The organism is Paenibacillus arenilitoris, from assembly GCF_014705655.1.
Lineage (GTDB): Bacteria > Bacillota > Bacilli > Paenibacillales > Paenibacillaceae > Pristimantibacillus > Pristimantibacillus arenilitoris.
Window position 1 is genome coordinate 1 of sequence record NZ_JACXIY010000037.1, and the last position, 57,671, is coordinate 57,671.

42 protein-coding genes and 1 rRNA gene (1 of these 43 running past the window's edge) are annotated in these 57,671 nt (G+C 57.7%); 14 read left to right on the forward strand and 29 right to left on the reverse strand.

Annotated elements, in window-relative coordinates; translation table 11 throughout:
• Window positions 1-77, reverse strand: a 16S ribosomal RNA gene (locus IDH41_RS24885); the annotation flags it as partial.
• Window positions 78-556: 479 nt separating this feature from the next.
• Here IDH41_RS24885 and IDH41_RS24890 point away from each other — a divergent pair.
• Window positions 557-2,107 carry a GGDEF domain-containing protein gene (locus tag IDH41_RS24890; RefSeq protein ID WP_190865969.1) on the forward strand — a complete coding sequence of 517 codons (1,551 nt, stop codon included), beginning with the start codon at window positions 557-559 and terminating at the stop codon, window positions 2,105-2,107.
• A 146-nt stretch (window positions 2,108-2,253) separates the two neighbouring features.
• Window positions 2,254-3,018, forward strand: a complete 765-nt coding sequence (locus tag IDH41_RS24895) for a MerR family transcriptional regulator (RefSeq protein WP_190865971.1) — start codon at window positions 2,254-2,256, stop codon at window positions 3,016-3,018.
• Window positions 3,019-3,090: 72 nt separating this feature from the next.
• On the opposite strand, the gene IDH41_RS24900 is transcribed toward IDH41_RS24895, so the two are convergent.
• The 7 genes from IDH41_RS24900 to IDH41_RS24935 all read right to left on the reverse strand — a co-directional run bounded on the left by IDH41_RS24900 (window position 3,091) and on the right by IDH41_RS24935 (window position 10,461).
• Window positions 3,091-3,942, reverse strand: a complete 852-nt coding sequence (locus IDH41_RS24900) for a class I SAM-dependent methyltransferase (protein WP_190865973.1) — start codon at window positions 3,940-3,942, stop codon at window positions 3,091-3,093.
• Between the two features lies 1 nt (window position 3,943).
• Window positions 3,944-4,762, reverse strand: a complete 819-nt coding sequence (locus IDH41_RS24905; protein ID WP_223830052.1) for a polysaccharide deacetylase family protein — start codon at window positions 4,760-4,762, stop codon at window positions 3,944-3,946.
• Window positions 4,763-4,948: 186 nt separating this feature from the next.
• Complete coding sequence (locus IDH41_RS32295) at window positions 4,949-5,689, reverse strand: helix-turn-helix domain-containing protein (RefSeq protein WP_263364605.1); 741 nt, start codon at window positions 5,687-5,689, stop codon at window positions 4,949-4,951.
• A gap of 227 nt (window positions 5,690-5,916) precedes the next feature.
• Window positions 5,917-6,351 (reverse strand): hypothetical protein, encoded by a 435-nt coding sequence (locus IDH41_RS24920; RefSeq protein WP_190865980.1) that lies wholly within the window; start codon window positions 6,349-6,351, stop codon window positions 5,917-5,919.
• A 217-nt stretch (window positions 6,352-6,568) separates the two neighbouring features.
• Entirely contained in the window at window positions 6,569-8,515 is a 1,947-nt protein-coding gene (locus tag IDH41_RS24925) for a DEAD/DEAH box helicase (RefSeq protein WP_190865982.1), read from the reverse strand.
• Between the two features lie 136 nt (window positions 8,516-8,651).
• A complete protein-coding gene (locus tag IDH41_RS24930; RefSeq protein ID WP_190865984.1) occupies window positions 8,652-9,476 on the reverse strand; it encodes an ABC transporter permease in 825 nt (274 codons plus the stop codon).
• Complete coding sequence (locus IDH41_RS24935; RefSeq protein ID WP_190865985.1) at window positions 9,457-10,461, reverse strand: ATP-binding cassette domain-containing protein; 1,005 nt, start codon at window positions 10,459-10,461, stop codon at window positions 9,457-9,459. Before IDH41_RS24935 ends, IDH41_RS24930 begins: the two co-directional genes overlap by 20 nt.
• A 289-nt stretch (window positions 10,462-10,750) precedes the next feature.
• Here IDH41_RS24935 and IDH41_RS24940 point away from each other — a divergent pair, with 289 nt between their 5' ends.
• The 3 genes from IDH41_RS24940 (at window position 10,751) to IDH41_RS24950 (ending at window position 13,330) form a co-directional block, all read left to right on the forward strand.
• On the forward strand, window positions 10,751-11,491 hold the full coding sequence (locus tag IDH41_RS24940) for a glycerophosphodiester phosphodiesterase (protein WP_190865987.1): 741 nt from the start codon (window positions 10,751-10,753) through the stop codon (window positions 11,489-11,491).
• 125 nt (window positions 11,492-11,616) lie between these two features.
• A complete protein-coding gene (locus IDH41_RS24945; RefSeq protein WP_190865988.1) occupies window positions 11,617-12,381 on the forward strand; it encodes a phytanoyl-CoA dioxygenase family protein in 765 nt (254 codons plus the stop codon).
• A gap of 106 nt (window positions 12,382-12,487) precedes the next feature.
• A complete protein-coding gene (locus IDH41_RS24950; RefSeq protein ID WP_190865990.1) occupies window positions 12,488-13,330 on the forward strand; it encodes a helix-turn-helix transcriptional regulator in 843 nt (280 codons plus the stop codon).
• 25 nt (window positions 13,331-13,355) lie between these two features.
• On the opposite strand, the gene IDH41_RS24955 is transcribed toward IDH41_RS24950, so the two are convergent.
• The 10 genes from IDH41_RS24955 to IDH41_RS25000 form a co-directional block, all read right to left on the reverse strand.
• Entirely contained in the window at window positions 13,356-14,297 is a 942-nt protein-coding gene (locus IDH41_RS24955) for an ROK family protein (RefSeq protein ID WP_190865992.1), read from the reverse strand.
• Window positions 14,298-14,332: 35 nt separating this feature from the next.
• A complete protein-coding gene (locus tag IDH41_RS24960) occupies window positions 14,333-16,078 on the reverse strand; it encodes a class I mannose-6-phosphate isomerase (RefSeq protein ID WP_190865994.1) in 1,746 nt (581 codons plus the stop codon).
• Between the two features lie 71 nt (window positions 16,079-16,149).
• Window positions 16,150-18,609, reverse strand: a complete 2,460-nt coding sequence (locus IDH41_RS24965; protein ID WP_223830045.1) for a glycoside hydrolase family 38 N-terminal domain-containing protein — start codon at window positions 18,607-18,609, stop codon at window positions 16,150-16,152.
• Window positions 18,606-20,348 (reverse strand): sensor histidine kinase, encoded by a 1,743-nt coding sequence (locus IDH41_RS24970; RefSeq protein ID WP_190865996.1) that lies wholly within the window; start codon window positions 20,346-20,348, stop codon window positions 18,606-18,608. The genes IDH41_RS24965 and IDH41_RS24970 overlap by 4 nt, the downstream gene beginning before the upstream one ends.
• A gap of 26 nt (window positions 20,349-20,374) precedes the next feature.
• Window positions 20,375-21,256 carry a carbohydrate ABC transporter permease gene (locus IDH41_RS24975; protein ID WP_190865997.1) on the reverse strand — a complete coding sequence of 294 codons (882 nt, stop codon included), beginning with the start codon at window positions 21,254-21,256 and terminating at the stop codon, window positions 20,375-20,377.
• Window positions 21,257-21,271: 15 nt separating this feature from the next.
• Window positions 21,272-22,162, reverse strand: coding sequence for an ABC transporter permease (locus IDH41_RS24980; protein WP_223830046.1), 891 nt, complete (start codon window positions 22,160-22,162; stop codon window positions 21,272-21,274).
• Between the two features lie 89 nt (window positions 22,163-22,251).
• Window positions 22,252-23,934: an extracellular solute-binding protein gene (locus IDH41_RS24985; RefSeq protein ID WP_190865999.1), complete on the reverse strand. Its 1,683-nt coding sequence runs from the start codon at window positions 23,932-23,934 to the stop codon at window positions 22,252-22,254.
• A gap of 108 nt (window positions 23,935-24,042) precedes the next feature.
• Entirely contained in the window at window positions 24,043-28,698 is a 4,656-nt protein-coding gene (locus IDH41_RS24990; RefSeq protein WP_190866001.1) for a DUF7402 domain-containing protein, read from the reverse strand.
• A gap of 249 nt (window positions 28,699-28,947) precedes the next feature.
• Complete coding sequence (locus tag IDH41_RS24995; protein WP_190866003.1) at window positions 28,948-30,498, reverse strand: response regulator transcription factor; 1,551 nt, start codon at window positions 30,496-30,498, stop codon at window positions 28,948-28,950.
• A 136-nt stretch (window positions 30,499-30,634) separates the two neighbouring features.
• Window positions 30,635-31,426 (reverse strand): helix-turn-helix domain-containing protein, encoded by a 792-nt coding sequence (locus IDH41_RS25000; protein ID WP_223830048.1) that lies wholly within the window; start codon window positions 31,424-31,426, stop codon window positions 30,635-30,637.
• A gap of 282 nt (window positions 31,427-31,708) precedes the next feature.
• Here IDH41_RS25000 and IDH41_RS25005 point away from each other — a divergent pair, with 282 nt between their 5' ends.
• The 4 genes from IDH41_RS25005 (at window position 31,709) to IDH41_RS25020 (ending at window position 36,578) form a co-directional block, all read left to right on the forward strand.
• Window positions 31,709-33,202, forward strand: coding sequence for an ABC transporter substrate-binding protein (locus IDH41_RS25005; RefSeq protein WP_190866007.1), 1,494 nt, complete (start codon window positions 31,709-31,711; stop codon window positions 33,200-33,202).
• Between the two features lie 174 nt (window positions 33,203-33,376).
• The gene (locus IDH41_RS25010) at window positions 33,377-34,246 is read left to right on the forward strand and encodes a carbohydrate ABC transporter permease (protein WP_317890813.1); all 870 of its coding nucleotides are present in this window, start codon (window positions 33,377-33,379) and stop codon (window positions 34,244-34,246) included.
• Window positions 34,243-35,067, forward strand: coding sequence for a carbohydrate ABC transporter permease (locus IDH41_RS25015; protein WP_190866012.1), 825 nt, complete (start codon window positions 34,243-34,245; stop codon window positions 35,065-35,067). The genes IDH41_RS25010 and IDH41_RS25015 overlap by 4 nt, the downstream gene beginning before the upstream one ends.
• A gap of 50 nt (window positions 35,068-35,117) precedes the next feature.
• On the forward strand, window positions 35,118-36,578 hold the full coding sequence (locus tag IDH41_RS25020; RefSeq protein ID WP_190866013.1) for a sulfatase family protein: 1,461 nt from the start codon (window positions 35,118-35,120) through the stop codon (window positions 36,576-36,578).
• Window positions 36,579-36,948: 370 nt separating this feature from the next.
• Here IDH41_RS25020 and IDH41_RS25025 read toward each other — a convergent pair whose 3' ends face one another.
• The 3 genes from IDH41_RS25025 to IDH41_RS25035 form a co-directional block, all read right to left on the reverse strand.
• Entirely contained in the window at window positions 36,949-40,431 is a 3,483-nt protein-coding gene (locus IDH41_RS25025) for an endo-beta-N-acetylglucosaminidase (RefSeq protein WP_223830049.1), read from the reverse strand.
• 250 nt (window positions 40,432-40,681) lie between these two features.
• Window positions 40,682-41,551 (reverse strand): sugar phosphate isomerase/epimerase family protein, encoded by an 870-nt coding sequence (locus tag IDH41_RS25030; RefSeq protein WP_190866015.1) that lies wholly within the window; start codon window positions 41,549-41,551, stop codon window positions 40,682-40,684.
• A gap of 89 nt (window positions 41,552-41,640) precedes the next feature.
• Complete coding sequence (locus tag IDH41_RS25035; RefSeq protein ID WP_190866017.1) at window positions 41,641-42,603, reverse strand: Gfo/Idh/MocA family protein; 963 nt, start codon at window positions 42,601-42,603, stop codon at window positions 41,641-41,643.
• 270 nt (window positions 42,604-42,873) lie between these two features.
• Here IDH41_RS25035 and IDH41_RS25040 point away from each other — a divergent pair, with 270 nt between their 5' ends.
• From IDH41_RS25040 to IDH41_RS31850, 4 genes are read left to right on the forward strand one after another with little or no spacing between them, the layout of a single operon-like run.
• Complete coding sequence (locus IDH41_RS25040) at window positions 42,874-43,257, forward strand: GntR family transcriptional regulator (RefSeq protein ID WP_190866019.1); 384 nt, start codon at window positions 42,874-42,876, stop codon at window positions 43,255-43,257.
• The gene (locus IDH41_RS25045) at window positions 43,254-44,111 is read left to right on the forward strand and encodes an ABC transporter ATP-binding protein (protein WP_190866021.1); all 858 of its coding nucleotides are present in this window, start codon (window positions 43,254-43,256) and stop codon (window positions 44,109-44,111) included. Before IDH41_RS25040 ends, IDH41_RS25045 begins: the two co-directional genes overlap by 4 nt.
• Window positions 44,112-44,765 carry an ABC-2 transporter permease gene (locus tag IDH41_RS25050; RefSeq protein WP_190866023.1) on the forward strand — a complete coding sequence of 218 codons (654 nt, stop codon included), beginning with the start codon at window positions 44,112-44,114 and terminating at the stop codon, window positions 44,763-44,765.
• A 21-nt stretch (window positions 44,766-44,786) separates the two neighbouring features.
• Window positions 44,787-44,909, forward strand: a complete 123-nt coding sequence (locus IDH41_RS31850; RefSeq protein WP_263364606.1) for a hypothetical protein — start codon at window positions 44,787-44,789, stop codon at window positions 44,907-44,909.
• 75 nt (window positions 44,910-44,984) lie between these two features.
• Here the strand turns inward: IDH41_RS31850 and IDH41_RS25055 are convergent, their stop codons facing one another.
• Complete coding sequence (locus tag IDH41_RS25055; protein ID WP_190866025.1) at window positions 44,985-46,235, reverse strand: DEAD/DEAH box helicase; 1,251 nt, start codon at window positions 46,233-46,235, stop codon at window positions 44,985-44,987.
• 157 nt (window positions 46,236-46,392) lie between these two features.
• On the opposite strand from IDH41_RS25055, the gene IDH41_RS25060 reads away from it, so the two are divergent.
• Complete coding sequence (locus tag IDH41_RS25060) at window positions 46,393-47,748, forward strand: dipeptidase (protein ID WP_190866027.1); 1,356 nt, start codon at window positions 46,393-46,395, stop codon at window positions 47,746-47,748.
• Window positions 47,749-48,300: 552 nt separating this feature from the next.
• Here the strand turns inward: IDH41_RS25060 and IDH41_RS25065 are convergent.
• From IDH41_RS25065 to IDH41_RS25095, 7 genes are all read right to left on the reverse strand, one after another.
• Window positions 48,301-49,323 (reverse strand): sialidase family protein, encoded by a 1,023-nt coding sequence (locus IDH41_RS25065; RefSeq protein WP_190866029.1) that lies wholly within the window; start codon window positions 49,321-49,323, stop codon window positions 48,301-48,303.
• 21 nt (window positions 49,324-49,344) lie between these two features.
• Entirely contained in the window at window positions 49,345-50,229 is an 885-nt protein-coding gene (locus tag IDH41_RS25070) for a carbohydrate ABC transporter permease (RefSeq protein ID WP_190866031.1), read from the reverse strand.
• A gap of 14 nt (window positions 50,230-50,243) precedes the next feature.
• Entirely contained in the window at window positions 50,244-51,212 is a 969-nt protein-coding gene (locus IDH41_RS25075) for an ABC transporter permease (protein WP_223830051.1), read from the reverse strand.
• 86 nt (window positions 51,213-51,298) lie between these two features.
• Window positions 51,299-52,822: a type 2 periplasmic-binding domain-containing protein gene (locus tag IDH41_RS25080; protein WP_190866033.1), complete on the reverse strand. Its 1,524-nt coding sequence runs from the start codon at window positions 52,820-52,822 to the stop codon at window positions 51,299-51,301.
• 175 nt (window positions 52,823-52,997) lie between these two features.
• The gene (locus tag IDH41_RS25085; protein ID WP_190866035.1) at window positions 52,998-55,358 is read right to left on the reverse strand and encodes a helix-turn-helix domain-containing protein; all 2,361 of its coding nucleotides are present in this window, start codon (window positions 55,356-55,358) and stop codon (window positions 52,998-53,000) included.
• A 67-nt stretch (window positions 55,359-55,425) separates the two neighbouring features.
• Complete coding sequence (locus IDH41_RS25090; protein ID WP_190866037.1) at window positions 55,426-57,096, reverse strand: sialidase family protein; 1,671 nt, start codon at window positions 57,094-57,096, stop codon at window positions 55,426-55,428.
• On the reverse strand, window positions 57,093-57,671 hold the 3' portion of the coding sequence (locus IDH41_RS25095; protein ID WP_190866039.1) for an N-acetylneuraminate lyase. 375 nt of this gene lie beyond the right edge of the window; the window shows 579 of its 954 coding nt (coding positions 376-954); the start codon falls outside the window, past its right edge; the stop codon is at window positions 57,093-57,095. Before IDH41_RS25095 ends, IDH41_RS25090 begins: the two co-directional genes overlap by 4 nt.

Below are 57,671 nucleotides of genomic sequence, written 5' to 3' on the forward strand. Positions count from 1 at the left end.
GATTAACTCCGCTCGACTTGCATGTATTAGGCACGCCGCCAGCGTTCGTCCTGAGCCAGGATCAAACTCTCCATAATGGTGTTTGACTTGCTCATTCTTTTATCGCTTTTCCATTAATCCGTACGGATTAATGGGGCAGTTTCACTCGTTGTTCAGTTTTCAAAGAACAATCTTTTGCTGCGCCGTCCGCTTGTTTCTCTCGGCCGGAATTAGAATATACCATGCCTCCGCCCATGAGGTCAAGCGTTTTTGTGAAACTTTTTTATCCTCCCTAATAACCGGCATTCAAACTACATATAATATGCACAATGGCTTCTGTCCGAAAAAACGTTTAAATGTACTCGAGTCCGTCCCCGCATTGGTACAAAAGGTATGCAGCCGTCGTTCGGTTGATAGCGATATTTCCGCACGGCCTCTTCCCGCTTGCCTGCCGTTTTTTCGCGATTGCCGCGCTTCTATTGCCGTAGACTTTTCCACCTAAATCGGCTATATTTTACTGGTATATCGGAACTACTTTATTAGGCATTACTTCCCAATTAATAGAGGAGGAGATGCATTGCAAAGCGGCTTTAAAACGAAACTGATGATCATCATGGGCGTTTTCAGCATTTTATTGACGCTCGTCATCTCGCTGGTGAACCAGCATCGTTTAAAGGAGCAATTAATCGCCGGGTTTAAACGGGAATCTTCCCTGGTTGAGGACGTGATCGTAACGGCCGTATCGGATGCAGACAAAGCGTTCCAGATGTCGGACGATAAGCTGGAGGAGCAAATGCGCGACTATTCGGAGCGGCTGCTCGAGCATTACCGCGACAATCCGGATGTCGCCTCCTGGGATTACGATGCGCTTAAGAAAGCGTCCGGCGGGATGGACATCTACATCATCGACGATGCCCAGAAGATCGTACATAGCAGCTTCGCCCCGGATGTCGGACTTGATTTCAGAGCCGATAACGAAACGATGAGGCGGTTCGCAGAATTGTTAGCCGAAAGACTGAAGGGAGACTCGTTCGTGGCCGACGGCCTGGACCAAGAGTCGAACACGGGCAAGCTTCGAAAATACAGCTACGTCCCGACGCCCGACCACAAATACTTGATCGAGCTCGGACTATACCAGGAGAACAATCCGGTCTTCCAAAGCTTCAACTTCCTGGAAATCGGGCGCAAGCTGGCCGAGAAGTACAGCTACATTCACGAAATTACCGTCTTTACGACATCGGGCAAAGCGATCGGCAAAAGCGGCGAGGACGGCAAAGCGGCGCTCGTCTCTTCCGAAAACCGCCCTTACTTCGATACAGCTTACCGAGAAAATGACGTGCAGCAGGTAAAACGGATCGAAAACGGCAGATCGGTCGCCTACCGTTACGTTCCTTATATCGTACAGTACAGTCAAGACCAAGAGGTTCGCTACACGGATCACCGCATCGTCGAAATCAAATACAACGATCAAGAGCTGCTGGACAAGCTGAAGCAGAACAATAACGTATTCCTGATTCAGCTGCTCGCCACGCTGGCGATCGCGCTTATCATTTCCTTCGTGATTAGCCGGCTTGTCGCGAGACCGCTCTATCTGGCTTCCCACGACTGGCTGACGGGGCTATTCAACCGCGCCGCGTTCGTGCAGTCGCTCTCGGCGAGCATCGCCAAAAACAATAGACGGGGACAGACGACGGGGCTGCTGCATATCGATCTCGACAACTTCAAGCAGATCAACGACGAGCTCGGCCATGACGCGGGGGACGCCTTTCTTGTCGAGGTAAGCAAGCGTATCCGGTCGGCCGTCTCCCATCCCGGCGCTTTCATCGCCCGGCTCGGCGGCGACGAATTCGTCGTTATCTTGAACGATCTCGACAACGAGCGGACCGCCACGGAGGTCGCGCGCGCGATTATCGAGCGACTGCGGTCTCCTATGGAAATTAAAGGCGTCGACGTCGTGAAGGAGTATCAAACGACCGCGTCAATCGGCATCGCGCTGGCGCCCGAGCACGCACGGAACTCCAACGATCTGTACAACTGCGCCGATCAAGCGCTATATTACGCCAAGCGGACGAGCAAGAACGCGTATTGCACGTACGGAGACGCCGCGAATTTCGATCCGACCGGTTAGCGCCATCATCTCATCTCATATGCGATAAAGAAAGCATTGGCCGCCCTTCAACGAGGGCGGTCGACTTTTTTGGGGAGACTCCGAAAAAGGGGATTGACCTTCACGTTGCGTAAAGGTGTACGATCATTGTGCAAGGAGGCGAGCAGATGGAATATACGATTCAAAAGCTCGGACGGCTGGCGGGAATCAGCACGAGGACGCTTCGCTACTACGATGAAATCGACATGCTGAAGCCGGCGAGAATCAACTCCTCCGGCTACCGGATCTATGGCCAGGCCGAGGTGGACCGGCTGCAGCAAATTCTTTTTTACAAGGAGCTTGGCGTCAGCCTGGACGAAATCAAGGCGATTGTCGCCTCGCCGGACTTCGACGGCGACGCCGCGCTCAGGGAGCACCGGGCGAAGCTGCTCGAGCGACGGGTGCAGTTGGACTTGTTAATCGCGAATGTCGATAAGACGTTAGCTCAAAGAGAGGGGAAAATGACGATGACCGATAAAGAGCGATTCGAAGGGTTCAAGCAACAGCTGATTGACGAGAACGAGAGGAAATACGGCAAGGAAATTAGGGAAAAATACGGTGAAGAGCAGGTCGAGCGGTCCAATCAAGCTCTGAAGAACATGACCGAGGAGCAGTACCGGGAGGTCGAGAAATTGGGGGAAGAAGTGCTGTCCACGCTGGCCGCAGCCTTCGCGACGGGCGATCCGGCAGGCGAACTCGCGCAAAAAACGGCCGATCTGCACAAGCAGTGGCTTACCTTCTACTGGGGAAATTACAGTAAGGAGGCTCACGCGGGCGTCGCGCAAATGTACGTGGACGACGAGAGGTTCGCGGCCTACTACGATAAGCGGCAGCCCGGCGGAGCGGAGTTTCTCCGGGATGCGGTGCTTATCTATACGGGGATGAAGCAGTAGGAAACCCCGGGCAAAGGCGCCCGCCCTGCTGTCCGGGAAGCGACAGGCTTCCCGGGAACGGCCGGGCGACCGCTATTTCTCCGCGACCGCCGCGAAATAGACGGGAAAACGTCCGGCGACCATCCATCTCGGCGACGTGTGGAACGAAATCTTGTCGAAGCCTGCGGCCAGCAGGCTTTTCTCCAATTCGCGCCACGTCAAGTACCGGGCCTGCACGGCGGACAAGCCGGTGCCGGGTTGTCCGCCGCGCGGGCGACCAAGCAGCTTCCGAAGCAGATAGGCTGCCGTTTTCCGCCTGAAGATTCCATTCCGGATCACGAGATAATGCCATCTGTAACCCGTACCGTGAACGAGCAGAAACAGCTTGCCGCCGGGCGAGAGAACGCGGTACGCCTCGGCAAGCGCGCGCTGCGGATCCAAATAGTGAAGCGCCGTCCTGCAGACGACGTAATCGACGGCATGCCTTCCGATCGGCAGCCGGTGGGCGTCCGCCGTATGCACCGACACCTTGCCGCGCGCCGCTTCCGACGCTTGGACGATCGCGGCCAGCAGCCCGATCTGCCGCTCGTCCGAATCCACTGCGTAGATAAGATCGGGTCCGCGGCCGAGCAGCGCCTTCACCGTCGCACCCGCTCCGCAGCACAGATCGAGGATGCGTCGGCGCCCTTCCGCCTCTCTCAGCAGCAGCTTATCAAAATAATCGGGCGCGTGCGTCTGCCGATAATATTCGTAGCACGCATAACCGAAAGCGGGATCGATCAGCCTGCCCTTCTCATCCGCGGCGCCTTCCGCCGCGAGCCTCAGCCTCACATCCGCAGCCGGCTTGTCAAGCCCCGGTATCCGCACGCCGTTCTCCCTGCAAAATAAATAAGCGGCGCCCGCAAGCAGCCGGCCGTCGCGCACGATTTCGACTTTGCCGCGCATGTCAGCGGGATTCTCCGATCTGGGGATTTTGGCTCCGAATGGAAGTGACCGCGTAATCGGCCATCAGCCTCCGGATTTTGTCGTGCGTGCCGTCAAGCCCGTAATATCGCCTGAAGCCGTTAAGCAAGGACGAATTGAAAATGCGCGGCTGGTCCGGGTCCAGATCGTAAGGATGAATGTAGAAAACGAAGGCTCCCCGATCCCGCAGGATCGACTTGGCACCCGCCTTAAACAAAGAATACGGATAAAGCCGAAAGTACCCGCCGCCGCCCCATGGCACGCGAAGCCCGCCCAGGCGATAGGCAGGCAGCGGTATTTCCCACAGCTTATCCTTTATGCGAAAAGACGCCGGTACGTCAGAAGGACGCTTCAGCTCGTTATACAGTTGATTGAAGCGATGGGGCATCAGGCTGGAATCGTAGGCATACCCTTCTTCCCTCAGCATTTCGAGCCCCCACTCCGTCATCGAAAAGCAGGGCGCGCGATACCCGCGTACCTCGTCGCCCGTCACATCCTCCAATATATCCTTCGACGCGCGAATGTCTTGCCGGAACTCCCCCGGGGACTGGCTGCGGACGAGACGGTGCGCGTAGCCGTGCGAAGCGATTTCATGGCCCCTCCGGTGGATTTCCTTAATGAGGCCGGGTCGTTTCCGCGCAATCCAGCCCAAAACGAAGAAGGTTCCTAGCGCCTTTCGCTCGTCGAGAAGCTCCAGCATTTGACGAACGGGCCGCTCCAGCCGGATCTCGCGCCTCTCCCAATCGGAGAGAGGCAGCTGCGGGCTGCAAAACCAATCCTCCACGTCTACCGTGAACATCATCTTCAAGCCTGCACCTCCCACGGTTGTTATCCAGCGCAATCCCTTCATTAGCAAATAATGTATGTATCTATTATAAAGGATAGGGAGAGTCGTGACAAAAAAAGAGCACAAGACTGCCGGAACCTCCTCTCCAAACGTTCCGTGCTTGTACTCGTTGCCAGAAGCCAATCCGTCAACCGCAGCGGATTATACGAGGTGCCGAACATGCCCCCGAAGTTCTCTCATCCCCCAGGCCGTCTTGCCTGCCTGCGATAATGTTCCGGCGTCGTGCCGGCAATCTGCTTGAACACCTTCGTGAAGTGGGAGGCGTGCTTGAAGCCGACGCTGAAGCCGGCATCCGTCACCGACAGCCCCCTCGTCGACCTGAAACAGCACCTTGGCCTGATTCACGCGGCGATTGTATAAATATTTGAAAATCGTCGTGCCCGTCAATTCCTTGAACACCTTGCTCATGTAATATTTATTCAAATGAAGTTCCCGCTCCAGCAAATCCATCGTGATGTCGTTCATGTAGCAGCGCTCGATGTAGGCGATCACATTGTGCACGTGCCTCTCCCTCTCCGAGCCCTGCTTGTCCTCCCGCAAATGCTCGCGGCACAAATCGTAAACCCAGTACAGCACGTCCGCGAGCGCGAGCAAAAAACGGTTTTGCCCGACGAAGTCGTTGCGTACGTAGCATTGCTGCATGTGCACGAGCATCCGCTCCGCCTCCGCTTGCTCGGCCGCGCCGAGCCGAAGCCGGACATGATCCAGCTCGAAGAAGGGGCGAAGCACTTCCGGCAGGCGATCGGCATCCGTGCCATCGGCAGCCGCCCCTCCCCTTCCCTGATCAATCAAGGAAATGAGCCGCGGCTCGAAGTGAAGGATCGTGCGCACGTAAGGAGCGTCCCGGTTGACTAACGGCCTATGAAGCGTCGAGCCTTGCATGAGCAGCAAATCGCCGGGCAGCAGCTCGTAGCTGCGGCCCCCACGTAAATACGGGCCTGTCCTTCGTGCAAATAAAAAAATTCATAAGAGCTGTGCGAATGAAAAGCGGGCATCGCAGTCGGCGCCGCGTTCCGGTACTGCCAATCGATCAGGTCCCTGCCCGGGTATACGTCCATCTTCGCTTTGGCCTCCCTTAACTTTCGCTGTCCTGAACTAAACTTCCTCCGCTACTTTTGGACATCCGCTCGGCTTTGCACTCTTTGGAGCAAATTTTTGAAGACGATCAGGATCAGGATGATGCTCATGCTCAGCAGCGTCGCGGAATCGCCGAGCTTGGCGAGCGCCTTGTTGCCGTGGATATACGAGATCGGCAGAATGATGAAGCAGCCGCCCGATAAGAACAATAATAGATAGGAGAATGCTCTCGTCAGCCGGCGGGTCCAAAGCGAGCCGCTCTTTCCTTTCCATATGGATAAATGGTGCTCGGACAACAGCTGGAAAAAATCCGATGCCGTAAAAAACAGTCCCGCCAACGAGAAAATCGCGATAAAATTGGAGTCCAGCTCGATTTTCTCCGAATTTTTCAGGAAATAAAGAATGAGCAGCCATGCCCCGATGCCTAGAATAAACACTTCACCTTGCGTAAAAGACTCCTTTTTCATTCCTCTGCCCGCCCTTTTCGATTTGATCGCATCGTTCGAACGGCCCAATGCCGCTACCAATGCTCTATCATCATACCTGATGGAAAAGGGGAAAGTGTGTCGAATTCCGTCGGTTCGGGCTGCTTTATGTAAAATGAAAACTGCAGTCCCCTCTTAAGGAGAACTGCAGTCGTTGATCAGGCGCCTTGCGCCATGCGAAGCTTCATCGCTCTAACCATCACCCCAGCAGCTTGACGGGCTGCTTCCGCTCCGGGTCGCTCTCCCGCTCCTGCGCCCGGTTCCGGACTTCGTCCAAGTAAGGCGTGAACTTGGAGTCGCCGCTGTACGAGACGAACAGCCACTCCAGCGCGCGGGTCATCGCCACGTAGAACAGCGACACCTCGCGTTCCTCCGCCATCTCCAGCGAGAACGGCATGTTCTCGGCGTTGACGATGAAGACCGCCTGAAAGTCGAGGCCCTTCACGCTGTCGATGGACGCCACGTTCACCGCGTCGCCTGCCGGGGCCGCTTCCTCCCTCTCGTCGTCATCATTCTCGGCCAGCCAGCGGTACGGCAGCTCCCGCCCCTTCAGCTCCCGGCGGATCGCGTCGATGTAAGAGGAATGGTAATTATCCTTCACCCGGTACAAAATCGCCATCTCGGCATACGGAATCTTATGCCCGACGTGCAGCTCGCGAATCCGGTCCGCCGCGGCGCGGACCTCCTCTTTGAAGCTGCCGCACCGTATCACCGCAGGCTCGGGCCCGGCTCTGCGGGCGCTCTGCGGCGGAATGATGTCGACGCCCTTCGCGGACCCGTACTGCACGCCGCCGCGGAGCAGCGAATACCGCTGGTAGAAGTCCCAGGCGAACTTCGCGATCTGCGACGTGTTGCGGTAATTGACGGACAAGAAGCGCGACCGCCCACGGAAATCGAGACCCGTCGCCTTCAGAAGGCTCGACTTGCGCTTGAAGAACGATTGCGTCTTGTCCTCGACGAGCAGCAGGTTCTGGGTCGCCGGATTCAGCAGATGGGTGAGCAGTCTCAGCCACTCCGGCTGGAAGTCCTGTCCCTCGTCGATCAGGATCGCCTCGTACATCGGCAGAATCGCTTCCTTCTTCTCCAGCTTGGCGATGAGCGTCAACACGTCCGTATCCTTGGCGCCAAGCGCCTTCTTCAGCCACTCGTGGAAGTTGAACACCTCGATGTACGGCTTGTCCGGCCTTCCTTCCCGCTGCTCGGCCAGCCGGATCCAATCGAGCAGATCCTCCGGCTCGTCCATCATCCGGCCGATCATCTGCTTCAGGCTCTGCGACAGCGCCACGCTATTGCAGATGACGAGAATTTTCCAATCGGGATAGAAGCTCGCGAGCATCTTCGCGCGGCTCGCCAGCACAAGCGTCTTCCCGCTTCCCGTCACGCCCCGTATCAGCCTGTGGCGATCGCCGAGCTGCTTCGCGATGTTCTCCTGGGTGACGTCCATCGCCTGCGGCTGATGCAAGGACAGCACGTACTGCTCGCGCGCGCTCTCCGGCGGCCTGAATTCCGAGCCGAGCTTCGCGGCGGGCGTCAAGTGATTGCGGATCGCCCACAGCTGCTCCTTCGACAGGATGCTCCGGTTCCGCTTCCATTCGGTGAACATGCCGTGAATCTTCTCGATCAAGGCGTCGGCCGAGAAGCCGCCGTCCTCGCGGTCGATCTCGTCGCGGCAAAGCACGAACGGCTCGGCGATGACCTCGTACAGGCCGTTCTCGATAAAATCGTTCCGGCGCATGCGCGTGAATACCGTCCCGAAGCCGAGCTGGAACAGGAGCTGCTTCCCCTTCCGATTGACATCCGGCTCCGTCAGGCCGTCGTCCTTCTCCAGCCCGGCCGCCACTTGCCGGGCCGTATCGCGCGCCCGCAGGTACGGATTCGGAACGGTTTCCAGCTGGCCGGAGGCCGTATAGACCTGCCATTCGCCGCGGTCCGCTTCGACCAGCGCCGACCTCGTATATTCCGTCACTTCGAGCACGACCATGCCCAAATCGGGACCGATCACGACGAACGCCGGCCGGCAGCCTTCGATCTCCGGCTCGAAATAAACCGCGTAATCGCTTGGCAGATGCTCCTTAAGCGACCGGAACAGCAGCCGCTCGCCGGCGGTCGCGCCCGTCCGTAAAACTTCCGGGACCATGTAGGCCATCTTGGTATCACCTCGCGTTCCACGATTACAATTCTTTCATTCCTTCTATTATAGCACGCGAAGAGGATGTAAAAGTGAATGATAAGCACAAAAAAACGACCGGCCCCGATCAAGGAGCCGGCCGCGCTTGCTTCGCCTATTTCTTGTTATTGTAAAAATACATCGTCAGCGGGGCGAATACGACGATCAGAGCCGCCGATACGATCAATACCGTGCTAAGCTGCCCGCCGGTCACGCCGCCGTGGACGAAGCCGCGCACCGCATTGACGACGAGCGTGATCGGATTGACGTCGACGAACTTTTGCAGCCAATTCGGCATCGTCGACGTGTCGACGAACACGCTGCTCAGGAACGTCAGCGGGAACAGCACCATCATGCTGATGCCCATGAGCGCTTTCTCCGTCCGGACGACGAGACTGAGAAACGTCCAAATCCAGGACAGGCTGAACGAGAAAAACAATAGCAGCAGCACGCCGAGCGCCAGCCCGCCGATGCCGTTCTCCGGCCTGAAGCCGAGCAGGTAGCCCAAGCCGATCATGATGACCGATGCGATCAAGTAACGAACCGCGTCGACGAGCAAGGCCCCTACCAGAGCGGCCGGCCGCCAGAACGGCAAGGTGCGGAAACGGTCGAAGATGCCTTTCTGAATATCCTTGTTCAGGTCGAGGCCCGTATACATCGTGATCATGGACACCGACATGACGAGAATGCCCGGAAGGACGAAATCGAGGTATTCCCCGGTCGAGCCGGAGATGGCTCCTCCGAACAGATACGTGAACATGAGCAGGAACATGATCGGGAACGCCGTCACGTCGAATAATTGCTCGGGCACGTATTTGATTTTGAGCAGCGCGCGCCAGCCGAACGTGAAGGAAGCGCCCAGGGCGCCGGGCCGGCTCGGCCGGTGCGCGAGCGTGAGCGCCTTCTGCAAATCCGGGTTGTTATCCGGCTTGATGAACATCGGCTTCCTCTCCTTCCTCCCCGGATTGCCCGGTCGTCTTGCCGGTGAGCGTCAGGAACACCTCGTCCAGGCTAGGCTGCGCCATCGCGAAATCCGATACTTGCAAATTTTCCATGACCAGCCGGCTAAGCGCCGCAGCGGCTTCGCCGTGATCGGTAATCGGCGCGGTCAGCTTGAGCGTCCGGCTGTCGGCCTCGACCGATTCGCCCGTAATCTCCTCCAAAATGCGCCTTGCCGCCACCAGATCGTCGAGGTTATGCAGATGAACCGTCAGCCTGCCGGCTCCGACGAGCGCCTTCAGCTCCTTGCTCGTGCCTTCCGCGATCAGCCGCCCGTTGTCGATGACGCCGATGCGGTCCGCCAGCTGGTCCGCCTCCTCCAAATATTGCGTCGTCAGAAATACGGTCGTTCCGTTCCGGACGAGCGCCCGGATAATGTCCCATACCTGGTTCCGGCTTCTCGGGTCGAGCCCCGTCGTCGGTTCGTCCAGGAACAGCAGGTCGGGCGCCGTGACGATGCTGGCCGCAATGTCGATGCGGCGCCTCATGCCTCCCGAATACTTTTTCACTTGGCGCTGCGCGGCATCCTCGAGACCGAACGCCTTCAGAAGGTCGTCGGCCCTCTCCTTGGCGCCTTGCCGGGAGAAGCCGACGAGGCGGGCGATCAGGATCAGGTTCTCCCGCCCCGACAAATCCTCGTCCACCGAAGCGAACTGTCCCGTTAGACTGATGCGCTGCCTGACCTGATTCGCCGCCTTCTCCAGATCGTAGCCCATCACCTTGGCCGAGCCGCCGTCCGGACGGAGCAGCGTGGCCAGCATTTTGATCGTCGTCGTCTTGCCGGCGCCGTTCGGCCCCAAAAACCCGTAAATCGAGCCTCGCCGCACCTGGAGCGAAATCCCGTCGACGACGCGCCGGTCCCCGAATTTTTTCACCAAATCAACGGCCTCGACGGCATATTGCGGATCGTTACCTTGCTTGCTCATACGTTCCCCCCTCAACCTATTCGGAAAACTGTTGGCATAAGACATAACTCCCTTATTATAGACCATTTGATGAACCCCGATTTCTTATGGATTGCTCTTTCCGTCCCACGTCCTAACGCGCCGCAAACGCTCGGCGTATCGATGCGGCAATTTTTTCGGAGTATCCGCGAGTTGGCGAAAGAAGAAAGAGGAAAAGCGATACGAATGCGAGAACCTTTCATATTGACGTACAAGGCCTGGTGAATTGCTTTTACAAATGCCATTTATTTTGATTGATGAAGGGATGCATATGGACAAACCATTTCCTCTGATTACCGCGCACAGCGGATGCATGAATAAACAGGATCATACGCTTGAATCGATCGAAACGGGAATCGAGCTTGGCGCCGATGTGATCGAAGAAGATATACGGGCAACGAAGAACCGCATTCCCGTTCTGGCCCATAATGATGAATTTATAACCGCGGATGGCAGCGAAAGCCTGATCTCGCAGATGACTCTAGCCGAACTGCGTCGAATCAAGCCGATCCTCACCCTTGAAGAGATGCTGCTCGTCATTCGGGACGCTGGCAAGACGGCCAATTTGGACTTGAAGGACGATGAGAGCATCGAGCCGGTGGCTGCTCTCGTGAAACAATATAACCTATACGAGCAAGTATATTTGTCGGGATGCGGGACGGACCGTGCCATGAAAGTGCAGCAAGCTCACCCGGAGCTGCGCAAATTGCTCAATGCGAATGCCGAATTGTTCTTGCAATCCGCCTATAGCGAAGCGATAGAGCAGACTTGCCGCGACGCCGTCGCAGCTCGCTGCTTCGGGATCAACATCGATTATAAGCTTGTTCGCCGGGAGCTACTGGACAAAGCAGCTTCGCTGAAATTGCCCGTCTACGTATGGACCATTAATGAAGAGGACGAAATGAAGAGGTTCCTTGATTTGGGAGTCGCCTCCATTACGGCAAGAAATGTGCAAGCTTTGGTCAATCTGAAGGCGAAAGCAACCAAGGCTCTGGATGGCAATCTGCGTTAGGCTCGCCATCCCTAAAATAATCGGTTTGTGCTAGCAATAATCGATTCCCCCTCTAAGAATCGCGTTCCGAATGCTTTATCCTAAATAGCGTAAGGACATTCATGCGAAGCATCGGAGGGAATTTGATGATTACAAAGGGAGCACCGTTCTCGATCGGGCAGTTCAGGGAGGAAGGCTACAGCGGCCCCGTCCAAGGGCTGAGCCTGGAAGAGGCGGACCGGTATTACGATCTATTCTTCGAAGAGCTGGGGCAGTCGAAATACGCGCCCGGACCGACGGACGCCAATCTGTCCGCCTGGCATCAGCGCCGCCGGTGGGCTTACGAGCTGGCGACGCATCCCGCCATCGTCAGCACGATGAAGCAAATATTGGGCGAGGATCTCGTGCTGTGGGCCATGCACTTCTGGTACAAGGAGCCGGGCAACGGCAAATTCATTCCATGGCATCAGGACATTCATTATTGGCCGATGGAGCCGGCGATTAACGCGACCGCATGGGTGAGCCTCGGCTATTCGGTAAGGGAGAACGGGTGCCTCCGCGTCATCCCCGGCACCCATAGGCAATTGGTCGAGCACGTGGACGCGGGCGACGGCCGAAGCGCGTTCGGCCAAGGCATCGCGGCGGATTGGATCGACGAGACGAAGGCGGTCGATCTGGAGATGACCCCGGGGCAGATCGCCTTCTTCAACGAAGCGACGTTCCACGGCTCGGAAATGAACGATTCCGCCATTCCGCGGGTCGCCTTCTCCGTCCGGTACACGACGCCGGAAGTAAAGTTCCGCATGGAGGAATGGACCGGCGACACGAGCCGGATCAAGACATACCTCGTGAGCGGCCAGGACCGCTGCCGGCGCAACGACGCCATCGTCGGCGCGATTCCGCGGGAATAGGCGCTGCCGGCTGCGCCCTCCGGCTGTACAGAAGCAAAGGCCCGTATTACACTTAACGTGTAATCGGGCCTTTTTTCATTATCCGGAGAAAGGAAGGCGCTCTCCCATGAACCATCCGGTACAGCTGTTCGTCGATTCGCTGCGCATCGAATTTCTTCATATCCGAACCTATGAGCTGGATTATAACTGGCGCATCGCAAGCGTGAAGCTGCCGCAGTCCGTCTTCTGGTACGTCACCGGGGGACGGGTTCATGCTATCGTGGACGGGACCGGGTATATGGCCGGAGCGGGCGAGCTCCTCCATCTCCCCTCCGGCAGCATGCTCTCCGCGCGCCCCGTTACCGACAGGGTGACGCTCGTCAGCCTGAACTTCGCCGCGGAGGTCGCGTTCATGCCGGACCGGTCTTGGCACGAGCTGCTGCGGTTCCCCGTCCGCTTCCGCGACGGCGCCGTTCCCCCCGCCGTGCCGGATTTGCTGCGCGAAATGGCCGCGACGGCCGAGCACGGCGGCATCGCCCGCTCCATGCTGCTCCGCGCCGGCATGATCCGGCTGATCGGGCTCATGCTCGACCGGTATCTCGAGGATCCGTCCGGCGATGCCTTCCTGTCCGCGGACAGTCGGATCAACGGCGCCGTCGCCTTCCTGGCGCAAAATCCGGGGTGGCCGCCTTCCGTAGCGGAATTGGCCGAGCTTGTTCAATTGAGCGAATCGCATCTGCGCAAGCTGTTCCTGCGGCATGTCGGCATGCCTCCTCTGCCGTTCATCCACCGGATGAAGGTCGAGCAAGCGAAGCGGCTGCTCGCCGAAGGCGGCGAGCGGATATCCGCCGTCTCCCTTCGGCTGGGCATACAGGATCCGAACTATTTTGCCAGGCTGTTCAAGCAGCATACCGGGCTGTCGCCGAAAGACTACAGGGAGCGGAACCGGAACTGGATGGGCGGCGAGTGACGGCGATAATTGAACGAATCGCCGTCTAATTCGATTTCGTATCCAGCAGCTTCGATAGACCGAGCAGCACGGAAGCGTCCGGCTGCGACGATACGAGGAACCGCACTTTGCCCCACGGCGTCCACGTCCGGCCGTGCACTTCTTCCTCGATCAACGGGAGCACCGCCTCGGCGGATTTCATCAGGCCGCCGCTCAGTAAGACCGCGTCCGGATCGTAGGCATGGATTAAATTCACGATACCCGCGCTCCAATGGGAGACGAGCTCCTCCATATACGCCGCCGCAAAACCGTCCCCCGATAGCCGCGCCTCGATAACGGAAAGATAACCCATCTCGTCGGCCGCGGACAGGACGCTGTCCTTGAACGCCCGGCTTTCCATAGCCCTCGGCCTCAGCGCCCGATGGCTGGCGAATTCCTCCAGACAGCCCCGATTGCCGCAGTTGCATAGCGGTCCTTGCCGATCGGTCGTCAAATGCCCGCCGAGCACGCCAGCCTGATGATGCTTGCCCCGCAGCACTTGTCCGTCGATCATGACGGCCGTTCCGATGCCCGTGCCGAAGATGACCATGACGACGTCCTTCTCGCCTTGGGCGGCTCCGTAAGCCGTCTCGCCGATCAATGCCGCCCTCGCGTCGTTCTCCATCGCGAAAGGCATGGCGAACCGCTCCCGCACCCACCCGTCGAAGGAATAGCCGATGGCGTCCTCGTACTTCTCGTGAATGGACAAAACTTGCCGTTCGGCGCTATTGACGATGCCCGGTATCGCGATGCCGAGCCCGGTGCAATCTTCCATCCGAATGCCCTGTTCGCCCAACAGCTTCCTTACCGCCCGCTCCGCATCGTCAAGCCTGCCTTGTATACCTTGCCCCGAATAGCTAGGCATGCTCGAATGAGCCAGAATCGCGCCATTCAGAACCAAGCCGATTTTGATATTCGTACCGCCGAAATCAATCGTAATATGCGTCATCGGTTAACGGCCTCCCAACTGCCCGAACGCGAGATTTAGGAGCGGACATAGGCTTTGATCGTCGCGAGCCGGCCGCTCCGGCTGCCGCTTCCCGGCTTGATCGTGTAGGCCCCGACGGATGCCGGAATAATGAAGGTTTCCGCGTAGCGGACCGCGAAGGGCTCGAACTTCCCTTCCGGACTTTCGACCACGGCCTCGTCGCCTTCCACCAAATTAAGCATATGAAACGTGCCCTGCGTATGATGCGGAACCTTGCCCGTGAACCAATGGCGCCTCGTTTCAATGAATTCAAGCTCGTGCAGGCCCGTACGCTCCTCCGTCCACCCATCGCCTTCCCCCAACGGCTCGACCCGGTCCACCAAATTGTCGTTCACCCAAGCCGTCGTGCGTTCCCAGCTGATATTTTTGCGGCCGTGCTCGAGATGCACCGGCCGCGGCTTGCCGTCAAGCCCCAGCCGATCCCAGTCCCACAGCTTGAACGTGAAGATATAAGGCGTCGCGCTTATTTCAAGCACCATGCCGTTCGTGCCGGAGCAGTGCACCGTACCGGCGGGGATCAGGAAATGGTCATGCTTCTTCGCCGGGTAGGCGTTCACGTACCGCTCTGCCGGGAACGTGAAGCCGCCTTGCTGCGCCTTCTCCAAATCGCCGATCATCCGCTCCGCGTCAATGCCCTCCTTCAGGCCCAAGTAAACGACCGCATCGTCTTCGGCCTCCAGCATGTAGTAGCTCTCGTCCTGCGTATAGGCCATGCCGAAATGTTCCCGGATGTAAGCTTTGTGAGGATGCACCTGAAGGCTGAGCGGCTGCCCCCCGACCGTATCCAGGAAGTCGAACCGGATCGGAAATTCCGCGCCGAATCGTTCGACCACCCGTTCTCCGAGCAAATGGGCCGATTGGAAAAAAACGAGATTCAGCGCGGGCAGCTCCATCCGAATATCGCCGTACCGGAAGTACAGGCTGTTCTCCTCCGGCACGCCGTCGAACCCCCAGGCGTACGGATGCGGCTTCGGCTCAAGGCCGATGTGCTTCTCCAGCCACGTCCCGCCCCATACCCCGGGATCGAAGTAAGGCACGAGCCGGAACGGCTGCGCGGCCGCCTGCTCGAGTCCGGCGAACAAGGCGCCCGCGGTCGCCATGACGGGACGGTCCTTCGCGTTCGTATCCAAATAATAATCGGCCCGCGGCAGCACCGCCTGCTTCAATCGGTCGGCCATGCGCCATTCGACGAAGAAGCCCCGTTTATATTTTCGAAGCAAATCTTCATCCGCGTTGCCGGCCAGCCAGTTCCCGTTCTCCTTGCTCCGGTAGCGCTGCTGGATTTCCCATCTCGCCAAATCCGCGTACGCCAGCACGTCCGGCTCGGCAGCCAGGCTCGCCCCGAACCCGATGATGACGACAAGGCCATGCGATACCCGCTCAATCCTCTCCCGCAGCCGCTCCAGCTTGCTCTCGTCGTAAAATTCGTCAACCGTAAACGGAGCCATATAGCCGAATACGCGGTCGTCCGTCAAATAGCGGCTCATCTTCGCTTCCCGCCGCTCCGCGTCGATTGCCGCGTCTTCCGCATGAAACACGGCTTCGATCGGCATATGAAGCCGAATGCCTTCCTCGATTTCGCGCAGCCGGACGCCGGGATAGCACTCGATCGCTAGCACCGTCTTGGCCTGTCCCTCCGACTTCCGCCGCAATTCCGCCGCGATGGACGCATAGCCCGCCCAAATTTCCCGGTCCTTGCCGTTAATTCTGATCTCCGGTTCTTTATTGTATAAGGTGTTCATCTCGTCCTCCTGATCTAAAAACCCGACAACATCGGATCGGCTCCGATCCATTGTCGGGTTTTGAGTTGTCATTACCGGCTCCTGAAGCTGACCAAGCCTTCGTTGATGCGATGCGCCTGCGCGATCGCCGCTTCCGGCGAATTCAATTCCGCACCCCATTGCAGCGTATATCGGAACTCATAGAAGCCGCCCAGCGTGCCTTTGAAGTTCGTTTCCCAATAGTTCGTCAGCACCCACGCGTACAAATCCCGGAACTCGTCCTCGGACTGCTGCCCGTGAACCTTCCTCGTTCCGTATTCGAGCGAGCCCAATTGAATCAACGGCGTATCCTTCGCCGCCAGGACAAGCCCGCCTCGGTCCGCTACATAGGCAAGGCCTTCTTGCACGCAATAATAATCGAGCATCGTGCCGGGCAGCTGATCGATGCCGGGACGGACCAGTGCTCCCGCCTTCTCCACCCACAGCTGCTCTTCCCCGCAGCCGGAACGGAACGGCAGCGAGACATAGACGTTCTCCGGATCCCAGACGCTGTTCTTGTGCATCCGAACGGATACGTCGACCCGGAGCATGCCCGTGTACGCCGTAATGAACAAAGAATAATAACTGCAGCCTTCCACCTCGTAGAGCAGCTCTACCGTGCCGTACAACGGTCCGTTCGCCACTTCCCTCGCGCCCGTCAACCGCCCGGCATGGCGCCGCACGTCCATCCCTTTGCGGTTGCGCCCCATCTTCCTGCGCACCTCCGCCATTTCCTTCGCGTTCCCGGCAGGCGTTACTTCGTAGACCGGCGTGAACGCGGCGTGAGGGGCGCCGCTCCGAAGCAGCTGCTCCCCGGTCCGCTTATCGATCCAGGAGACGATCCCATCTCCGAGCTTCCATTCGATCCGCGCATGCGGCGACTCCACGAACGATTCGCCGATCGATAACCCCTGCTTCCCGAAGGCGTCCGGCAGCGGAATCAGGTCGTTCATGTCGTAGACCCTGTCGTTCCCTTCAAGCCTCGTGCTCTTCGCCGTATTCGCGCGGGCCTCTGCCGCCGGGCGCAGCGTATACGTGCGCTCTTCCCCCGGCGCCAGCGCGACCTTAACCGCAATCTGGTTTCCTTTGCTGACCGATTCCTTCTGGTGAACGAGAACGCTGCCCGTCCGATCGTCCACCACTTCAAGGCCGCCGCGGAACAAATCCGATTCCCATCCGCCTTCGATATAGATATAAGCCAGATCCTCCGCCTTGCCGCCGGACGGATTAATCGCTTTGTACGTGAACGGACGGCCGGCGGCCACCAGCGCCTCTCCTTTGCGGTGCGTCACGTTGTCCAGCGCCGTCCAGACGGCGCGGCTCGCGTTCGCCGCATAAGCTTGCTTGCGCACCTCGAGCTCCTGCACGAGCGGATGCCACGGCTCCCTGACGGAAGAATGGTACCCCCACGTATGCTCCGCGTACATGATCAGCTGCTGCTCCGCTTCGGCAATCAAGCTTCTGCCGGCGATTTCGCCGGTCGGGTCGAGCCGCTTCACGACTCGAAGCATGCGCTGCGCTTCCCTGTAAATTTGCGTATGCATGGCGGTGGAGGCTACGCCGTCCGACCACCAATCCGGCCAATCGCCGCGGAACACTTCAATCTCCCGGGGCTGCTTCTTCACATGCTCGAAAAATTTGGACAGCGTCGTCATTTCGATCTCGACGGACTCGCCGTGCTTCCCGTTCCATTCATGGATGAAAGCCATGACGCCCCCGTTCGGAGCCGCATTGTCCCGAAGCTGGCCCATGACGTTCACCAGCACGAAGTCGTAGGGATACGCTTCCGCTTCCAGCTGCTGCAAGTAACGGCCGATCCGCGTCTCCGCCACTTCCCAATGATTTTCCGCGACGCCCCATACCGGGAATTCGTCCCGGATCGTATACGAGAGCATCGAATCCGGATTAAGCCCCAGATCGTTGCCCATCATGTAATGTTCACCGTTCCATACGAGCAGCCGGTCGCCGGCCGGCGTCTCCCAATAGAACGGATACTGCTTGCGCCCGAGGGCGAACATGCCGTGATGCGTATGAATGCTCGTGAGCAGGTGGTCGATGCCCGAATCGATCATCGCCTGGGCGTAACCCCAGCTGTAGCCGTTAATGTCCGCGGTCATCGCCGAATCGACCCGAATGCCGATTCGGTCCGCGTAGGCTTTGGCCCTGCCCGCCATATGGGTAAGAAGCTCTCCGTCGATGAGCTCCGTCATATTCAAATAAGTGCCCGACAATTCGATATCGCCCTGCCTCAAGGCGGATGCGAACTCCGCTTTCAGCTCGTCCGTCGCCTGCTCCAGGAACCGCTCCACCGCCCAGAACGTCTCGCACATCCACTTGAAGCCCTTCCATTCCGGGCGTCCCCCCGACCGGACGGATTTCGCGATTTCGATCGCTTGGCGAATATAGTCGACCTGGAACTGCTCGATTTTTTCCTGGCGCTCCGTGTAGCCGATATCGGTATGCGAATGGTGAATCGTATAAATTTTCCACTTTCTCTTCAACGATTGATTCATGGTTCTTGCTCCCTCCGCGGTTCATCCTTGTTTTTGTTATATTTCGGCAGCACGATCGTAATGCGCGTGCCTTGCCCGGGCTCGGAATGGGCGGATATGCCGTATTGCGTCCCGAAAAAGATCCGTATCCGCTGCTGGACGTTATACAAGCCGTAGCCTTGCGATTTTTTCACGAACACGTCTTCCAATTGCCGCTCGGTCATTCCCGGTCCGTTATCCTCGACGGTGAAGACGATCGTCTCCCCATCCTCGGCTCCCCTGATGGTCAGAAGACCCCGGCCGCCGCGTTTTTGGTCGATCCCGTGCTCAATGGCGTTCTCCACGACCGGCTGCAAAATCAGCTTGATGACGTCGTACGCATACAACGATTCGTCGATATCGTACACCGCGTCGAACCGGTACTCGTGCATGACCAGCTGGATATCGATATACGCTCTCGTATTGTCCAGCTCGCCCTTCACCGGAATGATGTCGTCGCCCCGATTGAGCGTCGTCCGGTAAAAGAGAGACAGCGTCGTCGTAATGCGGCTAATCTCGTCGGCGCCGATATCGATCGCTTTCCAATTGATCAGGGAAAGGGAATTGTACAGAAAATGCGGATTGATCTGCGATTGCAGCGCCTTCATTTCCGCATCCTGCTGAATGATTTTGCTCCGGTACACTTCGTCGATCATCGCTTTGAAGCTTTTCAGCATTTTGCCGAACCGGTTCGTCAGCTCGCCGATCTCGTCCTTCGAGTCGCTGCTCGCCTCGATCTCCAAATTGCCGATCGCCGCCATATGCATCGTCCGGTTGAGCCGATGGATCCGCTTGACGAAGGAATAGGACAGCGCCCAAATGAGGATCATGACAAGCAGCAGGCAGATGCCTTCGATCGTAATCGTCGCCTTCAGGATGATGCCGGCGTTCACCGACACCGAATCGCTCGGAATGTAATAGACAATGCTCCAGCCCGGCTCGGCAATCTCGCAGGTGATCGCGATCAGCCCCGGCCAGTCCGACGCCTCGCGGCCTTCGCCGATCCATCGCCGGATGCGTTCCTCCGTGTCCTGCTCATCGAACCGCGCGTTCGCATACAAAATACTGCGGTTCCGGTCGGTGATCATAATTCCGTATTGCCGATCCCCGGCAATCGCCAGATCGGCAAATACTTTCTTCGCATCAAGCTCTACGTACAGCAGATTCCGGATGTCCTGCCGGTACGTTCCGACGAACCTGCGGGCGGCGAACAGCTTGCCGTCCTCGCTGAACCAGTTCGTTTGGACGCTCCCCATCGTTTCCTTGAACCATGCCGCATCTTCGACGCGCTTCACGGCAAGGATGGAATTCCTTCTCTCCGTCATATCGTTATCGGTATACACCGTTACTTGGCGGATATCGTTATTCAGAAACTGGATCGTATTGAACAGCGGATCCACTTTCTCCTCCAGATCCTTGTACATCTCGTAATAATCGTTATATTCATTATGAAAGACGTTGACGATGGTCGAGTTGTAGCTGATCGACTCGATCGCCGCATTGTACATTTTCACCTTGTAATCGAGACTGTCCGCCATCTTCTTCACGTTGCTCTCGATGCCGATCCTCGCCTGCTTGATCAGCAGCGATTTGGATTGGTTATAGGAGTAAGCGCCAAGCACCGACATCGGGATGATGACGACCAGCAGATAGGAGAGAATCAGCTTCTGCTTAAACCGCAAATTATTAATGAAATAGAGCACTGGGTTCAACTTGTTCATCGGCCGTCCTCTTTCCCCCGTTCCCGCTACTCCTTCACCGCGCCCAGCACGATGCCGCTCACGAAATAGCGCTGCAGGAAAGGATAGATGCATAGAATCGGAAGCATCGAGAGAACGACCTTCGCCGCGCTGAGCGTCCGGTTCGATATCGCCGACAGCCGCTTGATCTCTTCCGGATCGGTCGTATTCATGATCGAGCTCAAGGAAAGCACCAATTGTTGAATGTACGTCTGCAGCGGCCAGTTCTCCTTATGGTTCATCAGAATCATGCCGTCAAAGAAGGAGTTCCAGTGGCCCACGATCGAGAACAGCGTAATGGTAGCCATGGACGGCACGGACGTAGGCAAATAAATATGGAACAGCGTCTGCCAAGGCCCGGCCCCGTCCATGTTCGCCGCTTCGTCCAGCTCCTTCGGAATGCCGCGGAAAAAATTCATGAGCAGGATGACGCTGAATACGGGCACGGCCGTAGGCAGCACGAGCGCCCATATGCTGTCTAGCATCTTGAGCGAGCTGATCGTCATATACCACGGAATAAGCCCGCCGCTGAACAGCATCGTGAACACCATATACCACATGTACGCATTCCGGCCCGGGAACAATCTGGCGGACTTGGACAGCGGATACGCCATCAGCACCGTGACGAGAAAATTGATGATCCCGCCCAGAACGACCCGCTGCACGGAAACGCCGAACGATATAAAGAAGAAGCGGTCGCCGAGCACCTCCTTGTACGACGACAACGTAAAGTCGACCGGCCAGAAATAGACGAGCCCGGCGTTGGCTGCCGCCTTATCGCTGAAGGACAGGGCGACCGCGTACAGGATGGGCGCCAAACACAGTAGCGCCGAGAACGCCAAAATCAGGTAAATGCCCGAATCGGCTATTTTATTCGTTTCTTTCACCATTCCGATCACGCTCGCTTAGAAAATTCTGTAATTGGCATAACGGTAAGCCAGCCCGTAGGAGATCAGGATCAAAATAAAGCTGACCGCCGACTTCAGCAGCCCCACCGCAGTCGCCAGGCCGAACTGCATTTCCTGAAGACCCGTACGGTACACGTAAGTGTCGATAATGTCCCCCGTCTCATAAACGAGCGGATTGTACAGATTGAGAATTTGCTCGAATCCGGCGTTCAGCACGTTGCCGAGACTTAGCGTCGCCAGCAAAATAACCGTCGGCAGCAGCGCGGGAACGGTGATGTACAGCAGCTTCTGCAGGCGGCTCGCTCCGTCGATGGAAGCCGCTTCGTACAAGGACGCGTTGATCGAGGTAAGCGCGGCCAAATAAATAATGGTGCTGAAGCCGAATTCCTTCCACACGTCGCTGGCGACCAGGATCGGCCTAAACCACGCATTGCTGGACAGAAACATGACGGGTTCCCGGCCGAACCAGCTCAAAATTTGATTCACGAGCCCGTCCAGCGTCAGCATGTTGATCAGGATGCCCGACAGGATGACCCATGACATGAAATGCGGCAAGTACACGACCGTCTGGATCGTCCGCTTGAACAGGACGATTCTCGCTTCGTTCAGGAGAAGCGCGAACACGAAGGGCACGACGAGTCCGGCCGCTATTTTCATTAACGCGATCGAGATCGTGTTCACGAAAATTTGCTTGCTGTCGGGCAGCGAGAACATGTAGCCGAAATTTTCCCAGCCTACCCATTCGGAGGCGAAAATGCCTTTGGTCGGAATATAATCCTGGAAGGCGATGGCCACCCCGAACATCGGCACGATGCTGAAAATAAAGAGAAGAACCGCACCCGGTATTAACATCAGGTGATAATTCAGGATAAAGCTTCTGTTTCTCAAAGACGCAACCCCTTTCTTCGCCGGGTTAGGCGGTTAGGCACCAAGACGGAAAACCCGATGCCTAACCGCGACATGCTGCCGGTGTCCGGTTATTGCCCTGCTTCCTGCTGCACTTCCTGGGTAATTTCGTCTCCGCCCTGCTTCTTCCACTGCGCGACGAAATCGTCGAAGCTGTCCAGCGGCGCGTTGCCCGTAATGATCTTCAGGAACGTTTCGTTCTCAAGCTTCGTCAGATTGGTGCCTTTCTTCGCCATCGTTTCCGTCTGGCCGTAGAAGACCGGCTCGATCCTGTTCAGCTTATCCGAGCCGACTTCGCTGCCGCCGACATAGTAAGCCAGGTAGTTGGCGTAGGCGGCGATATCCTGCTTCGGATTTTCCAGGTTCTTCACGATCGAATCGTATGTGGGCACTTGATCCGCAGGCAGGCTCGCGCTGTCCTTCGCCTCAACGGCGCTCTTCAGCCGCAGGTACCCTTCGTACACCGTATTTTCGTTGTTCAGCTGCAGGTTCAGCGGCCAGTTCAGCCAGCTGACGCCGAGGCCCTTGTACAGCTCGGCGGCGGCGGGGTCCTTCAGGCGAAGTCCCTCGTACTGGACGCTGAGCGTTTTGACGATCGCTTCCGGGTGCTCGAAGCCTTTGCGGACGACGAGATACTGGCCCGACGGCTTGGATACGGCCAGGTTGCGCTTGCCGCTTTCGTCCAGAGGAGCCGTCAAGGCGATCCAATCCGCCTTCGCGTCGTTCTTGACCGAGTCCGAGAGCATCCAGCCCGCGAACCAAGGGGCGAACAGGATGCCGGCTTTGCCGCTTGCGACCTGCGCCGCATTGTCGTTCCATTTGCGGGTGACGAATTCTTCGTCGATGAGGCCGGCCGCGTACATCTCGCGCAGCTTGCCGAGGGCGTCCTTCATCTCCGGGGCGATGGAGCCGTTCACGACCGCGCCGGACTCGTCTTTCAGCCAATAGCCCGGATAAGCGCCGTATGCGGCGAATATCGGGTCGAAGGTGAAGAACGCGCCGTCCGTCGCCAGGTTCGGGTCGCCCAGCAGGCCGACCGTATCGGCGGCGCCGTTCCGGTCCGGATCCTGCTCCTTGAACGCCTTGGCGACGGCCGCGACTTCGTCGAGCGTGGAAGGCGCTTGCAAATCGAGCGTCTTCAGCCAATCCCCGCGAACCCACAGCAGCTGGTTATTCCCCGCGATATTCGTATCCGGCAGCGCCAGCATCTTGCCGTCCCTCTTGACCGCGTCCAGCACGCGGCCGTTATAGGAATCGTAATATTGTTTGATTAACGGGGACGCGTACTTGTCGTAGGCCTCCGTCAGATCCGCCAGCATATCCGCTTCGGCGAGCTGTTTATATTGATTCTCGTCGACGATCATGACATCCGGAATTTGGGAGCTGGCGATGGCGAGGTTCACCTTCTGCTTGTACGCCTCGCCGTCTTCCACCGAGAAATCGTACTGGACTTTAATATTTAATTTGTCCTCGACGTATTTCAAGAATTGGTTGCTCTCCAGCGTATCGCCGGCCGGAAGGTTGTTCCCCGCGACGCCCTGCCTTCCCAGCGTGAACGTGACCGTCTCCTCGTACGGCGCGAGAGGATCCGCGTCCGCCGCGGCATTGTCCGGCTTATTTTGCGTATTCCCCGTTCCTTCCGCCGCCGCATTCTGTTCGTTTGCGCCGTTCCCCGAATTTGCGTTCTGGCTGCAAGCCGCCAAGCTCGCCGTCAGCGCAGCAGCCATTACAAGCTGCATCCATTTTCCTTTCACCCTTACTCCCCCGCTTCATCGATAGTGGTTACGCCTTCATCATATAAAACAGCCGGTTCATCCGAAATCCAAAATATTTTCGATTCGTTTCACTATTTTACGGAATGGTCAATAGATCCGGATTTCGGACAAGCCCACGTTGTCTCCTGCTCCGCGAAGGTCCAACTTCACCCAGGTCACGGTCTTATCCGGGAACGTAACGGCTTTCCCTTCGCCGTTCGCGGGAATGTCGGCCACTTCGACGGATGTGCCGTCGCTGAAGGTCAGCGTGCCGCCCCTGGCGTCGTCGAGCAGATTCATCCGGTCATGCAAAATGATCCGATTAACGGTGCGCGGCTCCGACCATTCCAGCCGGATCCAGGGCTCCTTCTCGCCGAGCGAAGCCCACTCCCCGGCCCCTTGCACGGCGATGACGCCGTCGGTTGCTTTCGAAGCGCCGTAATCGCCGTTATATTCCGAAGAAGCCGTTGCGCTTGCCTTGGCCGCGGCGTTCTCCGCCTCGAACACCTGGATCTCGGAGAGGCCGACATGGCTGCCTTCGCCTCCCGTCGCCTCGAACTTGATCCACGTTACCGCCCTGCTCGGGAAGGAAACCGTCTTGGCGGAGCCGTCCGCCGGAATGTCCGTCACTTCGACGCTGCTGCCGTCGCTGAACGTCAACCGCCCGCTGACGGCGTTGTCGGCCGTATTCGCGCGGTCGTACAACGTAACTTGGTTGACCACCTTGCTCTCCACCCATTCCAGGCTAAGCCATGGCGTCCTCTCCCCCTTGGACGACCACTCCCCGCTGCCGTGCACGCCGACGATGCCGTCCGCCGCTTTGGCCGGCGCGTTGCCCTCGTCGTACCACGACGAAGCGGACAGGATCGCCTCTCTGGCCAGATTGGCCGGCTCGAATACTTGGATCTCGGATAAGCCTACGTTGCCGCCCGCTCCGCCGGTCACCTCGAACTTGACCCATGAAATCGTTTTTTCGTCGAACACAACATCCTTTGCCGCGCCGTCCGGGGAAATGCCGTCCACCGGGATGACGCTGCCGTCGCTAAACCGCAAATTGCCGGCCAAGGCGTTATCGTCGAGGTTGATCCGGTCATAGAGCGATACTTTGCTTACCTTCTTCGGTTCGTCCCAAGCCAGCTCGATCCACGGATTCGTCTCCCCCGCGGAAGCCCATTCGCCGCTGCCGTGCAAGCCCGAGACGCCGTCTACCGCCTTGGCCCCGCCGTAATCCGCGTTGAAGGCCGAAGATACGGTTACTTCGGCAAGCGGCGCGACATTGCCGCCCGACACGGCTAATTCCGGCGTCGTTACCGCGACCGGACCGCTCATCCCGGACAGGTTCCCCGCATCGTCATAGGCCTTGACCGAATAGCTGTACGTGGTGCTGCCGGCCGCCTCCGTGTCCAGGAAGCTGCGGTAGAAGCCGCTTAAATCCTTGATCTCTACCCCGTCGCGGTACACCTTATAGCCCTTCACGGACACATTGTCCGAAGACGGCTCCCAGGACAACGCCACCCGGCTTGCGCTCCGGGCATGGCCGTCGAGTCCGGCCGGCGCGGTCGGCGCGGCCGTATCGCCGATGGAGCCCGCTGCCGGCTGCGCGGCATCGGACGGCAGGCCCTTCCGTCCCGCATTTACGGCGCGCACTTTGTAGAAGTACGAACGCGTCAAGCCCGGCACCACTTGGCGGTCGAGGTAATGGCTGCCGCTAACCGAAGCGAGATAATGGCCGGCGCCCGGCTCGAAGCCGCTTTCCGTTCCGCGGTAAATTTCGTAGTGGGAGATGCCTTCTCCCGGAGCCTCATCCCACGTCAGCTGCGTCCCGTAATCATCGGTTACGCCCTGCAGATTCCGTACCTTGGCCGGCGCTTCGCCGCCCGTCAGCCGCAGCGTCTTCCAGCCGTGGCCCTTGATCGTAAACGAGACGGTGCCGTTCTTCAGAGCGAGCGGCGACCGGTCGTTCTCGACCAGATCCGTTTCCGCGACCGCCTCGGGCTGCAGGAAGCCGACGTCAACCGTCACCTTCGTCTCGCGGCCCAGCGTTTCGTTAAAGCGCAGAATCGTCCCTTCGCCGCTTGCTTCCGCCAGCTTGGCCGTCGTCAGCACGACATTGTCTTTATCGATGCCGATGAATTGATCCTTCTCCGCGGCGAGACTCGCTCCCCCGGCTTGGCTGCTTGCGATTACCTTCGCCTGCAGCGCGTTCGAGGCGTTCATCCCGAATTGGTCCGCGCGCCCTTCCTGCCAGCTGCCTCCCTGATGCGGGGCAAGCGAGTAGTTGAACGTGACCGGACCCGGCTGCGTCTTCTGGAAGTTCGTATGCCACTTATTGTTGAAGACGAAGCTGTATACCCACGGATTGTCCGCATGGTAATCCCAGTCTCCCATCGCCGATCTTCGCTCGCCGTACTGCACGATCGGATTCGACAGCGGCGATAGCGTAATGCCGTAGTCGTCTTTATCCGAAGCGTCGATCCAGCGGTTTACCGTGAAATAGGCGGTGCTCGAGCCGTAAAACTGTTCATTGTCGCGGTCCCGGATATTCGAGCCCGCGAACGGCTTCACGGCTCCGCTCGGCATTTCATGCCGCAAATCGAAATTCGGCACGTTTAACGGAAAGACGAAAAATCCTTCCTCGTCCTGCGTGCCGTACGAAGGGGCGTCCGCTTTGTCCACTTCGTTCACGATATCGATTCTCGGAATGCCGTCATACAAAACGACCTTCCGCTTCATGCCGTTAAGTCCGGCCGTCGCTCCGTCGGCCGTCATGGTTGCCATGACCGGCCCGCTCGTGCCCGTCAGCTGCGCTTGCTTCACCGTGAACGTCGAATACAGCTCGGGACTCATCAGCTTCGTCGTATGGTAGACGAATTCGTTCATCCGGTAAGGCGCCGAGGCGTCGACCATTTCCTTGCCTCCGTTCCGCTTGTCCACAATGCTCGCGATCGCGCCCGTCTCGTCGAACGTCACTTTGAAATAGTCGTTCTCCATGGTCGAATAAGTCACTTGAATGCCGGAAGGGAATTGCGGTTCCTCGGCCGCAGGCAGCGCTTGAAACGTTTTGTATCCGAGCCCCGGCACGTTCTTCGCGACAAAAGCGATCTTGCCTCCATCCATCCGTTGATAAGGGACGGCCTCTCCCGTCTCCGCGTCTTCCAGCGTGAAATGCTCGGGAAGCCCGGACGTTTCCACCGTCGCCAGATCGGAGCGCTCCCACGACAACGAATTGTAGACCGCTATCGTCCCTTCGTCCGCGGGGATCAAAGCGCTGATCGCGCCCAAGGAGTCGTCGATCAATCGGTCGGCCTGCCTGCTTGCCGCAAGCGCCGTGTTCCGCTTCCACGCCCACTGCTCATCCGCCTGCGGGAACGCATTGCCCCACGAGTGCTCGTCGAACAAAATCATATTGTCATAGGCCGATAAAAGCTGCTCGTACGGATAGGGATTGCCGGCATCCGCGCTGCTCGCCATCGTGGCGAAAAACTCCGCGGCCGGCACCTTCTCGTGGTTCTCCTTATTGATTCCCGTCTCGTAGGAGGCGGAGGAAACCCCGTAATTCCACCAGCCCTCGATATTGCCTTTGAACGTCGGAATTTCTTTGTCGTAATGGCTGTCGATATATTCGAAATAATCATTGACCGTGGAGCTGATGAACGACGGATACACATAGTCGCGCCCGTCGGCATTTTTTCTGGCATTCAGCTCCTTTATGTTCTGCTGCACGGACGCCGTTACCGGCTTGTTGTCGTACGGCGTGGTGAAGTCCGCGATGATCGTATCGTACGGATAGTCTTCCCGATGGTAGCCGCTTATCACTTTCTCGGTTACGTTCGCGGCCGTTACCTTGCTGTCGGCATTTCGGAAATCGAATTCGTCCGTGCTGTAATGGCCGTAGTTGTAAGCGAGCACTTTATTCCGAGGGTTCAACCCTTCGTAATAAAACAGCTTCGGATACGCGAACAACGGGTCCGGATTTTGCCTCATCATCAAGTACTTGATCCCCGATTCCGCCATCGTATCGATTGCCGCCCACGAGAAGGAAGGATCGTCGGACATATACAGCAGCTTGTTGGAAGGGACGCCGAGCTTATCCTTCAGCAGCCGTTCCGAATAATAAGCCATCCGCGCCAGCTGCTCCGTCCCGAGGCCCTGATACACCTGATTGACGTAGCTGCTCGGATAGGTCATGGCGCCTTTCCGTAAGCTTTGCTTCAGCTTCTCGATCCAGTCGGCGTTTCTGGCGTTCCACGCCGATTCGTACAGCATGTAGGACGCTTCGACGGGATAACGGAACCGGTCGTTCTCATCCAAGCCTTCCGTCTCCTCCGCCTTCTGCAGCGCCTCATCGAGAAAGCCCGGGAAGATCGTCCCGTTCAGCTGTTCCTGCGAGTCGGTGTAGCCGATATCCATATGGACGTCGTGCGCGACGAAAATTTTCCAGTGGCGGATTTTCTTCTGCTCCTTCGTCAATCGGCCCAGCGGCCTTCCCTTGCCCTCGTCGTTGCCGTAGACGGAGAAGGTCACCTTGTCCCCGTCCTTGCGCAGCTCGGCCACATCGACGACGACCTGATTGGTCCCGGCGGCCAGCGTTCCGATCGGCTGCAGGTACGGCTTGCCTCCGGGCGCGTCGATTCTAACCCAAGCCTCGGTGCTTTCCCCGGCGTTCTCGATCGTGAGCCGCGTCTCCGATTTGAGCTTGCCCTCGTCCTCGATCATCCAAGGCGTCTGCTTCACTTCGGTAATGGCTATCGGTTCCTTCTCCATGCCGTAGGCGCTCCCTCCCGTCCAGCATTGCGCAAACATAACTGTAAGCGCTAACAAAAAAGTTGGTTTGCTCTTCCTCATAACGTCCTCCCTCATAGCTTCTAGTGGCGATTCAATCTAATGGTAAGCTTGCGCCGGAGAGGAAGAAATCTCACATTTTTTCGATCCGTTTCATTTTTTTTCGATCATTGCGGGGCCGGTCGGTCGCTCGCATGCCAAAAAGACCGGCCGGCCTCGCGGCCGCCGATCTTATCCCGCTCCGTTCTCCCGGTATTTGGCCGGCGTCGTGCCGGAATAGTTTTTGAAGGTGATGCAAAAGTACGAGGAATTGCTGTAGCCGACCGCCTGGGCGATGTCCACGATTTTCATATTCGTCTGCTTGAGCAGCTGCTTGGCTTTCTCCAATCGGACTAACGTCAGCTGCTTGATCAAGCTCCGCCCCGTCTGCTTTTTAATGAGATAGCTTAAGTAGCTCGGGGTTAAATACACCTTCTCGGCGATCGATTCCAGGCTGATGTCGTGCATATATTCGGAGTCGATGATGTCCATGACGGAACGGATGACCCGGTTCGTCTCCTCGGACCGCTCGCCGCCTTCCTGCTTCGATCTCAGCTTCCCGATTTCCCGGGCAATCAGCTCCTTAAGCTGTTGAAGATCGCGGCAGCCGAACACGGTTTCGATCATCGGGCTGAACGGCTCTGCGGAATTCGCTTGCGCATGCAATTTTTTCACGATTTCGGAGATTAGGTATTTGCAATAGAGAACCGACAGGCCGTTGTTGTTCTCCAAGTGGCTCCACAGCATCGGAAGCATTCGCTCCGTCCCGTCGTAATCGCCCAGCTCGATTTGCTTGTACAGCGTATCGAGAATCGTCTGCGCCTGATTCCCTTTGCCCGCAAGTCCCGCGGCCTCGTTCGGGGCGGACAATACCGCGCTGCCTTCGACAAAAAACTTGTAATCCAGCGTTTGCTCCAGCCGGTTGTATTCCGCCGCGATTTGCCCGGCGTCATCGATGATTCCGCTGTGCACGATGACGACCTGCTCGCGGAAGCGCTCCCGCAATTGCTGAAGAAGCTGCCGGGCAAATTCCTCAGGGTCTGGCGCCGGTCCGCGGGCGTCGTAGCGGAATAGGATGACGCTTTGGTACTCGTTCAAGTTAACGCAGTCGAAGGCGCCGCTTGCCATCGCCCCGAGCATGCTCGTGAACTCCGTATACGATGCGTCAAAAAATTTGCGTTTATAATCGGCCAGAACGAGCAAAAACGACTTATCCGCGTAGCTCTCGTCCGGCAGCGGGGAGCGGCGGTCCGCCTGCTGCTCCCGCAAAGATCCGCCGAGCCAGTCAAGGAGCTGCTTCTCCTTCGCGTGCAGGGTGCCGATCCTGTAGTCTTCCAGCATCTTCTCGTGCCGTTCCCGCTCAGCTTCCCTGCTTCGAAGAAGCGCGATGATATCGGTCATCGTCCGGTTAAACTGGTCAAGCACCATCGGCTTCAGCAAATAATTGACCGCTTTGACCTCGATGGCTTTGCGCGCGTAATCGAATTCCCCGTAGGCGCTGTAGATGACGATTTCGAGCTCCGGATGGCATTTTCTGGCCTGCTCCGCCAGCTCGAGTCCGTTCATGAACGGCATCTTGATATCCGTGAACAAAATATCGATCTCGCCGCGGTTAACGATCTCGAGCGCTTGCTCGCCGTTCTCCGCCTCCACGATCGTCAAATCGTATTGAAATCTCTTAATGAGAGACTTTATTCCGTTCCGTTCGATCGGCTCGTCGTCCACGATCAATATGGCCGGCACGCTCATTCCCCCTGGTTACGCGCAATTGTCGACATGCTAAGAACGCCCTATCATTATACAACGGCCGAATTCAGGCGTATTTATGGATATAAGACTTGTTTTTGCACGATTAGGACATGGGCGGGCGTCGACGCGCTCAGGAGAACAAATGCGACAGATCCGCTTGGCTCCCCTGGGCTATGAAATCGGTAGGCGACATGCCGCTGTGCTTTTTGAACATCCGGAAAAAATACGACGTGTCGTAGTAGCCCAAATATTGGGCGATGCTCGTCACCGTCATGTCGGAATGGAGCAGCAGGTTGCACGCCTCCATGACGCGGAGCTGATGCATGTAGCGGATCGGCGATTGCCCGTACACTTCCTTGAACAAGGCGGTTGCGTAATTCGGCGATCGGTGGATCAGGCGCGCCAGCTGCTCGATTTCGACGGGCTCGCGGTAATGCTCGAGCAGATACGACCGCATGATCTGCGCGTAGCTCTGCTTCATCGGCGCAAGCTCCGGCTTCTCCATCTCGCGGGCCAGCATGCCGAACAGCTCCTGCAAGATCCCGAGGCAAATAAAGGAGCGGAAGCTCTTGTCGCCCCTCATCTCCTCGAACAGCCGCTCGCAGCGGTGGGAAGCGTACTGGAAACCCGCGATTCGCAGCTTGACGAACCGCCCCTGATCGAGGAACGGAATCCCCGTGCCTAACCCGGTATTTAATGTAAACAGGATCGTATGCTTCTGATGCGGGCTGTCCAAGTAATTGGAGCCGCTTCTTCTCGTTCCCTTCGGAATGAAGAGCATATCCCCCCTCTCCGCTACGATCTCTTCCCCGTTAATCTCGTATTTGACCTTTCCTTCGCGAACCAGCACAAGCACGTTATACCCGATCGCCTCCATCTGGGTCCGCCAATTCGGAATGAAATGATCGAAATGTACACTCATGATCTGAAACACGCCTTGCACCTCTCTACGCTCGATTATTGATTGAATCCTACCATATCGGCCTTTCTCCGTAAACAACCTTTCGCCATTCTCGCGAACACAAAAATATGACAATAGAAATGTACATCAAAAAAGTGAAATGTACATGGACTGGCCGATAAGGCATCGCCTATAATGCTGCTAAAGCGACAAAAGAAAGCGCTAACACAATGAGCTGCGCCTAAAAGGGAAACCGCTTTCTCGATGCGCTGAAGTTCTCATTCTCATAAGGGAGGGTTCGGTTTGAGAGGAATCAAGAAAGGGTTATGGGGAATGGTTCTATTGCTGTTGATCGGCCAATTGGCCGCTTGCTCCGGCTCCGGCGAAAACAATAAAACAAGCGCCGGCGGCAGCGGCGAAGCGGACGGGCCATCCGAAACGGTGACGCTGCGGATCATGGATTGGAGCGACAGCATCAAGACGGTGCGGGAGGAATTCCACAAGCGGTTCATGGAGAAATACCCGAACATTAAGATCGAATATACGCAGCTGACCATCGACCAGTTCAAAAATACGGTGCTGACCGCCGTCAAATCGGGCGAGGCGCCGGATCTATTCCCGGTGCCGACGGGCATGAAGCTGTCCGCGCTCGTGAAGGACGGCTGGTTCCAGCCGCTCGATCCTTATCTTGACCAGAGCTTCAAAGACAAGTTCGTGGACGGCACATTCCAGAACGGAACGACGATGGCGAACGACCAAATCTATTCGATCCCGGAGGCGGCGTCGCTGCCGAGCAGCCTTGTTTTCTACAACAAGAAGCTGTTCCGCGAAGCGGGACTGGATCCCGAAAACCCGCCGGCTACTTACTCCGAATTCCGCGAAGCGGCCAAGAAGATCACGGAAGCGGGCAAAGGCCGCTACTACGGCATGATCGAAGGCGGCAAGCAGAACAACCGCTGGACGACGACGGCCAAGGAGTGGGCCTCCCTCGGAGGCGCGGGACTGAGCGGCAGCTCGCCGATCAATCTGGCGACCGGCGAGACGACGTACGATTCGCAGGAGGTGCTGGACGTGTTCGACTTGTTCGCCGGCCTCAGAGACGACGGCAGCTTCCACCCGAACACGATGAGCATCTCGGCGCCGGAAGCGCGCGCGCTGTTCGGTCAAGGCCAGGCCGGGTTTATCGTGCAAGGTGCCTGGTGCATCGGCGTATGGAACAAGGAAAACCCGGATCTCGAGTACGGCGTTATGGCGCCTCCCGTTCCGGATTCCGGCCGCAAGGGCTCCATTCCGGTGCTGAGCAGCCAGCCGTGGATCGGCTTATCCGCGGACAGCAAGCATCCGGAGGAAGCGGCGCTCTATCTGAAGGAGTATTACGGCGGCGACTACTTCCAGCAGGAGCGCGTATCGTCGGGCGATGCGTTCTCCGTCGTCAAGGGCATCAACGAGCAGTATTCCAAGGTCGAACAGCTGAAGCAGTATTACGACATCGTCCAGGAATACGGCCGCCTCATCCCGGATCCGAATATCGGCAATCCGGCGAGCTCCGCCGTGTTCAACCAATTCAAGGACGTGCATCCCGATCTCGGCGAGCTGCTCGGCGGCACCGTGTCCGGGGCGCTGAAGGATTACAAGACCCCGCTTGCTTCCTATTCCGCGCAGGTCGACAAAGCGTGGCAGGCGGCGATCGAGGCTGCCAAGAAGGAAGGCGCGGCCGTCGAGGCCTCGGATTTTGTTTTTGAAAACTGGGATCCGATGAAGGACTTCATGCCTGAAGATTACCGGACTTCGAAATAAGGGAGACGGATGGCGGCGCGATGGCCGGCTGCCCGGAGATTGTCTCGCCGTCCGCTCCCGCATGGGAAAGAGGGGATCCTCCTGAGTCAAACAACGATTGCGCAGCCGGGCCGCGAAATAGCCGTACGCCGTACGCCGCGCTCGAGGAAAATCGCCTTATGGTGCTGGTTGTTCGTGGCGCCGAACCTGATTTTTTTCGCCATGTTCCAAGGCTGGCCGATTATCGTCAACTGGTATTATTCGATGCTGGACTGGTCCGGGATCAGCTCGGACGCGAAGTTCATCGGCCTCGGCAACTTCAAGGAGCTCATCGCGGACCCGTACTTCTGGAACGCCTACAAGAACAGCTTCCTGTTCATGCTCGGCGCGGTCCCGCTGCTGCTCGTCCTCGGTCTGCTGGCCGCCGTCGTCCTGAACAATCCGCTGCTGAAGCTGGCCAAAATGTACCGGACGCTGTTCTTCATCCCGGTCGTCACGACCGCTTCCGTCGTCGGGATCATCATGGTCTATATATGGGGCTCCGAGGGGGCGGTCAATTACGCGCTCATGAAGCTGAACCTGCTCGACCAGCCGGTCAACTGGCTCGGCGACCCGCACTGGGCGATGTTCACCGTCATTCTTATTTACGTATGGAAGAACCTCGGGATGAACATGATCTATTGGCTGGCCGGATTGCAGAGCATTCCGAGGGAGCTGTACGAAGCGGCCAAGGTGGACGGCTCGACGCCGGCCAAAACCTTCGTCCACATCACCGTTCCGCTCATCGTACCCGTCGGGCTCGTCATTACGCTCCTTAACGTCTCGGGGGCGCTCAAAGTGTTCGACATGATCAAAACGATGACCGATGGCGGCCCGTTCTTCGCGACGGACGTCGTCTCCACCTATATTTACCGGTTCGCGTTCTCCAGCGAAATCGGGCTCCCTCGGCTGGGGTACGCTTCGGCGGCCGGCATCTTCTTCGCGTTCACGATCGTGTTGATCGCCGTCCTGCAGGCGGTTATCCGCAAAATGATCGGCTCTGCCGGAAGGGGGCGCGGCGCATGAGGGTCGTACCGAAAGTTTTCGTTCACGCGGCGCTGCTGCTCCTGTCGTTCGTCTGGATCTACCCGTTCCTCTGGATGGTGTCCGCATCGTTCAAGACGCAGACGGAGTTTTTCGAGAAGGGGCTCAGTCTGCTTCCCGAGAGCTGGGATACGTCGAACTTCGCGAGGGCGTGGACGAACGGCAAGTTCGAAAGCTACTTTCTCAATTCCGTCATCGTGACGGTTACCGTCATCGTCATCGTGCTCATCATTACGTCCGCGTGCGGCTACGCGCTCGGGCGGTACTCGTTCAAGGGGAAGGGCGTCATATTGGCCGTCCTCGGGGCGAGCATTTTTGTCCCGTTGGAGTTTTCCATCATCCCGGTCTTCCAATTGATCAAAGACATGGGGCTGATGAATTCGCTTGGCGGCATCATCCTCGCGGAATCCGGCGGCGGCCACGTGCTGTTCGTGCTGCTGTTCGCCAGCTTCTTCCGCCAGGTGCCGAAGGAGCTCGAGGAGGCGGCCACGATGGACGGCTGCGGCTTCGTCCGCACCTATCTCAGCGTCATTCTGCCGCTCTCCAAGCCGATCATCGGGAGCGTCGTCATCATGCAGTTCATCTGGACGTGGAACTCCTTCCTCCTCCCGCTCGTGCTGACGCTGAGCAGCCCGGAGCTGCGCACGCTGGCCGTCGGCCTGTACGCCTTGCGCGGCGAGAACATCGTCGACTGGACGGGCATCGCCGCGGGCGGCACGATCGCGCTCGCTCCGATCATCGTCATCTTCCTGTTCCTGCAGCGTTATTTCGTGGACGGGATGTCCGGCGCCGTGAAGGGGTAGCGGATCGGGGCATGATGAAAAATAATGAATGGGAAAGGATTTGATCAGACATGAGAGTATTGCTGCTGGATTTGGACTCGACCCGGCCGGATCACCTGGGGTGCTACGGCTATCACCGGAACACCTCCCCGAACATTGACCGAATCGCTTCGGAGGGCGTGCGCTTCGACAACTATTACACGTCCGACGCGCCCTGCTTCCCGTCGCGCACCGCGCTGATGACCGGGCGGCTCGGCATTCATAACGGCGTCGTCGGCCACGGCGGGACGGCGGCCGACGTGCGGCACGAGGGGATCGAGCGCCAGTTCCGCGACCGGCTCGCCTCGGAAAGCTTCCCCGCCCTGTTCCGGAAGGCGGGCATGCGGACGGCGCTCGTCAGCCCGTTCGGCGAGCGGCATTCCGCGTGGACGTTCTATGCCGGCTTCAACGAGATCCATAACACGGGCAAGGGCGGCATGGAGTCCGCCGAAGAAGTGACGCCGGTCGTGCTGGACTGGATCGAGCGCAACGCCGAGCAGGACAACTGGATGCTGTACGTAAACTACTGGGATCCCCACACCCCGTACCGGGCGCCGGAGGACTTCGGCAATCCGTTCCGGGACGAGCCGCTTCCCGCCTGGATTACGGAGGACGTGCTGGAGGGCCATATGCGCAAGGTCGGCCCGCACAGCGCGAGCGAGATCAACATGTACGACAACAAGACCTCGCCGAACTATCCGCGCCATCCGGGCGAGATTACGTCCATGGAGGAGCTGCGGACGATGATCGACGGCTACGACTGCGGCATCCGCCATATGGACGACCATATCGGCGCGCTGTTCGCGCAGCTCGAGCGCAAGGGCGTCATGGACGACCTGGTCGTTATCATTACGGCCGACCACGGCGAGAATATGGGCGAGCTCGGCATCTACGGCGAGCACGGTACGGCCGATCAGGGCACCTGCCGCATCCCGATGATCATCCGCGGACCCGGCTTGCAGCGCGGAACGAGCGACCAAGGGCTTCATTACCATCTCGACCTGCTGCCGACGGTGGCGGAGCTGCTAAGCCAGCCGGCGGCGCCGAGCTGGGACGGCCGCAGCTACGCGAGCGTCCTGAAGAACGGCGAGGATGCCGGCAGGGATTACCTGGTCGTCTCGCAGTGCGCCCACGTCTGCCAGCGCAGCGTGCGCTTCGGCGACTGGCTGTACGTGCGGACTTACCATGACGGGTATCACCTGTTCGACAAGGAGATGCTGTTCAATCTCGCGGAGGATGCGCACGAGCAGCATAATGTGGCGAAGGAGCGCCCGGAGCTGTGCAGAGAGGCCGTCTACTTGCTGAACGAATGGCATGACGACATGATGGCGACGATGCCGTATGACGTCGATCCGCTGTGGACGGTCATCAAGGAAGGCGGACCTTACCACGCGAAGGGCAATCTGCCGCGGTACGTCGAGCGCCTCGAAGCGACGGGCCGCGGCGACGCGGTGCCCGAGCTGATGCGGCGGCATCCTCGGGAGTTCGCGTAAAAGAAAGGGGCTGTCGCTCAGGCCGTGAAACGACCTGAGTGACAGCCCTGTTTGGCTTCGATGACCATTGAGACGGCAATAATAATTTCAAAAAATGAAACTAAATTATTGTTAACTCCACACACACCTTATTTAGTTTCAATATTTGAATTTAAACGGTTCCATTCGCACTTTACCCTTCGATATTAACCGACTTAGTTTCAAAATTTGAAACTAAACGACTACGAAGCCTCATTCTTTCGCGATTCGTTTCATTTTTTGCAATTAAAAAGGACTGAAGCGTCATACCGGTTATCCCTAAAACAGGAAAAGGAAGACAGAGCGCGGCCCTGTCCCCCCAATGTGAATAGTTGTTATTGCAAATGAATGCTTACCAACGCAAAATCCTTTTGGCCATAAAGACCAAATCTTTCGTATCGATCTTGCCGTCATCATTCAAGTCGGAGCGGCTTACCGTGTTCCAGTCCGCATCCGTTATTGTCTTGCCAATAGCTTTCGCTATAATCGCCAAATCGCTTACGGTCAAGCTGTTATCCGAATTTTGATCTACAAGCTTGACTTGTGCGATTGCAGCCTGCAACGCAGCTTCCGATACGTCTTCAACGGCTGCATCATGCTTCTGCTGCGTTTGCGCGATCGGCGCGTTAAGCTGCGGTTTGCCGACTGCGGCTTCCGTCACGTTCAGCGCGACGCTGCGGCTTTGATGCGTCGTCTCGGTCGCGCCGTCCGACGTTTTGGCCGCAACCCGCACGTTCGTTGCGCCGCTTGCCGCTTTTCGCTTCACCCGCATCGCAAGCTTCAGCAGATTGCCATTCGGATCGGCCATTCCCTCTCCCAAATGAACCGCAAGCATTCTTACTTCGCCAGGCGTCTTATCATCGTAATCGATAACCTTGAATTTCTCTTCATCCAGCGAGGCAGCTGAAACGAACTCGATCATTCCCGGATCGTAGGTCAGCGTAATTTCCTGTGCGGCTACCTCCGGATTGGAGTCCAGACCGTAGACGGCTTCAAAGGAAGCACCCGGCACAAGCTCGGAACCGCCCGTCAGTGCAAAGGCAGCAAAGTTGCGCAAATAGGTCCGCTCGGATCGATTGCCGGCATAGTCCTCCATCACCACATAAACGCTCTTTGCCTCCGATGAGAAACCCAAGCTTGCTTTCGTCGTTCTGCCTCTAATAATGACCGGTTTGTCGCCAACGCCGTAGGTCGTCGCAAAAGATTTCGGCGTATCGTTCTCATACACGTACAGGTAACGCCAGTCCCTCGTGTTCGGCATCGGAAGGCTTAGCATATTGCCGTTCCAGGACCACGCTTCACCGTATGGCTCAATCGTCTTGTCAATGAAATTGCCGCTTTTGTGAACCGAGCTTCCTGCAGCAGTTGTAATCGTAACGATATAATCGTCCCCATTGATCGGCATGTCCGCAAAGCCGACGCTCGTTGCGCCTGCCTTCGCAACCTTCCGCGCCGCAACCGGCTCTGACGTCGTAATCCGGTTCAGCGAGCGAATGGCAACCGTCGTATCTCCCGACGCATTTTGCGGATTCGTCCAGCTTACCGTCATTTCGCCCGATGCCCGCGAGTCGACGGCGATGCCCGATACCGCTTGATCAAGGTCAAAGGCCAGCGTTGCCGCATCGCCTTCTACGCCGTCGGCTCCAACCGGAACGACCTTTAACGTGCCGGATTTGGCCGGAATTTTTTTAATATAGAACACATCGTCATATTTGCCGCCTACATATACATCGTTAATGTATACGTTATACTGCTTCACCTTCGAGTAGTCCTGCTCCATATCCCACTTCACATTCATTTCGCCCGAATCGGCAAACGCTTCCGTAATCGTCAGACCGGTCGGAGCCGCAGGCTTCGCTGCCGTTCCATCGGTAATGCGGATTTGGCCTACGTTTATTTGATAGTCGGCTACAGCCGTTTGGCCCGGATCGAAGACCAAGCCGAAGGCTGAAACCGATTGACCGGCATAGGCGCCAAGATCAAGCTCCTTGGTCACCCAACCGGATGTTTGAAGACCGGAATCGGGAATGGCCACCTTAACGACTTGCGCCGGATTGTCCTCGAGAATCAGACCGATATAAGCGGCAGACTGATCGTCCGCCGACGGCTTGTTGTACGTGATCGAGAGCTTCGAGCCCGTATGGACGTCCAGATCCGTCTTGAACAGACGCAGGAAGTTCTCGGCGTTCAGGCTGCCGTTCACCGCCAGCGAGCTTCCGCCGTTGTAGCCGCCAAGCTGCTCATACCGATAACGCGTTGTGGCCGTCAAGTCGTATTCGGAGCCGTAATCATAGTCTACCGTCAGACGGTTGCCCTTCGTGTCCTGCCACCATTGCCAAGTTACCGGCACATCCTGCAAGCTCATGTTCGACCATTCGTCGTTATTGGACACCTCGCCGTTCACATAGTAGTTCAATCCATGTCCGGTGTTAAAATTGGTATAGAAATTGCCGCTGTCAATAACCGAGCGCTCTGCAATAACGGAAGAGATGCCCGGCCAGTAGCGATTGTCGGCATAAACGTCCGCAACGGTATTCGTTGCGGATTTCGCCGTATTCTTCGGGTCCACGTTCGGGCCCGTCCACCACAACTGCTCGCGCAAATTCGTCATCCATTGGTAATCGTTCTCCGCCCTGTGATTAACGGGCCAGCTCAGCCCCATATCCTCATCCAGGCCGGCATGGACAAAGTCCGCTCCCAGCGTAGCAAGGCTTAAACGCGGCAGACCGTTCGCAAGCTTATTGGCAAGCGCCGTTCCCTGAACGGATTTAAAGCGATCGCGTCCCGCCTCCAGACCCGCGAAGCCGATATCGAACAGATTAAAGCTAGTGCCGTTAGCCGTATTGTAGTTATTCAAATATGTACCTGCGCTGTTAATTTGCGAATTTCCAACGCCATAATCAAAGAAAAAGGAATTGGATACCGCTTCGTTGCCTGCCTTGTCATGCAGGAGGGCCACGTTGTTGTCGTTAAACGTTCTCGCGAACGCGTTCGCGCCGGTCGCCGTGTTCAACGAATCATACCATTGAACATAGAGTCCGCCTTTTTGCAACGCCTTCAGGAACGCAATGTACGTCGGAATATCCGCGGCGGCAACATTAGGGTTAACTTCCTCCTGGTTTATGAAATACCCGTCAAAGCCGAAGTATTCGGCCATTTCGATCATTTTGGCCGCGACCGGAAAGTTGCCGTCCGCATCCTTCACGATCATCTGCTTGTACGTTTGCTGACCGCGGTCATTGTTCGAGAAAAACACGCCTGCGAGCGATAAAACGCCATTTTTGTGAGCCGCATCCGTATAGGTAGGGTTCGGGATGTTCAGCATGCCGAATTCGAACCACTTCTGCTGCCAGTTCGACTGCGCCAGATCATCATAATATTCAGGCGGGGTGTAAGCGGTCGCCGTCCCATGCCAGTAGGAATAGTAATCGATATATTGCCAGAAATTGAAATGATATTGAGCGAATTTGTTCGTATAAGGCGCATTCTCGATAAATGCGTTGCCGTAATCGCCTGCAACATTCATCATTTGCACGTCGGAGCTAAGCAGCGGATTCGCCTGAGTCGCGGCAAAAGGCTGGATGCGCCGCTGGAGCGGCACATGCGAACGCAGCATTTCGGCATCCGGATCCGTCTCCGGGCTCCAGTCCGCAATCTGTCCGCTCGTGTAGCCGTGCACGTTCGGCTGGTTAATCCCGTGCGCGCTGTCGCCCTTGAACGGCCACGTATCGCCGGCATGCGCAACGAGAGGCATGGCCGTGACGAGCATCGCAGCCGCAAGTGCCGTAGCCGTCGCTTTACGCATGACCGATTTGTTCTTTGTCATAAAGTGCATCGTAGCATCTCTCCTCGCGTTATTGTCCATTAACAAGGTAACAATAACCGATGAAAGCATTTACAATAAGAAGTCAAATTAAAGATACCATGTTCAAAATAAACAAAGAATTCGCTTTCAATAATATTCATTTCTATAAACGCCAAAAACTTGAAACTACACCAACCGGGTCGAACCCTTGGCAGAAAAAATAAAAAGACACTAGCGAGCAGGCGTCTCCGCCTCGCTAGTGTCTTCAAGCAACGATGAGCTATTTGAAATACAGCGCCAAATGCTCGGCCGCCTTCTCGATCCCCTGACGCTCCGCCTCGATGGAGCCCCAGTAGCGATGGTCCTCCAGCTCGATGCTGACGGCGCCCCGGTATCCGAGCTTCTCCAGCCGCACGGCGACCCGGTCCCATTCCACCTGGCCGTGGCCCGGAATCGTGTAGCGCCAGGAGCCTTCGGAGAAGCCGTATTTCGCGCCGAACGTCGCGGACAGCACGCCGCACTCGTACAGCTCGTCGTGCAGAATTTCCGTGTCCTTGCCGTGGCAGTGATTGATTCGCTCGCCGAACTCCGTCAGCGCTCGCAAATAATCGATGCCGAGGCGCACGAGATGGGACGGATCGTAGTTGAGGCCGAAGTGCTTGGACGGAATCGCTTCGAACATCGCGCGCCACATTTCCGGCGTGCAGCCGATCGTCGGATAGTGCGGCTCCGGCCCCGGCCAGCCTTCGATGGCGATGTAGATCCCTTCCCGCTCCGCATGGCGGACCAGCTCCGGGAACGTATCCTTCCAGATCGCGAACGTCTCGCGGCGAGGCACGCTGTGGTCCTCCGGCACGAGGCACATGAACAGGACGCGGCCGCCGAGCGCCGCCGTCTCCGTCATATGCTTCTTCGCCGCCTCCAGCGCGGCCGCCCGGCGGGCGTCGTCCTTGCTCAGCAGCTGCCCGGTCTGCACCGCGTCGACCGAGCCGATCCCGATGCCGGCCGCGTCGCAGGCCTGCTTCACTTCCGGCGTCAGCCTCGGCACATCCAGCACGTCGAGCTTAACCCCGGCGGCCCACTGCGCCACCTTCTCTATTCCTTCCGAGCCGATTTTCGGCGGAATTCGCATGCCCAATTGGAAATTCATCGGTTGACAATCCTCCTAAAGGTTCGCGCAGGCCCATCTGCGTCGTAATGTCGTAAGTTCGAAAGGTCAAGGTACATGTACCGTTCCGTCTAAAAAGGTTTGTAGTCCGCGGCCTGGTAGATCATCTCCGTGAGGCCGACGACTTTCTTCGCGAAGATGCCCGGCACGAGCACCTCGTGGCGTCCGAGAATCGCGTCGATGAAGCTCTTGTCCTGGTTCGTCGTCTGCTTCGGCAGCTCCGGCACGATCGGCTCCTGCCGCAAGCGGCGCAGCGCGATTTTGCCGTTGTCGTAGAAGATGCCGCCGTCCTCGCCGCAGAACACGAACGTCTCGTGCCAGCAAGGCGCGTAGCCGATGACGTTCAGTCCGGCGACCGGCCCTTCGGCGAAGCGGATCGACGTGAAGGAGTCGATCTCCACCGGCATTCCCTGCATATGCAGCTGAGGCTTCACTTCGACCGGCGTCAGCCCCGTCGTCCACAGCAGCACGTCCACGATATGGCTGCCGGAATCCATCAGCATGCCGCCTCCCGACAGGCTCGGATCCTGCCGCCAGGAGCCGACCGTGCCCTGCCCCCATTCCTGGTAAAGCGTGGCGGTAATCGAGGTCAGCTTGCCGATGACCCCGTCGGCGATCGCTTGGCGGATGTAGAGAAATTCCGGTTGAAAATGCCGCTGGTACGACACCTGCAGCAGCTTGCCCGCCTTCTCGGCGGCCGCGATCAGCAGGTCCGCTTCCTCCGACGAGCACGTCATCGGCTTCTCGATCAGCACATGGCAACCGCTTTCAAGCACGTCCATCGCTTGCGCGAAGTGCAGCGTATGCGGCGAACAGATGACGACCGCATCGAGGCCGCCGGCGGCCAGCATCTCCTTGTAATCGTCGAATTGCGCCACGTCGTTCAACTCGAACTTCGTTACGAACTTCTCCCGGCTGACGGGACTCGTATCCGAGATCGACACGATCTCGGCCTCTTCCAACTCCAACAGCTGCCTTGCATGCCACTGGGAAATGCCCCCGGTTCCGATGAACCCTACCCGAACTTTGCTCACGCTTTGTCCCTCCTTAAGCTGCATCCCTATTTCATATTTTAAAGACAAGACAGATATGCCTAATTTTACCTCGATTTGAATCGGGTGTATTTGTGGATAAAGGACCTGTTTTTGTACAATTCGGACATGACATAGCCTCTCTCTTCCGTTCGTTTCGGGGTGCGGGGTCTGCCTGCCGTACGCGGCGGTGTTCTTGGGCTTGCAAACGGCTCATTGATCATATATACTGTTAATATACGATATATACACTAATGGGAAGGACCTGAATCGATGCATCTTTCCGTATCCCTCTCATCGGGAGAGCCTATCTATCTGCAAATTAAAGAACAGATTAAAAATCAAATCTTATCCGGTCAGCTGCAGGAAGGAGAGCTCCTGCCTTCCATACGCAATCTTGCCCAAAATTTGAAGATCAGCGTCATTACGACGAAAAGAGCGTATGACGAATTGGAGCAGGAAGGGCTCGTGACGTCGGTTTCCGGCAAGGGGACATTCGTATCGGGCACAAACAAAGAATCGATACGGGAAATCAAGTACCGGGCCTTGGAGGATCAGATCCATTCCGCAATCAAAGAAAGTCGGGAGCTTGGTTTAACCCGGCAGGAGCTGCTGCATTTAGTTACGATTTTATACGGGGAGGAGAATGAAGCATGAATGCCGTCGAGTTCCACCAATTTACCAAACGAAACGGAGAATTTGTTCTGGGCCGTCTGGATTTCCAAATTTATAACGGTTATATTACCGGCTTGATCGGTCCTAACGGCTCCGGCAAAACGACGTTAATTCGCTCGATCATGAATCTGGTTCTGCCCGATAGCGGGGAGGTGCGCGTATTCGGCCAATCGTACCGCGACAAGGAAAGGGAAATTAAACGGCAAATCGGCTTCGTATACGATGAAGATTTCTTTTATAACCATTTAACCGTCCTGGAAATGAAAAAGATCGTCTCTTCGTTCTATCCGACTTGGAACGAGTCGGTATTTCAAAGGTATTTGCATGATTTTCAATTGCCCGGACGCCGAAAAATCCGCGATTTGTCCAAAGGGATGAAAACGAAATTCGCGTTAGCCGCCGCTTTGGCCCACGAGCCGGATCTGTTGATTATGGATGAGCCGACGTCCGGCCTGGACCCGGTCTTCCGCAGGGAGGTGCTGTCGATCCTAAGCGGGTACATCCAGGAGGGGCATAGGTCCGTGCTCTTCTCTACCCATATCAGTGCGGATTTGGAGAGGATCGCGGATTATATCGTTTATGTCCGCAACGGACAATTGAAGTTTAGCGGAAGCAAAGAGGAGCTGATCGATTCTTACCTGCTGGTAAAGGGGCCGTTAGAGTGTCTGCAGACGAATCGCTTTCGGGATAAAGTAATCGGTTTACAGCAAAACGCGTTGGGGTTCGAAGGATTAATCGCCAAAGAGGGATTATCCGAGGATGATATCGGAAGCCGGGTCACGGCGGAGAAACCGTCTCTGGACGATATCCTCGTCTTCACGCGGGAGGTGCGATAGATGATTCAGCTGCTCATGAAGGATATCCGCATTCAAAAGAGATTTATCGCGCTAGGCTTCGTTTTTGTCGGCTTCTTCTTCTTTATTCTCGGCGCGTTCGAAGGCATGCCGCTTTCCGTTCCTGCCGCGATATTCGGCCATTTTCTCATTGTGGTGGCGAGCAAGGCGGACGAGAAAAACAACAATGGCCGGATGCTCGCTTCCTTCCCGCTGCGGAGAACGGACATCGTAACGGCCAAATATGCGGGGATTGCCATGTTCATGGCGATTGCTTTTGCGCTTACCTCTCTATGGCGTTGGTTAGCCGGGATCTTCCTGCCCGCCCGGGAGCTGCCTTGGTTCAGCGCGCAATCGATCGTGGTCACGCTTCTCATTCTGCTCGTTTTTTACGCCATCTATTTTCCGGTTTTCTTCGCTGCAGGTTCGCGTCTCGTCCAGGTTCTCGACTTAATCGTCATTTTTGTCGTCGGGGGCGCCGCCCTGCTCGTTATTCGGCTCCTGGAATGGACGAATATCGGTGTCGGCTCGTTTATCCGCAGCCTGCCGGAGGCGGACGGCCTCCCGCTTTCGTTATGGATGCTCGGCGGCGGCCTCGTTCTATTGCTGCTGTCCTGGTGCCTCTCCGTTTACGTTTACCGCAGCAAAAATTTATAATCGGGAAAGGAGGCTCGTACGATGTGGGCTCGCATTTTCCATCGGCTTGGAAGGCGATTCGGCAAATTGACAGCGGGAGGAGCGCTTATCCTGCTTGCCGTCGCCGCCCTGTTAGCCGCAGGGATTTATCGTTTAATCTATTGAAGCAAGACGTATAAGCCGCATACGCCGACCAATAGGTCCAGGTATGCGGCTTTCTTTGTCATGCGTTTATTTGATCTATTGGCTTGCCGGGCGCCGCCGGCGTCTCCGCCCGGGCTTTGGCTTGCTCTCCGCGTTGGAACGGGCAGGCGCCGCGGACACTGCCGCCGTCTTCTCGGGCTCGGCTGCAAGCTGCAGCGGATAAGGATGATCCTTGATTTCCGGGATCTTCCTGCCGATCGACTTCTCGATGTCCTTCAGGTACGGAAGCTCCTCCTCCTCGCAGAAGGAGAGCGCGATGCCGCTCTGTCCCGCCCGGCCCGTGCGGCCGATCCGGTGCACGTACGTCTCCGGAAGGTTCGGCAGGTTGAAATTGATGACGTGGGACAGCTCGTCGATATCGATCCCTCTGGCCGCGATATCCGTCGCGACGAGCACCCGCGTCGCGCCGCTCTTGAAGTTGCCGAGCGCGCGCTGGCGGCTGTTCTGGGACTTGTCGCCATGAATGGCCTCCGCCGCGATGTCCGCCTTCTTCAAGCCTTTGGCGACGCGGTCGGCGCCGTGCTTGGTCCGGGTGAACACCAGCACCGAAGCGATGGACTTGTCCTGCAGCAGATGGTTCAACAGCTTCAGCTTATTTTCCTTCGCGACCTTGTAGACCGATTGCTCGATCTTGTCCGCGGTAGCCGTCGCCGGGACGAGATTGATCTTCACCGGGTTCACCAGCAGCGATTTCGCCATATCGGCGATTTCCGGCGGCATCGTCGCCGAGAACAGCAGCGTCTGCCTTCTGGCCGGCACGCTCGCGATAATCCTCTTCACGTCGCGGATGAAGCCCATATCCAGCATCCGGTCGGCTTCGTCCAGCACGAGAATTTGGACATGGCTCAATTCGATTTGCTTCTGGTTCAGGAAATCGTTAAGCCTGCCGGGCGTCGCGACCAGGATGTCGGTGCCTTGCTCGAGCGCCTTCTCCTGCCCCTTCTGGGAGACGCCCCCGATGATCGCGGAGCAGCGCAATCGCGTAAACTGCGCGTAGCCGCGGATATTGTCGTAAATCTGAAGCGCGAGCTCCCTCGTCGGCGTTAAAATCAATGCGCGGATGCTGCGGCCCGCTTTGGGCGGGACCTGCTGCTTGCTTAGCAGCTGGACGATCGGCAGCGAGAACGCGGCGGTCTTCCCCGTTCCCGTCTGCGCGCAGCCGAGCAAGTCCTTGCCGGCCAGTACGGCCGGAATGGCCTGCTCCTGGATCGGCGTCGGCTTCTCGTAATTTTCTTTGCTTAACGCTTTTAAAATGTCGGGCGATAGGTTCAATTTATCGAATGTCATCGGTTCTCCTTTTTGTTAACGGCGCTTTTAAGTCCTAACAAGTAATGATAGCACATTATCCCCAATTCCGGCTCTTTTTTTGCCTCGCCGGAAAAGTTTTACTTCTCCGTCCCAAAAGGTATACTGAAGTCATAACGGTTGAGGAGGGATAGTCCCTGTGAGCTACGAGCGCTATTTTCAGGAGAACAGAGAACGGCATTTGAAAGAACTGAAGCAATTTCTAACGATACCGAGCGTCTCGGCCTTGTCCGAGCATAAGCAGGATATGAAGGAAGCCGCCAAGTGGGTGGCGGGCAAGCTGGAGCAGGCCGGACTTGCGAAGGTGGAGATCATCCCGACGAACGGGCATCCGATCGTGTACGCGGAGCATACGCAGGCGCCGGGCAAGCCGACGGTGCTCGTCTACGGCCATTACGACGTGCAGCCGGTCGATCCGCTTCACCTGTGGGAGACGCCGCCGTTCGAGCCGGCGATTCGCGGCGGCAAGCTGTTCGCGCGCGGCGCGACGGACGATAAAGGGCAGCTGTTCCTGCACGTGAAGGCGATCGAAGCGATCCTCCGCCAAGAGGGCAAGCTGCCGGTGAACGTGAAGTTCTGCATCGAAGGCGAAGAGGAGATTTCCAGCCCGAACCTGCCCGCCTTCATGAAGACCCAGGCCGACAAGTTGGCGGCCGACGTCGTGCTCATCTCGGACACGTCGCTCCTCGCCAAAGGGAAGCCCGCGATCTCCACCGGCCTTCGCGGGCTGTGCTCGCTCGAGGCTACGATCGCTACCGCCAATACGGACCTGCATTCGGGCACGTTCGGCGGCGGCGTGCCGAACGCGCTGCACGCGATGGTCGAGCTGCTCTCCTCGCTGCACGACGACAAGGGCCGGGTCGCGGTGGACGGCTTCTACGAAGGCGTGCCGGAGCTGTCGCCGGACATGCGCGAGGAATTTCTCAAGCAGCGGCACAATGAGGAACAGCTGCGAGCCGATCTCGGCCTCGACGCGTTGTACGGCGAGGAAGGCTACTCCTTCGTCGAGCGGACCGGCGCCCGGCCGACGCTGGAGCTGAACGGCGTATGGGGCGGCTTTCAAGGCGAGGGGACGAAGACCGTCATTCCGAAGGAAGCGCATGCCAAAATCACGTGCCGCCTGGTCGGCGATCAGGACCCGGCGAAGACGCTGGAGCGGATTATCGCCCATCTGGAGGCGCATGTCCAGCCGGGCGCGAAGCTGACCGTCAAGCGGGGCGAGCAAGCCCGCGCGTTCAACATGGATCCGTCGCATCCGATGCTCCAGAAGGCGGCCGACGCCTACGAGCGGGTATACGGCACGCGCGCCCTGTTCACGAAGGACGGCGGCTCGATTCCGATCGTGGAGACGTTCTCCCGCATCCTGCAGGCTCCCGTCGTCATGATGGGCTTCGGCCTCCCGGACGAGAATCTGCACGCGCCGAACGAGCATTTCAACCTGGAGAACTTCGACAAAGGCTTGCTGACGATCGTGGACTATTTGAAGCAGCTGTAACAGCCGGAACAGAAGGAGCGTCCCAAACGTCATCGCCAGATGATGGAGGGACTCTCCTTTTTCTATTTATCGAAACAAGTTAGGCGCAAAGCCTGCGATTGTGGGGCGATTGTGCCATCGATGAGGTGGCCGGACGAAAAGAGGCTGTCTCATAAGGCCGTGTTACGACCTGAGAGACAGCCCTGTGTTGGTTTTGACGGCCAAGAGACGGCGATGCTAATTTCAAAAAATGAAACTAAATTGCTCTTAACTTCACGTATGTCCTATTTAGTTTCAAAATCTGAAATTAAACGGTTCCATACGCGATACAGCTTTCGCTATAAGCCGATTTAGTTGCAAAATTTGAAACTAATCGCCCACGAAGCCCTCTTCTTTCGCATTTTGTTTCAATTTTTGAAATTAAAAAAGTCAGCCTGAAGGTCGGGTGGCTCTCGCTCGCCTACCGTTTGCGAAGGGAAGGGGCAATCGACCAAATACGAAAAATGGCGGTTAAGGATGAAGCGAACCGTCCCTTACGCATGCAAACCTGCTTTTGCGACGGTCCAGTCCGCCTTACCGCGCGCCGGCGGGGGGCAGCAGGAATTCCTCCTCCCGCAGGCTGTAGCCGCGGATCTGTCCCTTCGGCGCGTCGTCGACGATATATTGGACGATGTAGATTTCGCCGTCGTCGAACTGCACCCAGCCGGAGTACCCGAGGTCGGCGACCGGGCTCCGGTCGTAATCGACCGGCATGATCCGCGTCCACTGCTCCTTGCGCTCCGTTGCCTTGGCCGATGCCTGATCCGTCAGGGCGACGAAGAAGTTCTGCGTCCAATAGCCGAGCCAGCCTTTGCCCCCTTGCATGAAACGATAGGCGATCATGACGCTCCCGCTCCGCAGCAGCCCCGCCACGGGGCGATGGCAGCCCGGCAGCGGCATCCGGTACACGCCGTTCCAGGTCTCTCCTTGATCGTAGGAGATCGCCTTGTAGCAATCCTGGCCGTCGCCGGAATTTTCCCGCAGGAAGGCGACCAGCGTGCCGTCGTCAAGAGGCAGAATGCTCCCTTCGCAAAGCTTCAGCCCTTCCTGCCGCGCCACGAGCACCGGCTCGGACCAGTCTTGGCCCTGATTATCCGAATAGCGGAGCCACTGCCCGTTCATGTGAGCGGACAACAGCCACCTGCCGGAAGGGAGCTCGCACAGCTTGTCGGGGACGATGCCCTCAAGCGGCGTCTCGATCGGCTCCGACCAGCGCTCGCCCTCCGCATCGCCGATCCATAGGTAATTGCGTCCGCCCCCCTCCTTCTCCTTCGTAATCTGATCGGCGACGATGACGAGCCTGCCGTCGCGAAGCCGCGTAATGCGCGCGCAATTCCAATAAGGCCGGCCGTTCGTGACCGCCGTAAGCGGCCGTTTGTTCCCCCAGCTTCTGCCGCGGTCCGCGCTCTCGATCATCATGAGCCGCGTGGCCGATCGATCCCCGTGATGCGTACATTGCGCGAACACGCAGATCAGCTTGCCGCTCCGCGTAAGCGCCAAGTCCGGCCATGCCTCGTACCAGTCGTCGTCGCGGCTTACCGCATATTTTTCGATCATCGTATAAACTCCCTTCCGAATTTAACCTTTGATTGAACCGACCATCATGCCCTTCACGAAATACTTCTGAATGAACGGATAGACGAATAGAATCGGCAGCGTGCTGACGACGACGACCGCCGACTTCAACGTCGCGGCCGGCGGCGGGTCACGGATCAGCTCCACCTGCGTCTCGTCCTGCAGAAGCCCGCTTAGCAAAATATTGCGCATCACGACCTGGATCGGCATTTTGCTCTGATCGTTAATGTAAATCGAAGCGCTGAACCAATCGTTCCAATGATGCACCGCGTAGAACAGGCCGATCGTGGCGAAGGCGGGCATCGACAGCGGCACGACGATTTTCCATAAAATAACCGGCGGGGACGCGCCGTCGATAATGGCCGACTCCTCCAGCTCCTCCGGCAGCGTCAGGAAGAAGTTGCGCATGATGAACAGGTTCCAGGCGCTGATGAGGCCGGGAAAGATCAGCACCCACAGCGTATCCTTCAGCCCGAGCTTGTCGATGAGCATATAGTTCGGGATAAGCCCGCCATGGAAGATCATCGTCAGAAAAATGATCAGCACGAGCCCGTTGCGGCCCGGAAGCGTTCTGCGCGCAAGGCCGTAAGCGAGCGTGGCGGTTAGCAGCAAATTAAGGCAGGTGCCGACCGTCACCCGGAATAGCGTGACCTTATACGCGTTATAAATGATCATGCCGCGATTCAGCAGCATGTCGTATGCGCCGAAATCGAGCTTCTCCGGGATGAGGATGAACGCTCCTCTCCGCATCGCCTCCTCCGCGCTGATGAAGGAGGTGGCGATGACGGCCAGAAAAGGAATGAGAAACATGAGCGACAATACGCACAGAAGAACGATATTGCCGACGTCGAAGACGCGCTCCGACGCGGCGGGCTTCATCGCGCTCATCGAAGACCCTCCTTTTACCAGATGCCGGTCTGGTTCATTTTTTTCGCGACGTAATTGGCTCCCAGAATGAGGATCATCGCCAGAATGTTCTTAAATACGCCGACCGCGGTCGCGAACGAATAGTTCAGCTTGTTCAGGCCTTCCCGGTATACGTACGTATCGATAATGTCCGCAACGGAATAGACCGAAGGCGAATAGAGCAGCAGCACCTTCTCGAACCCGGCGTTAAGCAAGCCGCCGATGGACAGGATGAGCAGGATCGCGATGACCGGCGTAATGCCAGGCAGCGTAATGTGCCACGCCTGGCGCAGCCGGCTCGCGCCGTCGATCTTCGCCGCTTCGTACAAGCCGGGGTCGATCCCCGTCATCGCGGCCAAGTACAGAATCGTCCCCCAGCCGACCGTCTGCCACACATGCGACAGGACGAGAATGCTCCGGAAGTACGCGGGATCGCCCAGGAAATGAACCGGCTCCCCGCCGAAGGCGACGACAATCGCATTAATCATGCCGCTATCGGTTGACAGCACCATCATGACCAGGCCCGCTACGACGACGGTAGAAATAAAGTGAGGCAGGTACGAAATCGTCTGGACGATTCGCTTAAAGCCGGTATGCTTGACCTCGTTCAGCAGCAGCGCGAGCAGGAGCGCGGCGGGAAAGCCGAACAGCAGCTTGTAGCCGCTGATCAACAGCGTATTTCGCATGACGTTCCAGAAGTAATACGAGTTCCAGAAGCGGATGAAATGCTTGAAGCCGACCCATTCGCTCGTGAAAATCGCGCTAACCCCCTCGAAGGGGGAAATATCCTTGAAGGCAATGATGACGCCGAACATCGGAATGTAATCGAAAATAATAAAGTACAGCATGCCGGGCAAAATCAAATAGTAATAAAAGCGGTGCAGCTTGATGGCGGACCACAGCTTCCGCCGTGCGGCGCCCGGTCCCGCCGCGGGCTTCGCGCCTGCCGTATTCGTCGTTGCCAAGGGCGCTCCTCCTTCCGGCCGCCGGAGAGCGGCCGCGCATAGCGAATCAACGCGGCCCGCCTTCCCTCCGGCACCTTGCCCGCCGTCTATTGCTTCTTCTCGTTATATTGCTTCGTATATTCGGCAATCCATTGATCCAGCCCCGCCCTGTACAGCTGATCGATGTAAGCATCGAAATCATTGAGCGGCCTGGCTCCCGTTACGAATTTGACCAGTTCCTCGCTTCGCAGCCGGTCGATATCCCCGAGCGTCGGAATGTTCTCCTGCAGCTGCACCTTGTCGTAAATAATGGTCGCATCGACGGGCATTTTCGCCGTATCCAGCTGCAACAGCTCCTTGTTCAAATAGTCGGCATGCATTTCTTTGATCGGATCCTTGAAGGCGTACGCCGTCTCGGTTGCGGTGCCCAGCGACAGCATATATTCCCCGGCGTAGGCGATTTCCGGATTCGTCAGCTCGACTTCGAATTTGCTGTCCCCGACGTAGCGCCAATTCGTGCCAAATGCGGCCGTGAGCGAATTCGTCGGGATATCCTTGTATTGATCGTTAATAAACTGAATAACCGCTGCGGCGTTCTTGGATTTCTTCGTAATGAGCTGTGCCGTCGTGGACCCCGGCGAAGCGGTCATCGGCTTGCCCTTCGGCCCTTGAATGCCGCGGATGATCTCATAATCGGCCTCCTCCGGCAAATTCGCTTTTATTTGCGGGAAAAGCAGCGTAATGCGGGAGTACCACATCGAGGACGTGCCGACGCGGTTCGTTTTCAGCAGCTCAAGCGGATCGAACTTGGCGAAGGACTCCTTGTAGAGGTAGCCCTTCTGGTACCAGTCGGCCATCTTGGCGACAAAATCCTTAAAGCCGGGAGCCAGCTCGGCAGGCTTCAGCATTTGGTCGGAAGAGTCGAACCAGTTGCTGTTGCCGTGCTCGGTATAGCCGCCAAGCAGCGCGTTCTTGATGCCGTTCAGGTCGGTCATCATCGGAATCGTATCGTCCTTGCCGTTGCCGTCCGGATCTCCTTCCTTAAACGCTTTCAGGACCGCTTCCAGCTCATCGAGCGTTTGCGGCATTTCGAGCTCGAGCTTCTTCAGCCAATCGGTGCGGATCCAGATCGGATAGTGGGTGGCCGGCATTCCCCGCGGGATGCCCCAGATGGTCCCCTCCTTATCCGTCATGTAATCCCATGCCTCCTGAGGCCATGCCTTCTTAATGTCCTGCCCGTATTCGTCCAGCAGGTCACCCAGCGGAATAATGGCGCCCTTCGGTGCGTAATCGTCCCAATTGCCATTGAAGGTATCCAGTTCGTCGCTGGAGCCAAGCAACAGGTTCAGCTTCTCCTTGGCGGCGTCGCCGCCCTGGGGCGGGATGATGGCGATCGGCTCAATGTTCAGTTTCTCCACGTAGTGCTGCTTCATCTTCTCGAGCTCCGCGGGCACGCTGCCCTCCGGCTTCGCGTTCAAGGCGCCCGTGTTCTGATAAATGTAAATCGGCGTCGCGCCCTTCTCCCCGCCTTCCCGATCCGCCGCGTTCCCGCCGCCTTCTCCCGAGCATGACGCCAGCAGGGCGGCGCCAAGCGCCGCGGTCAGCAGCAGGCTGACAAACCTTTGTTTCATAGCCGTTCCTCCCTTTTTTATTTGTGGCGGGCAAAGCTGCCTGCCTTGCCTGAACCGAAGCATAGCAGGGTCTGTAAGCGCTTTAAATCATAAAAATTCCACTTTCGTATGATTTCTTTTACTTATCATAATCGTCATACTTTCGTAGTGGCGGCTTCGTCTTCATCCGACCGCATTATAGCCCGGAGCGCTGGGGACGCAGCATCGCGCCGTGCAGCTTCCTGTACTCGCCGGGCGTAAGCCCGGTCTGCTCCTTGAACACCTTGATGAAATAGTACGAATGGCTGTAGCCGACAAGCCGCCCGACCTCGCCGATCTTCATGCCGCCGCCGAGCAGCAGCTCCTTGCTCCGCTCAAGCCTGACCGCCTTCAAATAGTCGACGAACGTGTCGCCGGTAATCTGCTTGAACAGGCGGCTAATGTAAGCCGGATTGAGCTTTAGCCGCTCCGCTACCGCGTTGAGCGACAAATCCAGGGCGTAGTCCCGCTCGATGATCTCGACCGCCCTGGCGATATGCTGGTTCCCCTTGGCGCTCAGCTCGCGCTCGATATAAGCGGAAGAAGCTTGAATGACGCGCTCGAACCAGCGGACAATGCGGCTCATGGAAGACTGGCCGAGCAGCTCGCGGTAAAGATCGGCTTCCTCCCCGAGCACGCTTCCCACGTCCGCGCCGAGCTGGGCGAACGCGCCGAGGATAGCCGTCAGCAGCTGCACGAAGGGAGGCTGGAGCTGGTTGTAATGCATGCGGCTCTTGTGCGCTTCGATCTCCGCGACGAATTCCCCGAACGCGCGGATCGCCTCCTCCCCTCGGCCCGTCTTCAGGCAGCCGAGGATCTGCTCTTCCTTCTCCTTCGGATAGCGGAAGCAGGCGGCGCCGTCGAGCCGGCTGTCCTCGATCGAGATGACGTCCCCGCTGCCGTACAGGACGCGATATTTCAACGCTTCGATCGCCTCCTCGTACGATTGCGGGAGATCCCGGGCGGACTCGCAAGTTCTGCCGACGCCGATGGTGAAGCGGCCGCCCAGCTCGCGGTTCGCTTCGTCGAGCAGCCGCTGCCCCAGCCTGAATACTTGCTGGCGGTCCATGCCGCCGCACGACAGGACGAGGGCGACGACGTCCTGCTCCGTCTCCACCAGGAACCGCTTCGCGCCAAGCAGCAGCGGGCTCCGGCCGATCGTATCCGTGACGCGCAGCTTCCGCAGCTCGCCGGTCATGCGCGCCTCCGTCCCGGTCTCCTGCCGGTCGGGCTCGTCCAGGGCGATGGCCATGACGACCAGATTCGTCCGATCCAGATCCACGTTCAAATCGTTCTGCCTGGCGGAAATTTCTTCCGCGGTCATCCGGTTCCGCCTCAGAAGTGCGGCCTTGAACTGCTCCCGCTGAATCGGCAGGCTCCGATCCAGCTTCTCCTTGTAGTAGTCCCGCTCATCGATCGCGGACTGCATGAACCGGCCGATGACGCCGAGCTCGTCCGTGCGCTCCAGCTTGCGGCGATCCGGGTTCCACCCCGCCATCGATTTGAGCCGCTGGATCGGCCTGTACAGACGCTTAGACGACAAATAGGCGAGCATGAGCGAGAGGAGGAACAGAAGCACGGCCGAGAGGGCGATCGTTCGCTTCATGGAGACCGTCCCCTTCGACAGCGCCTCCATATCCGAGACGTTCATGAACGTCCAGCCCAGCAGAGGCGATTCCGCGTAGCCGACCAGCTTCGGGCTGCCGTCGACGTTTTCCTCGAAATAGCCCGCTTCGCCGGCGGACCCGACAAAGGATGGAAGAACTTGCCGGATGCTTTGGTGCAGCCGAGCGGCGTTTTTGTGAAACAAGATATTCCCTTCCGCCGAAACGACATAAATGTCGTCCTGCCGGTTCAGCCTGCTGAATATTTTCGTATGCATCATTTCGGCATCCAGGTTAATAATGAAGGCGCTGTTCCCTCTGCCGGTCTTATAGAGGAGCGTCAGCACGTTTTTATCCGGGGAGCGGTACTGCCTGGCCATTCTCGTGTCGGTGAAAAAGATCGTCTCCGCTGCCTGCGGCAGCCTGTCGTACCAGCCCTTGTCGTAAAATTCGTCCCAGCCGAACTGGCGGTTCGAGCCGTCGTTGTCCGAGGTAAGGACCGATTGGTTGCGGTCGTCGTAGTAGTAGACGGAGTCGACGAAGGCGTTGGACAGCCGGAACGTGTGGAACGTCTCGATGGCGTTTTTTTTGGCCTCCAAATACGAATAAAGCGCCGGCAGATCCTCCTTCCGGAGCTCCCCTTGCAGGCTCTCGTAATAGCCGCCTCTCGGGAACCGCTCGAATTTCTGGAACGACCGGTTCAGCGCAAGCTGATTGGCGTTCTCCTTGATTCGGTTCAATACGATCTCGATCGCGTTAATGGTCTGGTTCAAATATTGCTGCTTGCTCGCCGCCGTCTCCTTCCGGAACGTATCGGATACTTTAAAATAAGCGACGATGTTGGAGACGAGACTCGGAACGACGGCGAGCAGCGCCATCGTCAATATCAGCTTCGCAAAAAAATTTCTCCGCATGATCCTGCCCCTTTCCGCCCGCTGAAATAGCAAGGAGGCTGATCGGGATCAGCCTCGACATGCTTGTTTATAAAGTCGATTCGTACAATTGGGCCGCTTGCTCGTCGCTCAGCGCATAGTCGAAAATTTGCACCTCGTCTATAAGGCCCGCCCACGGCCTTGAAGCGCCGGACTTCTCCTTGCCGATTCGAAGCGTATTGTCGCCGTTCACGTTGAACGGAATCGGGACCGTCGCGCTGCTGTACGGCTCGCCGTTCATATAGAGCTTCAGCAGATTGGCCTCCCGCTTGGCGACGATATGCGTCCACTGGCCCGCCGCGAACGCGCCGCTGCCGCCCGTCCCCTTCTCGGAGCCGCCGCCCGCCGTCATGAAATAGATGCCTCCGTCGCTCTGCGCCCGAAGCCACCACTGGCTTGCCCCGGCGACGGCATCGCCGTACCACAGCAGGAACATCTGGCTGCCGCCCACGGCGTCCGGCTTCGCCCAGAGCGATACCGAGAAGTCGCCCGTGCCGGCGCTTAGCCCCGTGCCGTCCGCAATCTCCGCATAGTCCTGATTGTCGAAGCGCAGCGCATTGCCCGACTTGCCTGCCGCGACCTCCGCGCCGAAGACCGTCAAATGATTGTCATTGCCGCTTGCATCCGGCGTCTGTCCGCCATCGACGGCTTCCATGTGTAAGTACGCGGCCGTCGCTCCCGGGTTTACGTCGAGCTTCTTGAACACGATCTCCGAACGGTTGTAATTGTAGGAGGTGTAGAACTTGCCCGGCTCGTATTCGATCATGGCCGGGTATTCATCCTTCGCGGTTCCTTTGTCGGCGAACAGCACCGGCTCCGACCACGGCTGTCCCTGCCGCTTCGTCTTGAAGTACAGCTTGCTTCGGGCGCTGTCGTCGTTGTACAGATAGACGTACTGATTATCCGCCGTCGTGGTAACGGGAGCTTTAGAATTAAAATTCGGAAGATAGGCCTCCTGCGCCGGCGCCGTCCATGTCAGCCCTCCGTCCGTGCTGGTGCTGCTGTAGGCGAAGCCGCCGCTCGAGGCGTTCGTCCGCATAACCATCCAGAGCGTATTCGGAAAATAGGACGCCGTTACGAAGCCTTCCTGCAGCCCGACGCCGGGATCGGGTATAAAGGCGTGCTCGTACCAATCCTTCAGGTTGGCCGATCGGAGCAAGCCTTGGCCTCCGCCGTGGTACGGAAGCAAATAGTTCGATCCGCTTTTGTAGATTTTGCCGCCCAGCACCGTCTTGACCGCCGTATCGTCATAGTTTCTCGTCATGTAATGGTTGACCCACGTATGTCCCTTATCCGTGCTTTTCTTCGCGACGAGCAGCTGCTGGCTGTCCGAGCTCGGCAGGCTGCTGTCCGTCTTGCCCATGAAGGCGTACAGCGTGCCGTTGTCGTTGTACAACGTGACATTGGCGTAGCTCCAGCTCGCGTCGTGCTGCGCCATAATGCCCGGCGCGCTCCAGGTCGCGCCGCCATCGCTCGAATAGGCGTACATGATGTCGCCCATGTCGCGGTGATCCGGGCTGTATTCGGCTCTCCAGGCAATGACGATGTTGTTCGCATCGTACGTGACGATGTCCGAGGTGTGCACGCTCGTATAACCGCCGCCTTTGACGTAGACGACCTTCGAGCCGGACGTGCCTGCCGCTTCCGCCCGCATGGCCGGAACCAGGAGCAGGACCGCCAGCAGCAGCATTACGGCCTTCGCCTTCGCTGAAGCTTTCATCCCTCATTCCCCCATTTCTTCTCGTGCCGATAGCGCCGAAGCGTGCCGCTCTGCACATAGTACGCCTCGATCGAAGCGCGCTCCTCCGCCGTGAACTGCTTGAGCGGCCTTCGCACGGCAGGTGTCGCGATTACGCCTTGCAAATACAGGATGTGCTTCTCGTAAGGGATCACGTCATACCCGATCATATGGGCGATGACCTCGTTCGCCTCCGCCTGCAGCGCCTGCAGCGACCGCTTGGCCGGACGCTCCTCCGAGGCGACGGCGTCGTACATTCGCGCGAACAGCCCGGGCATCATATTGAAGGTGCTTCCGATGGCGCCGTCCGCTCCCGCATACGCGCCGCCGAGGTAGACCTCGTCGTGGCCGTTGTAGATCAGGAACTTCTCGCCGCACTTGGCCCGGATCTGCTGCATTTCAAACAGGTTGAGCGACGTGAACTTGACGCCGATGCACTGCGGGTGACGGCTGAGCTGCTCGTAGAAATCCGTCGACAAGCTGACGCCGGTCGCGCCGGGATAATGGTAGACGATCATCGGCAGCGAGGTCGCCGCCATAATCGATTCGTAATGCTC

Excerpts from the sequence above, each read along its gene's own strand:
- IDH41_RS24895 (WP_190865971.1), top strand. The coding sequence starts at position 2,254 with ATGGAATATACGATTCAAAAGCTCGGACGGCTGGCGGGAATCAGCACG.
- IDH41_RS24900 (WP_190865973.1), bottom strand. The coding sequence starts at position 3,942 with ATGCGCGGCAAAGTCGAAATCGTGCGCGACGGCCGGCTGCTTGCGGGC.
- IDH41_RS24905 (WP_223830052.1), bottom strand. The coding sequence starts at position 4,762 with ATGATGTTCACGGTAGACGTGGAGGATTGGTTTTGCAGCCCGCAGCTG.
- IDH41_RS32295 (WP_263364605.1), bottom strand. The coding sequence starts at position 5,689 with ATGCAAGGCTCGACGCTTCATAGGCCGTTAGTCAACCGGGACGCTCCT.
- IDH41_RS24920 (WP_190865980.1), bottom strand. The coding sequence starts at position 6,351 with ATGAAAAAGGAGTCTTTTACGCAAGGTGAAGTGTTTATTCTAGGCATC.
- IDH41_RS24925 (WP_190865982.1), bottom strand. The coding sequence starts at position 8,515 with ATGGCCTACATGGTCCCGGAAGTTTTACGGACGGGCGCGACCGCCGGC.
- IDH41_RS24930 (WP_190865984.1), bottom strand. The coding sequence starts at position 9,476 with ATGTTCATCAAGCCGGATAACAACCCGGATTTGCAGAAGGCGCTCACG.
- IDH41_RS24935 (WP_190865985.1), bottom strand. The coding sequence starts at position 10,461 with ATGAGCAAGCAAGGTAACGATCCGCAATATGCCGTCGAGGCCGTTGAT.
- IDH41_RS24940 (WP_190865987.1), top strand. The coding sequence starts at position 10,751 with ATGGACAAACCATTTCCTCTGATTACCGCGCACAGCGGATGCATGAAT.
- IDH41_RS24945 (WP_190865988.1), top strand. The coding sequence starts at position 11,617 with ATGATTACAAAGGGAGCACCGTTCTCGATCGGGCAGTTCAGGGAGGAA.
- IDH41_RS24950 (WP_190865990.1), top strand. The coding sequence starts at position 12,488 with ATGAACCATCCGGTACAGCTGTTCGTCGATTCGCTGCGCATCGAATTT.
- IDH41_RS24955 (WP_190865992.1), bottom strand. The coding sequence starts at position 14,297 with ATGACGCATATTACGATTGATTTCGGCGGTACGAATATCAAAATCGGC.
- IDH41_RS24960 (WP_190865994.1), bottom strand. The coding sequence starts at position 16,078 with ATGAACACCTTATACAATAAAGAACCGGAGATCAGAATTAACGGCAAG.
- IDH41_RS24965 (WP_223830045.1), bottom strand. The coding sequence starts at position 18,609 with ATGAATCAATCGTTGAAGAGAAAGTGGAAAATTTATACGATTCACCAT.
- IDH41_RS24970 (WP_190865996.1), bottom strand. The coding sequence starts at position 20,348 with ATGAACAAGTTGAACCCAGTGCTCTATTTCATTAATAATTTGCGGTTT.
- IDH41_RS24975 (WP_190865997.1), bottom strand. The coding sequence starts at position 21,256 with ATGGTGAAAGAAACGAATAAAATAGCCGATTCGGGCATTTACCTGATT.
- IDH41_RS24990 (WP_190866001.1), bottom strand. The coding sequence starts at position 28,698 with ATGGAGAAGGAACCGATAGCCATTACCGAAGTGAAGCAGACGCCTTGG.
- IDH41_RS25000 (WP_223830048.1), bottom strand. The coding sequence starts at position 31,426 with ATGAGTGTACATTTCGATCATTTCATTCCGAATTGGCGGACCCAGATG.
- IDH41_RS25015 (WP_190866012.1), top strand. The coding sequence starts at position 34,243 with ATGAGGGTCGTACCGAAAGTTTTCGTTCACGCGGCGCTGCTGCTCCTG.
- IDH41_RS25020 (WP_190866013.1), top strand. The coding sequence starts at position 35,118 with ATGAGAGTATTGCTGCTGGATTTGGACTCGACCCGGCCGGATCACCTG.
- IDH41_RS25025 (WP_223830049.1), bottom strand. The coding sequence starts at position 40,431 with ATGCACTTTATGACAAAGAACAAATCGGTCATGCGTAAAGCGACGGCT.
- IDH41_RS25030 (WP_190866015.1), bottom strand. The coding sequence starts at position 41,551 with ATGAATTTCCAATTGGGCATGCGAATTCCGCCGAAAATCGGCTCGGAA.
- IDH41_RS25040 (WP_190866019.1), top strand. The coding sequence starts at position 42,874 with ATGCATCTTTCCGTATCCCTCTCATCGGGAGAGCCTATCTATCTGCAA.
- IDH41_RS25045 (WP_190866021.1), top strand. The coding sequence starts at position 43,254 with ATGAATGCCGTCGAGTTCCACCAATTTACCAAACGAAACGGAGAATTT.
- IDH41_RS25050 (WP_190866023.1), top strand. The coding sequence starts at position 44,112 with ATGATTCAGCTGCTCATGAAGGATATCCGCATTCAAAAGAGATTTATC.
- IDH41_RS31850 (WP_263364606.1), top strand. The coding sequence starts at position 44,787 with ATGTGGGCTCGCATTTTCCATCGGCTTGGAAGGCGATTCGGCAAATTG.
- IDH41_RS25055 (WP_190866025.1), bottom strand. The coding sequence starts at position 46,235 with ATGACATTCGATAAATTGAACCTATCGCCCGACATTTTAAAAGCGTTA.
- IDH41_RS25065 (WP_190866029.1), bottom strand. The coding sequence starts at position 49,323 with ATGATCGAAAAATATGCGGTAAGCCGCGACGACGACTGGTACGAGGCA.
- IDH41_RS25070 (WP_190866031.1), bottom strand. The coding sequence starts at position 50,229 with ATGAGCGCGATGAAGCCCGCCGCGTCGGAGCGCGTCTTCGACGTCGGC.
- IDH41_RS25080 (WP_190866033.1), bottom strand. The coding sequence starts at position 52,822 with ATGAAACAAAGGTTTGTCAGCCTGCTGCTGACCGCGGCGCTTGGCGCC.
- IDH41_RS25085 (WP_190866035.1), bottom strand. The coding sequence starts at position 55,358 with ATGCGGAGAAATTTTTTTGCGAAGCTGATATTGACGATGGCGCTGCTC.
- IDH41_RS25090 (WP_190866037.1), bottom strand. The coding sequence starts at position 57,096 with ATGAAAGCTTCAGCGAAGGCGAAGGCCGTAATGCTGCTGCTGGCGGTC.